39 protein-coding genes and 1 pseudogene (1 of these 40 only partly in view) are annotated in these 53,969 nt (G+C 64.0%); 25 read left to right on the top strand and 15 right to left on the bottom strand.

The window, feature by feature from the left end; genetic code table 11:
• Nucleotides 1-25: 25 nt before the first annotated feature.
• Together JSS27_03860 and mutY are read left to right on the top strand one after the other, a co-directional pair.
• Nucleotides 26-433: pseudogene (locus JSS27_03860) on the top strand (EamA family transporter).
• Nucleotides 423-1,592: an A/G-specific adenine glycosylase gene (mutY, locus tag JSS27_03855; protein ID MBS0208070.1), complete on the top strand. Its 1,170-nt coding sequence runs from the start codon at nt 423-425 to the stop codon at nt 1,590-1,592. Before JSS27_03860 ends, mutY begins: the two are co-directional and overlap by 11 nt.
• Here the strand turns inward: mutY and JSS27_03850 are convergent.
• From JSS27_03850 to JSS27_03835, 4 genes are all read right to left on the bottom strand, one after another.
• Entirely contained in the window at nt 1,586-2,341 is a 756-nt protein-coding gene (locus JSS27_03850; protein ID MBS0208069.1) for a class I SAM-dependent methyltransferase, read from the bottom strand. The two genes, mutY and JSS27_03850, sit on opposite strands and share 7 nt — an antisense overlap.
• A gap of 29 nt (nt 2,342-2,370) precedes the next feature.
• Entirely contained in the window at nt 2,371-3,462 is a 1,092-nt protein-coding gene (locus tag JSS27_03845) for a DegT/DnrJ/EryC1/StrS family aminotransferase (protein ID MBS0208068.1), read from the bottom strand.
• A gap of 85 nt (nt 3,463-3,547) precedes the next feature.
• Entirely contained in the window at nt 3,548-4,618 is a 1,071-nt protein-coding gene (locus tag JSS27_03840) for a glycosyltransferase (protein ID MBS0208067.1), read from the bottom strand.
• Between the two features lie 20 nt (nt 4,619-4,638).
• Complete coding sequence (locus tag JSS27_03835) at nt 4,639-6,678, bottom strand: glycosyltransferase family 39 protein (protein ID MBS0208066.1); 2,040 nt, start codon at nt 6,676-6,678, stop codon at nt 4,639-4,641.
• A 453-nt stretch (nt 6,679-7,131) separates the two neighbouring features.
• Between JSS27_03835 and JSS27_03830 the strand changes: the two genes are divergently transcribed.
• The 4 genes from JSS27_03830 to JSS27_03815 all read left to right on the top strand — a co-directional run bounded on the left by JSS27_03830 (nt 7,132) and on the right by JSS27_03815 (nt 13,160).
• On the top strand, nt 7,132-8,613 hold the full coding sequence (locus JSS27_03830) for a HAMP domain-containing histidine kinase (protein ID MBS0208065.1): 1,482 nt from the start codon (nt 7,132-7,134) through the stop codon (nt 8,611-8,613).
• Nucleotides 8,614-8,664: 51 nt separating this feature from the next.
• Nucleotides 8,665-10,014: a sigma-54-dependent Fis family transcriptional regulator gene (locus JSS27_03825; GenBank protein ID MBS0208064.1), complete on the top strand. Its 1,350-nt coding sequence runs from the start codon at nt 8,665-8,667 to the stop codon at nt 10,012-10,014.
• Between the two features lie 91 nt (nt 10,015-10,105).
• On the top strand, nt 10,106-10,834 hold the full coding sequence (rph, locus tag JSS27_03820) for a ribonuclease PH (GenBank protein ID MBS0208063.1): 729 nt from the start codon (nt 10,106-10,108) through the stop codon (nt 10,832-10,834).
• Nucleotides 10,835-11,252: 418 nt separating this feature from the next.
• Entirely contained in the window at nt 11,253-13,160 is a 1,908-nt protein-coding gene (locus tag JSS27_03815) for a hypothetical protein (GenBank protein MBS0208062.1), read from the top strand.
• A 148-nt stretch (nt 13,161-13,308) separates the two neighbouring features.
• Here JSS27_03815 and larE read toward each other — a convergent pair whose 3' ends face one another.
• Nucleotides 13,309-14,166, bottom strand: a complete 858-nt coding sequence (larE, locus tag JSS27_03810; protein ID MBS0208061.1) for an ATP-dependent sacrificial sulfur transferase LarE — start codon at nt 14,164-14,166, stop codon at nt 13,309-13,311.
• 499 nt (nt 14,167-14,665) lie between these two features.
• On the opposite strand from larE, the gene JSS27_03805 reads away from it, so the two are divergent.
• From JSS27_03805 to JSS27_03790, 4 genes are all read left to right on the top strand, one after another.
• Nucleotides 14,666-15,355 carry a methyltransferase domain-containing protein gene (locus JSS27_03805; GenBank protein MBS0208060.1) on the top strand — a complete coding sequence of 230 codons (690 nt, stop codon included), beginning with the start codon at nt 14,666-14,668 and terminating at the stop codon, nt 15,353-15,355.
• A 39-nt stretch (nt 15,356-15,394) separates the two neighbouring features.
• Nucleotides 15,395-16,381, top strand: a complete 987-nt coding sequence (locus tag JSS27_03800) for an ROK family protein (GenBank protein MBS0208059.1) — start codon at nt 15,395-15,397, stop codon at nt 16,379-16,381.
• A 48-nt stretch (nt 16,382-16,429) separates the two neighbouring features.
• Nucleotides 16,430-18,058 carry a DASS family sodium-coupled anion symporter gene (locus JSS27_03795; GenBank protein ID MBS0208058.1) on the top strand — a complete coding sequence of 543 codons (1,629 nt, stop codon included), beginning with the start codon at nt 16,430-16,432 and terminating at the stop codon, nt 18,056-18,058.
• A 224-nt stretch (nt 18,059-18,282) separates the two neighbouring features.
• Nucleotides 18,283-18,576, top strand: a complete 294-nt coding sequence (locus JSS27_03790) for a hypothetical protein (GenBank protein MBS0208057.1) — start codon at nt 18,283-18,285, stop codon at nt 18,574-18,576.
• A gap of 400 nt (nt 18,577-18,976) precedes the next feature.
• On the opposite strand, the gene JSS27_03785 is transcribed toward JSS27_03790, so the two are convergent.
• Nucleotides 18,977-20,029: a mechanosensitive ion channel family protein gene (locus JSS27_03785; GenBank protein ID MBS0208056.1), complete on the bottom strand. Its 1,053-nt coding sequence runs from the start codon at nt 20,027-20,029 to the stop codon at nt 18,977-18,979.
• A gap of 77 nt (nt 20,030-20,106) precedes the next feature.
• The gene (locus tag JSS27_03780; protein ID MBS0208055.1) at nt 20,107-21,489 is read right to left on the bottom strand and encodes an MFS transporter; all 1,383 of its coding nucleotides are present in this window, start codon (nt 21,487-21,489) and stop codon (nt 20,107-20,109) included.
• A 324-nt stretch (nt 21,490-21,813) separates the two neighbouring features.
• Between JSS27_03780 and JSS27_03775 the strand changes: the two genes are divergently transcribed.
• Entirely contained in the window at nt 21,814-23,226 is a 1,413-nt protein-coding gene (locus tag JSS27_03775) for a DUF2029 domain-containing protein (protein ID MBS0208054.1), read from the top strand.
• Between the two features lie 199 nt (nt 23,227-23,425).
• Here JSS27_03775 and cadA read toward each other — a convergent pair whose 3' ends face one another.
• Nucleotides 23,426-25,798, bottom strand: a complete 2,373-nt coding sequence (gene cadA, locus JSS27_03770) for a cadmium-translocating P-type ATPase (GenBank protein ID MBS0208053.1) — start codon at nt 25,796-25,798, stop codon at nt 23,426-23,428.
• 221 nt (nt 25,799-26,019) lie between these two features.
• On the opposite strand from cadA, the gene JSS27_03765 reads away from it, so the two are divergent.
• Both JSS27_03765 and JSS27_03760 read left to right on the top strand, forming a co-directional pair.
• A complete protein-coding gene (locus tag JSS27_03765) occupies nt 26,020-26,400 on the top strand; it encodes a hypothetical protein (protein MBS0208052.1) in 381 nt (126 codons plus the stop codon).
• Between the two features lie 89 nt (nt 26,401-26,489).
• On the top strand, nt 26,490-27,677 hold the full coding sequence (locus JSS27_03760; protein MBS0208051.1) for a transporter: 1,188 nt from the start codon (nt 26,490-26,492) through the stop codon (nt 27,675-27,677).
• A 235-nt stretch (nt 27,678-27,912) separates the two neighbouring features.
• Here JSS27_03760 and crcB read toward each other — a convergent pair whose 3' ends face one another.
• Nucleotides 27,913-28,293 (bottom strand): fluoride efflux transporter CrcB, encoded by a 381-nt coding sequence (gene crcB / locus JSS27_03755; protein ID MBS0208050.1) that lies wholly within the window; start codon nt 28,291-28,293, stop codon nt 27,913-27,915.
• A 179-nt stretch (nt 28,294-28,472) separates the two neighbouring features.
• Nucleotides 28,473-29,798 carry a DEAD/DEAH box helicase gene (locus JSS27_03750; GenBank protein ID MBS0208049.1) on the bottom strand — a complete coding sequence of 442 codons (1,326 nt, stop codon included), beginning with the start codon at nt 29,796-29,798 and terminating at the stop codon, nt 28,473-28,475.
• A gap of 263 nt (nt 29,799-30,061) precedes the next feature.
• Between JSS27_03750 and JSS27_03745 the strand changes: the two genes are divergently transcribed.
• A complete protein-coding gene (locus JSS27_03745; GenBank protein ID MBS0208048.1) occupies nt 30,062-31,621 on the top strand; it encodes a hypothetical protein in 1,560 nt (519 codons plus the stop codon).
• Nucleotides 31,622-31,961: 340 nt separating this feature from the next.
• Nucleotides 31,962-33,158, top strand: a complete 1,197-nt coding sequence (locus JSS27_03740) for a nucleoside monophosphate kinase (protein MBS0208047.1) — start codon at nt 31,962-31,964, stop codon at nt 33,156-33,158.
• A gap of 388 nt (nt 33,159-33,546) precedes the next feature.
• Here the strand turns inward: JSS27_03740 and JSS27_03735 are convergent, their stop codons facing one another.
• From JSS27_03735 to JSS27_03725, 3 genes are all read right to left on the bottom strand, one after another.
• Nucleotides 33,547-34,878, bottom strand: coding sequence for an ABC transporter permease (locus JSS27_03735; GenBank protein ID MBS0208046.1), 1,332 nt, complete (start codon nt 34,876-34,878; stop codon nt 33,547-33,549).
• 127 nt (nt 34,879-35,005) lie between these two features.
• Nucleotides 35,006-36,553 (bottom strand): efflux RND transporter periplasmic adaptor subunit, encoded by a 1,548-nt coding sequence (locus tag JSS27_03730; protein ID MBS0208045.1) that lies wholly within the window; start codon nt 36,551-36,553, stop codon nt 35,006-35,008.
• A gap of 301 nt (nt 36,554-36,854) precedes the next feature.
• Complete coding sequence (locus JSS27_03725; protein ID MBS0208044.1) at nt 36,855-39,515, bottom strand: hypothetical protein; 2,661 nt, start codon at nt 39,513-39,515, stop codon at nt 36,855-36,857.
• A 413-nt stretch (nt 39,516-39,928) separates the two neighbouring features.
• Here JSS27_03725 and JSS27_03720 point away from each other — a divergent pair, with 413 nt between their 5' ends.
• The 6 genes from JSS27_03720 (at nt 39,929) to JSS27_03695 (ending at nt 48,131) form a co-directional block, all read left to right on the top strand.
• Complete coding sequence (locus JSS27_03720; protein MBS0208043.1) at nt 39,929-40,819, top strand: NAD(P)-dependent oxidoreductase; 891 nt, start codon at nt 39,929-39,931, stop codon at nt 40,817-40,819.
• On the top strand, nt 40,809-42,068 hold the full coding sequence (locus JSS27_03715) for an MFS transporter (protein ID MBS0208042.1): 1,260 nt from the start codon (nt 40,809-40,811) through the stop codon (nt 42,066-42,068). The genes JSS27_03720 and JSS27_03715 overlap by 11 nt, the downstream gene beginning before the upstream one ends.
• Before the next feature lie 96 nt (nt 42,069-42,164).
• A complete protein-coding gene (locus JSS27_03710; protein ID MBS0208041.1) occupies nt 42,165-42,740 on the top strand; it encodes a polyisoprenoid-binding protein in 576 nt (191 codons plus the stop codon).
• Nucleotides 42,741-42,815: 75 nt separating this feature from the next.
• On the top strand, nt 42,816-44,612 hold the full coding sequence (locus JSS27_03705; GenBank protein MBS0208040.1) for an RluA family pseudouridine synthase: 1,797 nt from the start codon (nt 42,816-42,818) through the stop codon (nt 44,610-44,612).
• 206 nt (nt 44,613-44,818) lie between these two features.
• The gene (locus tag JSS27_03700) at nt 44,819-46,957 is read left to right on the top strand and encodes an AAA family ATPase (GenBank protein ID MBS0208039.1); all 2,139 of its coding nucleotides are present in this window, start codon (nt 44,819-44,821) and stop codon (nt 46,955-46,957) included.
• Between the two features lie 40 nt (nt 46,958-46,997).
• A complete protein-coding gene (locus JSS27_03695) occupies nt 46,998-48,131 on the top strand; it encodes a DTW domain-containing protein (GenBank protein MBS0208038.1) in 1,134 nt (377 codons plus the stop codon).
• A 28-nt stretch (nt 48,132-48,159) separates the two neighbouring features.
• Here JSS27_03695 and JSS27_03690 read toward each other — a convergent pair whose 3' ends face one another.
• Nucleotides 48,160-49,593 (bottom strand): sulfatase, encoded by a 1,434-nt coding sequence (locus JSS27_03690; protein ID MBS0208037.1) that lies wholly within the window; start codon nt 49,591-49,593, stop codon nt 48,160-48,162.
• 196 nt (nt 49,594-49,789) lie between these two features.
• Here JSS27_03690 and JSS27_03685 point away from each other — a divergent pair, with 196 nt between their 5' ends.
• The 4 genes from JSS27_03685 (at nt 49,790) to JSS27_03670 (ending at nt 53,070) form a co-directional block, all read left to right on the top strand.
• The gene (locus JSS27_03685; protein ID MBS0208036.1) at nt 49,790-50,401 is read left to right on the top strand and encodes a xanthan lyase; all 612 of its coding nucleotides are present in this window, start codon (nt 49,790-49,792) and stop codon (nt 50,399-50,401) included.
• A gap of 17 nt (nt 50,402-50,418) precedes the next feature.
• Entirely contained in the window at nt 50,419-50,700 is a 282-nt protein-coding gene (locus JSS27_03680) for a hypothetical protein (GenBank protein ID MBS0208035.1), read from the top strand.
• Between the two features lie 239 nt (nt 50,701-50,939).
• Nucleotides 50,940-51,917 (top strand): aldo/keto reductase, encoded by a 978-nt coding sequence (locus JSS27_03675; GenBank protein MBS0208034.1) that lies wholly within the window; start codon nt 50,940-50,942, stop codon nt 51,915-51,917.
• 271 nt (nt 51,918-52,188) lie between these two features.
• Nucleotides 52,189-53,070, top strand: a complete 882-nt coding sequence (locus JSS27_03670; protein MBS0208033.1) for a ThuA domain-containing protein — start codon at nt 52,189-52,191, stop codon at nt 53,068-53,070.
• Between the two features lie 20 nt (nt 53,071-53,090).
• Here JSS27_03670 and JSS27_03665 read toward each other — a convergent pair whose 3' ends face one another.
• Nucleotides 53,091-53,969: the 3' portion of a hypothetical protein gene (locus tag JSS27_03665; protein ID MBS0208032.1), read on the bottom strand. 243 nt of this gene lie beyond the right edge of the window; 879 of the gene's 1,122 nt are visible here — the last part of the coding sequence; its start codon lies off the right edge, out of view; the stop codon is at nt 53,091-53,093.

Here is a 53,969-nt window from a genome sequence, read left to right as displayed (position 1 = left end):
AATTTAAGTCAATAACAGGCTCTACGCGCTGCAAGGGGCTGTCCTGCGCAAGATGGCGACGAGCCCAATTCCCAATTCGCTGACGCTGCTGATGCTGAGCGGCACCGGTTGCATCACCCTGGGATTGGCCAGCCTCGGCCGACTGGGCTGGGACACGCTCTTGGCCACGCCGCCGGGGGATTTCAAGGTGATGGTCTGGGCGGGGCTGTTCAACGCGCTGGGCTTCTTTATGCTGACCAAGGCGCTGGAGTTGATCTCGATGGTCCATGCCAATGCGATCAATGCGTCGCAGGTGGCGATGGCGGCGCTGGCCGGAGTGCTGGTGTTCAGCGAGCCGGTGACCACGGCGCTGGTCGTCGGCGTCGGGCTGATGGTGGTGGGAATGTTGTTGATCGATCGTCGCGGCGCGACGTTGGCGGAAGATGGCCCCTAACGGTTCCAAGTCGAAGCGAGTCTCGGCCGCCACAAGCGGCGTGTCAGCGAGCCAACGCATCGACGCGCGCTGGCTGGCCTCCTTTCGCCGGCAGTTGATGGCCTGGTTCCGCAAGCACGCCCGCGACTTGCCCTGGCGGCGAACGCGCGACCCGTACGACGTGTGGGTCAGCGAGATCATGCTGCAACAGACCCAGGTGGCGACCGTCGTCGGCTACTACGAGCGGTTCCTGGCTCGCTGGCCCACGGTCGCGGCGCTGGCCGCGGCGGACGAAAGCGACGTGCTGCGAGCCTGGGAAGGGTTGGGCTATTACCGCCGTGCCCGACAACTGCACGCGGCGGCGCGACAAATCGTCTCGCAGCATGGCGGCGCGTTCCCGACCGACTTCGACGCCGTGCTGGCTTTGCCGGGCATCGGACGTTACACGGCCGGCGCGATTCTTTCCATTTCGGGGGACGCGCGGTTGCCGATCCTCGAAGCGAACACACTGCGATTGCTCGCCCGACTGTTGGCCCTCGCGGCCCCGGTGGCTCAGTCCGACAGCCAGCGCCGGCTGTGGGAGTTTGCCGAGCAACTGTTGCCGCGCCGCGAGGTGGGACTGTTCAACCAGGCGCTGATGGAGCTAGGGAGCCTGGTCTGCACGCCGCGCGAGCCGCGGTGCGATGAATGTCCCGTGGCGGCACTTTGTCCTACGCGGGCGCTCGGCGCGCAAGAGTGCATTCCTGTTCCGGCGGTCAAGGTCGTTGCCGAGCGATGCCGCGAAGTGGCCGTGGTGGTCAAACGCGGCGCGCGCTGGCTGGTGCAACAGGCCCCCGAGCGCGGACGTTGGGCAGGCTTGTGGGACTTTCCATGCGTGCCGATCGACGCCAGCGCCCACTGGCCGCATGGAGACGAGGTGACCGAGTTGGTGCGCGAGCGTTGGCAACTGGACGTGACCGATTGCCACGCGGTCGAAACGATGAACTACACGGTGACGCGATTCCGCATCGCGCGGCATGTCTATCGAGCTCATGCCAGTAGCGCCGCGACAAAACTGAAGGCCAATTCGCGTCTGAGGTGGGTCAGTCGAGCCGAGTTGGCCGCCCTGCCGCTAAACATTACGGCTCGGCGGATGGCCGATCGGCTGCTGGTCGCGAGGAAGAAGCGGCCGGCTCACTGACAACTGCCGGCCGACTTTTGCCCCAACGCGATGACCGAAGTGCCGAAGGGCCAACGAAAGCCGCTTTCGATCGCGCCGTTTTCAAAACGGACCAGGCGCTTCAGCGCCCGATTTAACCAGTTGGACCGACGACGCAGGTTGCTGGCGGGCTCGCGACCACTGGCGCGCGTGCAAAAGCCGCGCAACATCCGGTAGCTGGCAATGGCCGGAAACAACATGCTCACACGGTAACTCGCCACCAGCGATTCGAGCCCCAGCGACTGGAGCAGCTCGACATTGTCGGCCAGCTTGGATCGTTCGCTGTTGCCGACCCAGCGATCGTGATCGCTCATCAACCATTGATAGGCCGGCCCGTGCAACAGTAGCCAGCCACCTGGCCGCAGCGCGCTCACCAGCCGCGCGAGCCCGGCGCGTGCTCGTTCGACCCCTGGCACCGAGATCACATCACAGCAGACGATTAAGTCGAACTCGGGGCGATGGAGCACCGGCTGGCAGACGTCGCCGGCATAGACATCGGCCGCGGGACAACGCTGTTTCGACAATGACAGGGCCAGCGGGCTGGAATCGAAGCCGGCCAGATAGTCGGGCTGGAACTCTTCGGCCAGCCACTCGAGCGTGGCACCGGTCCCGCAACCGGCGTCGAGCACGCGTCGCACGTCGCTCCGCTCGGCGCCCGCGGCGCGCAGCACCGACGCCAACGCATCGCGCAGCCCGACGTACCACCAGTGATCGGCGTCGAGTTCGGCCATGCGGCCCAATTCAAGGTTGAGCGTTTGGCTCACGTCGACAGAGCGGCCTCGATGGCACTCGTCACCCGCTCCAAGTCGGTCAGCGGCATTCCAGTGTAAAGTGGCAATGATACGATCTCCTGAACCATGCGTTCCGTGACGGGGAGCGCGGGGGGCGACCCCTCGTCACGGAACGCAGGCATGTGGTGCAATGGCAGCGGATAATGAATGGTCGTGTCGATCCGCGACGCGCGCAGCCGTTTGACCAGCCGTGCCCGCTCGGATGTGCGGATTACGAATAGATGATAGGCGTGCGTCACATTGCCAACCGGGTGGGGCAGCGTGAGCGACGAGTGCCGCAAGCGTTCGAGGTAGCCGGCCGCCAGCGCTCGCCGCGCGGCGAAGGTCTGGCCAAAGTGAGCCAGCCGCACGCGCAGCACGGCGGCCTGTAGCTCGTCGAGCCGGCTGTTGCGCCCCTGGTTGATCGCGACGCCACTTGGGTCGCAACCATATACGCGCAGTTGTCGCAACCGCTGGGCCAGCATGGCATCACTGGTGACGCACACGCCCGCGTCGCCAAACGCGCCCAGGTTCTTGGTCGGGTAACACGAGAAGCAACCGACGTCGCCGAACGTGCCGACCCCGCGACCTTGCCAAGTGGCGCCGTGGGCGTGGGAGCAATCTTCGACGATCTTCAGTCCGCGGCGGCAGGCCAGGTTGACCAGCGCCGTCATGTCGACCGGCTGGCCGTACAAGTGAACTGGCAAGACGGCGGCGGTTCGCGAGCCGATGGCCGGCTCGACCTGTTCGGCGGTCATGACCAGCGAGCGGGGGTCAACGTCGACAAATCGCACGGCGGCGCCGACCGAGCGAATGGCGGCGGCCGTGGGAACAGCAGTGTTCGCAACCGTGATCACCTCGTCGCCAGGTCCGATTCCCAACGCCAACAACGCCAGCGCCAAGGCGGCAAAGCCCGAGCCAACGCCCACCGCGTGCGGGCTGCCGAATTGCGCGGCGAATTCGCGTTCAAAAGCGGCGACTTCCTCGCCCAAGATCAACCGGCCCGAGGCCAGCACACGCGCGATGGCGGCCTGAAACTCCGGCTGGTACTCGGCGATTGAGCGACCCAAGTCGAACATCATCACCCTGTCATGGCCCGTTAACGGGGTCGGCGTGGCGCGGGGCGCGGATTCGGGGTGTTCAAACATAAGCACGGCAACAGCTCGCTCAGGTGGGGAGTCCCAGGGAGTCGACCGCCGGATCAACTTCCAACGGCAACACGGTCGGGGGGGACAGCGCTTCACCAAGTTCAGCAACGGGCAAAAAGCGCGCCACGCGATACGCCACCCGCCCGCGCTCGAACCGCCATTGCCACAGCAGCCAACCCAACGCCAAGCCAGCGGCCATGATCAGACAAGACACGGCGCCAAACGCGAGGGCCTTGCGAGCGAGATTTGTTCCAGTGGCAATCGAGGAAAACTGCGTCAGGCTGGCGGCCAGCGCCCCCAGCACCGACAAAATGGCCGCGACACCCAGCGGCCAGCGAGTGAAGCCGAATACCAGCCGGCACCATAGCGCCAGCAACCGGCGCAGGTTGTAATTCGACTGGCCCGCCAGGCGCGGCAGATGTTGCACCTGGAGTTGGCCAACACGAGCGGCGGCCCGCAGGGCGAGCGCATCGATGAACGGCCGCGCGCCGTGATAGCGGACCATCTGGTCAATCACCGGCCGGGCCAGCACCTTGAAACTTGACAGATACAGCCCTCGCGGCGCCCCCAGCAGCCGGCGCGCCAGCCGGTTGTGCAGCGTGCTGGCCAGCCGACGCCAAAACGACTGTCGCGGGGTGCCGTAGCGACTGTAAACCAGCGGCAGATCGTGTTCGATGGCGTATCGCCACAGCCGCAACGCCTCGGTCGGCGAGTGCTGGCCGTCGTCGTCAACAATCACGGCATACCGGCCGCGGGCATGGCGCAAGCCAGCCAATACCGCCGAGTGCTCCCCAGAGTTTTCAGCCAACTCGACGTAGGCGACGTGTTTGGGGCAGCGGGCCTGCAACCAAGCCGCGACCTGTGCGCTTTGGTCGACCGAGCCGTCGTTGACCAGCACGATCTCAAAATCAATGCGCCGGGCGGCACGACCAATCTCGTCGACGACCGCGGCCAGAGTATGTTCGCTGTTGAAGACCGGAATAACGAACGAAAGTTCGACCGGTTTGGATTCGAGTGGACTTGGGCGGGCGTGTGGCGAATCGGAAGCGTGCGTGAGCGGAGCCGTGGCCCGCGGCCAGTTGTGATGCATCGAACGATGTAGCCGCGGGGTTACTCGGCTTCCTGTGCGGAGGTGGCGAGGCGGTCGGTGTCGCGCGGAGAGGGCGTTGCTTCGCGCGGCCAACTCTCGTCGCGCCAACGAACGGTATAAGCCGGCGCGCGATTGCTGGTGCGCCAGAAGAGATCGAACGTCTGGGGGAATTCGCGGCTTAGCGCCGCGCGCAGGCGGGGGCCCGCGGCGCCGGCAAAGTGAGCTGCGCCCTTGATCACCACCACCTGCACGTCCTTCTCGCGCAATGTTCGTATGATGCGATCGACACGTTCCTGGGTGCCGATGTCGTCGTCAAACGCTTCAAAGAACGTACGGGTCGGGTTCTTGCGATCGGCAAAGAAGCAGACCTCGGGGCAGTCGCCCACGGCATAGACGTACGAACCCGCGGGGGAATGTTCCTGGACGATCCTGACCAGATTGGTGTAGATCTGCAGACACTGGTCGTCAACCGCCAGATTTGAGCGTTCGAGCCCCAGGGGCATTAACGGGGGCATCGCGATGTACCTGATGCCAAAGGCGTGCGGGAAGCCGCCCACCACCCACAGCCCGGCGAACAACAGCGCCGCCGCCCCAGCAGCCATGTGCAAAGGTTGGATGCCGGCGGGCTGATAACGGACCACGTACAAGCCGGCCAGGACGACCATCGGCGCCGCATAGAGAAAATAAATGCCGTTGGAAATCGGCACTTGCACCAACGTGATCAGGGCGGCCACGGCGATCAGCAACATCAATCGCTGGCGACCGCGCAGATCGATCTGCGCGGCAAAGCGGCGCGTGCCGAGCATATAGACGCCCAACAACACCAGCACTGGCGCCGCGCCGCGAGCCATGTACCAGAATCCCTGATAAATAGTTCGCGACTCGCCGGCCACCGCCACGCCATAGGCCAGCAGCAGCCCCACGGCGAGCACCATCGCGGGATGGGTCAGCCCGCGTCGCGCCCAGAGTGTTCCGCCGACCACGCCAACCAGCGGAATCAACCACATCAGCCCTTGGGCGCTGGGCAAGGCAAAGATCATGCTATCATCGGACAGCCGTTTCATCGGTTGGATGAACACGCCCCGAATGAGGGAATCAACGCTGCCCGTCCACACATAAGGGACGAGCAAGACCGCGATCGGCAGGCAGATGCCCGCCGCGAACCACAACGATTCCAGAGTCAATCGCCGATGCCGCGCTCCAGAGTCGCGGCCGCCGAACTGCCACTCGCGAATCATCAGCCAGAACGCAATCATCACGCCCGGCAAGGCAAAGTGGGCGACTTCCATCAAATTGGGATGGTAGCGGACCAACTCGCCCAGCATGACGACGAACAGCGACAACAAAAGCGTTACGCCCGACGCACCCAGCCACCAATTTCGCGAGGCACGCTCTACGACCGGTGACGACGCCACGGGCTGCTCGACGTGGGCGAGGTGGGTCGAATGGATCGACAAGGCCTGGCTGCGGTACACCAGGAACAACCCCACGGCGGCCACGTAGTACAGGCCAATCAGCTTGACGCACAGGGACAGTCCCCCACACACCCCGGCCAGCACCAGCCAGCGCCGTTGGTCGCGATCGATGAACTGCAACAGCGCCAAGACGCCGAACGTGGCAAAGAACAGGTTGTACCACGAGGGCATCGGCGAAAAGTAGTTTGGAACGCTCCAGAGAACGGCCGTGGCGGTCACCAGCAGCGCCAGCGGGATCGACGTCGCGCGTCGCGCCACAAGGTACACCCCCCATGCCCAGCAGGTGCTGGTTAGCACAAACGCCCAGCGGATCGACGAGGTGTGGACGCCCAACAGCCAAAAGCTGGCCGCGTGAAAGAATGATAGCGCGCCAGTGTACAATTCGTCGTAGTCCCGGTGCGGCAGTTCGCCGTTGAGGACTCGCACGGCCGATTGGCACAGCGTGCCGGTGTCGTGGGGGACGACCCCTTGATCTTGCCGCAGCACCAGACACCCAATCATGACCAGCCCGACCAGCAGCAGGGCCAGTGGGTCGCCGTACCGCTGGTAAAGGCCGTAGAGCTTCGAGCCCCTCACGGCGCGCATGATGCTGCTCGAACTGGGGGTCAGCGCCCTCGGAACGCGAATCGTTCGCGTGTTAAGGACCGCCCGCGCCGTGGGCCCATTGCCCCGCCGTTGCCGCCGCATGAATCACCCTGACCAAAGGTCGTTGTAGAATAAGAACTATCCTGTCTCCTTTTTCCGAGCGGCAACTTTAAGGGCAAACGACATACCAATTGCCAAAACCAGGGGGCGAATGCATAAAATAGCTGAGAATCCTAGTGAATCGCTGATAAACTTGGACTGGCGGCTCGTGCGACGCTAGACAGCGCAATTGTCGGAAACGAGAGACGGTCGCGACAACTTGTCGGAGTTGGTGGGCAGGTGGCCCGTCACCATGACGCATGGCATATCGACGTAGGTGTTGATTCAATTAACATCAAGTTGCCCTCCTGACGCGTGCCCAGCGCCGCGGCCGCCGTGTTGACGAGACCGATCATGCTTCATTCTGCAAATCCCGTGACCCCCCAGCGCGACTGGCTTAGCTGGCTGGCGGCGCATCGCAGTTTGGTCGCGGTTTATCTGGCTTTCGCGCTCAGCATGCTGGGCATTGTCGTGATCGCGTACTGGAACGCGCGGCTCGACTTCAACGAGACGCGTCGCGACTTGCTGCAATCGGAAGTCAGCCGGTTGCGCTCGCACGCGGTGCGCACCGCGCTGCGCATTCAAGAGAGCCTGACGCGCGAGGGACGCCCCGACGATCTGACGGCGTTGGACGCCACGATTTGGCTGCGACCTTACTGGGGCCGGGTCATCGACGGAGACGAAGCCCATTTGTACGCTGCCGTCGTCGACCAGTCCGGACGTGTCATCAAGCACAGCGTTGCGGCGCTTGAAGGGAGCGTGCTGCCCAGCAACTGGTATCTGTATCAGATACCCGAGGCGGGCGACGACGTGGTCGAGACCGCGGCGGCGTCTCTGACGGGTGGCCCGCGAGCTCTCGACATTCGAGTACCGCTGTTGCACGACAACCGCGAGATCGGCGCCTATCACACGGGGCTCGACCAGGCCTGGTTCGAAGCGACGCTGGGCGAGCGGCGGAGCGCCATGCGTTGGCGTTGGGCGATCACGACGCTGCTGATTTTCGGAGTCGTCGTGCTGGCCGTGTTTTCGGCCGTTTCGATATCCAAGCGGTTCGCCACGCTGAACACGTCGTTGGCGATGGGGCGCGTGCGCCAGATGGCCGAACTGGGCCAGGTGGCTGGCGGCATCGCTCACGAGGTGCGCAACCCGCTGAACACGATTCGCTTGAACCTGCATTACCTCGAACGTCTGTGGCAGAACGGCCAGCCTAGTCCGGACCAGTCGGCGCAGATCATGCATGAAACGGTCGATGAAATCGAGCGCGTCGACGCCATGATGCGCTCGCTGGTCGAGTACGCGCGTCCCGAGAAGGCGCACGCCGAAGTGCTCGACCTGGTCGTCGAGACGCAAGTCGTCATCGACATCATGCGGCCGCTGCTCGATCGCGACGCCGTGAATGTCGAGCCGCGACTTGAGGCCGGGCCGTTGAAGGTGCTGATGGATCGTTCGCGACTGCGGCAGGCGTTCTTGAACTTGTTGACCAACAGCGCCGAGGCCACCGGGCCGCAAGGGCACATTCGCGTCTCGGTTCGGCGGGCTGAGGACGCGGCCGAACTGGCCGTCGCCGATAATGGTCCCGGCGTGCCAATCGCCTCGCGCGAGCGAATCTTTGAACCTTTTCACTCGACCAAGGAACTGGGCACCGGGCTCGGCTTGGCGCTGGTCAAGCGATTCGTGGAAGAGGCCGGCGGCAGCGTCGGTTGCCACGCCGCCCCGGAAGGTGGCGCCGAGTTTCGCATTCGCCTGCCGCTGGTGCCCCAGGCCGCCGGAGCCCGGTCGGCGGCCAACGGCAACGCCGCGGCGCGCAATCCGTCGATGGCTTCCCATCCCGGTTGATTGTCACGCCGTCGCGCGTATGCTGTCCTACTGAACCCAGAGAATAATGTTGTGAACGAACGTGCCGTGATCATGGTGGTCGAGGACAATTCGAGCGAGCGCGACGCGCTAGCCCGGGTGTTGCGCCTGGAGGGTTACGAAATCCTGACCGCGCGCAACCCGGAGGAAGCGCTCAAGTCAATTCACCGCGCGGTGGACCTGGTGATTAGCGACCTGCGGCTGGGAACCAAGAGTGGGATCGACCTGCTGAAGGAGTGGGTCATGCACCAGCCGGCCACGGCCTTTATCATGGTCACGGCCTATGGTGACGTGCAGACGGCCGTCGAGGCCATGAAGTGCGGCGCGCGCGACTACCTGACCAAGCCGGTCGATCCCAAGCGCTTGCTCGAACTGGTCCACAAGCACTGCGTCGTGGCGCGGGCCGCCGCCGAAGCATCGACACGCCGCAGTCCAGGACGCGGCGTCAAGCGGCTGATCGGCGAGTCGCAGATCATGCTGCGCGTCGCCGAGCAGATCGATCGCGCCGCCAAGACCGATAGCACGGTGTTGATCCTGGGCGAGTCGGGCTCGGGAAAAGAGTTGGTGGCCGACGCCATTCACAACGGCGGTCGCCGCAGCAATGCGCCGTTCGTCGTCGTCAACATGGCCGCCATTCCCGAAACGCTGGTCGAGAGCGAACTGTTCGGCCACGTCCGCGGCTCGTTCACGGGCGCCACGGCCGACCGGCTCGGTCGCTTTGAACAGGCCAAGGGGGGCACGCTGTTCATCGACGAAATCGGCGACTTCCCCATCGGCTCGCAAGCCAAGCTGTTGCGGGCGCTCGAAACCCGGCAGATCACTCCCATCGGCGGCAATGACCTCCGCCCCGTCGATGTCCGCGTGGTGGCGGCCACCAGCCGCGACTTGGCCACGCTGATGCAAGAAGGGAAGTTTCGCGAAGACCTGTACTACCGGCTGCACGTCGTGGCCATCGGGCTGCCGCCGCTGCGTCAGCGCCGCGAGGACATCGCCGAACTGACCGAGTACTTCCTGGAAGAGATTTCCCAGCGCCTGCAGCGTCCGCGCCCGAGGTTGCACAACGATCTGCGGTTTTATCTCGAGCAGTACGACTGGCCCGGCAACGTGCGGCAACTGCGGAACTGCATCGAGAGCATGCTGGTGCTGAACGACGTGTCGGTGCTGACGCTGGAGCACTTGCCGGCCAGCATGACCCAACTGGCCGAGGACCAGTCGGCCGAGACGGACGAAAAGACGCTGACCAGCGTCGAGAAGAACGTCATCCTGCAAACGCTCGACCGCTGCCACGGCAATCGCACCCACGCGGCCGCGACCTTGGGCATCTCGGTTCGCACGCTCCAGCGCCGGCTCAAAGAATGGGCCATCGAAGAACAGTCGCAATAATGGGCCACGGCCAATGGTCGTTTCGACGCTTTAGGCAACGCCGCCTTCCCCCCTGCTCCCCTTCGCCGTGCCCAGCGTGTATCCTGTCGGCATGAAACGACATGATGATCGTCGCGCCGATGAATTGCGCCCGCTGAAGTTCAAACGCCGCTACACCCGCGCCTCGCCGGGTAGCGTGCTGGTCCAGGCCGGCCGGACCACGGTCCTGTGTACCGCCAGCGTCGAGCTGCAGGTTCCCCCCTGGCTGAAAGGGAAAGGCCAAGGCTGGGTCACCGCCGAGTACAGCATGCTCCCCGGTAGCACCAGCCCGCGCAAGTCGCGCGACCGCGGCGGCAAGATCGACGGCCGCACGACCGAGATTCAACGCCTGATCGGGCGCAGCCTGCGCGCGGTGGTCGATATGCAAGCCCTGGGCGAGTGCTCGATCACGATCGACTGCGATGTACTCGAAGCCGACGGCGGCACGCGCACGGCCAGCATCACCGGCGCGTTCGTGGCCCTGGTCGACGCCGTGGCCGCCGTGCCGCGCCCCACGCGCGACGCGCCGCCGATCTTGCGAGACAGCGTGGCCGCCATCAGCGTGGGCATTGTCGACGGCCGGGCGGTGCTCGACCTGGACTATGCCGAGGACTCGACGGCGGCGGTCGACATGAACGTGGTGATGACCGGAGCCGGTCGGTTCGTCGAGGTTCAAGGGACCGGCGAGCACGATACGTTTGACGACGCCCAGTTGGCGGCCCTGCTCAAGGTGGCCCGGCACGGGATCAAACAGCTCACCGAGTTGCAACGCGCGGCCCTCGGCAAATCGTGGCCGTTTTAGGGCGTTTCGCGGCATTGGCGGCCTTGATCGCCGAACCCCTTTAGCCCCCGGTCAATGACCGGGGGCCTTCGAGTGCCGATTTCTCGCGGGTAGCCCAGACAACTTGCTTGTCTGGGCGGCGCAGCCGCAAGAGGGTTCAGGACCGGTATTCCATCGCCCTCTTGTCGCTGCGCGACACCGACAACAAGTTGTCGGTGCTACCCAAATCACGGGGTTTCTCGGCTAACATGGCAATGCTTTGCACTGACCGGGGGCTATCGATCGCCGACTTATGTTGACTATCGCCCCAGGAAACGGCCGAAAGAAAACATAGACAGCACGGCACGGCTCGCGTTATAATTCGTTTCCCGGACAGGCTTTCGGAACAGAGCCACCGGTGAATTGGGCCGCGGGATAAAACATCGAAGAGGAACAGGCCATGGCACGTTTGCGCTGGGCGTGTGTGTTGCTGGTCACTGCTGGTTATTTCTCGGGTGCCGGTCTGCGCGCCGAGATGTTGCCGGCCGACCGCGAAAAGATCAATGCGGTCGATACGGCGTTGCACAAGGTCAGTGCCGCCTATCGCCTCAAGAAGTACGCCGAAGTCGGCACGCTCGTCACTCAGATCGAGCAGCAGTTGGAAGAGCTGAAGGCGGGCGAAGGCCGCGCCGAGTCAGCGCCGATGGTCGCTTCGCTCGAAGTGCGGCTCGAAGCGGCGCAGCGCCTGGTCAAGCACGGCGCCGAAGTGACTATGGCCGCCGCCGAAAAGAAAGCCGCCGCCAAGCCCGCCCCGCGTCCGAACGCCGCGGCTGCCAAGAATGCCAAGGCCGCCACCGGCGTCAGCTTTACGAAACAAGTCGCCCCGGTGCTGGTCTCGCAATGTGCCCGCTGCCATATCGATCGCAACTCGGGCGGGTTCAGCCTGGCGACGTATGCCGATCTAATGAAGGGCTCGCCGGCGGGCCGTGTATTCACGCCCGGCAAGGGCGCGGGCAGCACGCTGATCGACATGCTCGAATCGGGTGACATGCCCCGCGGTGGCAACCGGATGTCCGACCTGGACATCACCATGATTCAAAAGTGGATCGACGAAGGGGCCAAGTTCGACGGCTCGGACCCGACGGCGTTGCTGACGGGCGGCAACCCCATGCAAATGGCCAGCGCCGCGGGGAGCAGCATGGCGACCGCGCCGACCGGCAAGGAAAAAGTTCATTTCTTAAAGGACGTCGCGCCGATTCTGGTCGGTCACTGTGTTGACTGCCACGGTGGCGACCAGGGCCCGGCGAACTACGAACTCGACACGTTTCGCAAGCTGCTCAGTCCCGGCCAAGGTGGCGAACCAATCGCTGCGGGACGTCCAGACGCCAGCTTGCTGTTGAACATGGTTCGCGGCACGGCCAAGGACCGCTTGGGCAAAGAGCGGCCCAAAATGCCGCGTAATCGCTCGCCGTTGACGGCCGACGAGATCAAGACGCTGGAAACCTGGATCGCCGAAGGAGCCAAGTTCGACGGCGAGGATGAGGACGAACTTCTTTCCTTCACCGTGGCGGCTCAGCGCGCCTATGGCTTGCCGCACGAGGAGTTGGCCAAGGAACGGGCCGCTCTGGCCAAACGCGACTGGAACAAGGGGAACCCCGGCGTTCCGTTTGAAACGGTCGAGCTGGACGACGTGGTCGTCTATGGCAACGTGCCGCCGGCCAAATTGCGCGAAATCGCCGAACAGGTCGCCGACGTCCGCAAGCGCGTCGCTCACGTGCTGAAGCTGACGGGCGACACGCCGGTGGTCAAAGGCAAGCTTTCGATCTTCATCTTCGAGAAGCGATTCGAGTACGTCGAGTTCACGCGGATGGTCGAACGTCGCGACGTGACGAGCGACAACCAGGGACACTTCTACTACAACATTCTAGACGCCTTTGGCGCGACCGTCGCACCCAAGGAAGGTGACCCGAACTTCGCCTTGTTGATTGCCGAGCAGTTGTGCGGCGCTCACGTGGCGTCGGCCGGTCGGCGTGTGCCCACCTGGTTCGCCGTCGGCGCGGGGCGGGTTCTGGCCACCAAGGTCGAGCCGCGCGCCGGCATGATCAAGCAGTGGAACGAAGCGGCCGCGGCCGCCACTCGCACGGCCAAGCCGGGTGCGCTGCTGACCAAAACGCCGGACTCGGAAACGATGGCCCTGGCCCACGCGGCCGCGGGCAATCTGGTGAACAACGCCGGCAAGTTCAGCTCCATGCTCGACGCGCTGCACAAGGGGACCGACTTTGACGTCGCCCTGCAGCAAATCTATGGCATGAACGCCCAGGCGATCACCGGCGCCGATCCCAACGCGCGCAACCGCCGCGGTCGGTAAACATCGTTAAGGACGCCGCCCCGCGCGGCGTCAAACGAGGAATCTCACCTTAGCCCCCGGTCAATGACCGGGGGCTTTGTGTTGATACCGAGTGAAAGGCGCACGCGCTGACAGCGCGCATGCTCGGCGTGCCGTAGCCCCCGACCTTTCACCCTTTCGGCAACGAGATCGTCACTACCGGCAGCACGTCGTTCAGGCTGCCGCTGCGAAAGCCGGCCAGATCGAGCGTCACGTACTTGAACCCCAGCTCGCGCAAACTCGCCACCAGTGCCGCGCGCAGTTCCGGCTCGGCCAAGCGCGCGATGAACGACTCGGGCACCTCGACACGGGCCAGGTCGCCACGATGGTAACGCACACGCAGTTCGCGCAGGCCCTGTTCGCGCAGCCAGCGCTCGGCCGCGTCGATCATGGCCGTCCGCTCGGGAGTCACTTCCTCGCCATAGGCGATGCGACTGGCCAGACAAGGGCTGGCCGGCTTGTCCCACACGGGCAGCCCCCAGTGGTGGGCCAACTGGCGAACCGTGGCTTTGTCGATGCCGCATTCCAAGAGCGGACTCGCCACGCGATGTTCCGTGGCGGCGAGCATGCCGGGGCGATAGTCCCCCACGTCGTCGGCGTTGGCGCCGTTGACGATCACCGCGGCGCCGAACTGGGCAGCCACCGGCGCAAGCTGATCGTAAAGCTCGGTCTTGCAGTGGTAGCACCGGTCAGGCGCGTTCTGCCGATAGGTCGGATCGGCGAACTCGTCGGTGGCGATCGCGCGATGGGCAATGCCGATCAACGCGGCCAACTGCTCCGCCGCCGCCAGTTCCCCTTCGGCCAAGCTGGCGCTGTGCCCCGTCACGGCCAAGGCCCGCTCGCCAAGCGCCACGTGGGCCGCCTTGGCGACCACGGCGCTGTCGACTCCGGCCGACAGGGCCACGACCACGCGCCCGTAGCCTCGCAGCACTTCGAGCAGTTGCTCGCGCTGGATTTCCCACGGGGCGCTAGTCGTCTCGGCGGTCATGGAGCGGGCAGACGATCAAATCGCCGGCGCTGCGTAGCGCGCGGCAGGTATAAGAAAAATAGCCTCCACCGCAATGCCGTGGTGACGTGGGTTTCGAGAGCCCGCATGATAAAAGCGGGCGACCCTGGACGCTGGGTTGTGTGATCCGACCGTTGGTTCCGAAAACCCCGAGGGGCCCGGACGGCGGCTATACACGCGGCCAACGTCGTGTTCAAGCGCCCTTGCGAGCTTTCGTATAGGCTCAGCGAAATTGGACGTCCCAGCACGAACATGGCAGAGGCTGTGCCGACGCCGTACGCCCGAAAGCGCACGGCGGCAGCGGCCGTATGTTACCACGGTCGCGGCCAAACCACAAACCAGAGTTCACGCCACGGGCGGCGTAAATCGCGCCAGGCCGGAAGATTGGGCAATGCTCATCCCCCTTTAGCAGCACACGGTTCGCCGTGTATCATCGACGCCGCAGATACACGGTTGCAAACGACTAACGGTCCCCTGCCCCATGACCTCGTCCCTCACCACCGCCGATCTCAGTTCGCTGGTCGAGTCGCTGCGCGCGCGGTTCGACGTGGCGTCGTTGTCGGTCGAGGCCGGCGGGCGTACGTGGCAACTCCTCAAGCCCCGCAACGCCGACGATCTGCTCGACGAGGAAGAGTTTGAACACGACGACCGGATTCCCTACTGGGCCGAGTTGTGGCCCAGCGCGCGGATGCTGGCCGAACGGCTGGCCAGGCTTGACGGTCGCGGCCGGCGGATGCTCGAACTGGGCTGCGGCGTCGGGTTGTGCGCGCTCGCGGCGGCCCAGGCGGGTTTTCAAGTCCTGGCGACCGATTACTATCCCGAGGCGCTCGAGTTCGTCCAAGTCAACGCCTGGCGGAACGGCTTGTCGGGGCTGGCCACGCGGATGGTCGACTGGCGCGAACTGCCCGACGATCTGGGGACGTTCGATGTGATCATCGGCGCCGATGTGCTGTACGAGCGGCCTTACGCCGAGTTGATCGCCGCCGCGATCGACAAGTATTTGGCCCCCGGCGGCACGGCCCTGGTCACCGATCCCGGCCGCCGATTCGCTAGCGCCTTTCCCGACGCTTGCCGAGCGCGGCCGCTGCAAGTGATCGAACAAGACATCATCCCGCTCGATCACGACGGGAAAGAGTTCACCATCGAGCTGTTCGAAATCGGCCGAGCGTAACGACACGCCGGCCCACGCACGCCAGAGATAATCGCCACGATGTACCTGGGCATTGAAATCGGTGGGACCAAGTTGCAACTGGGCGTCGGCCACGGCGACGGCCGGCTGCTGGCCATGGAGCGGCGCAACGTCGACATTGCGCAAGGGGGCGAGGGCATTCGCGCCCAGATTCGCGATGTCGGTCGCGAGCTGGCTGCGAAGTTTTCCCTGCGCGGCATTGGTGTCGGCTTTGGCGGGCCGATCGACGCGGCCGCGGGCACGGTCGTGACCAGTCACCAGGTCGAAGGCTGGACCGGCTTTCCGCTGGCCCGCTGGTTGGAAGAAAACATCGGGCTGCCGGCCGTGCTGGGGAACGACGCCGATATGGCCGCGCTGGCCGAAGCGTGCTACGGCGCTGGCCGCGACGGCGACCCGGTGTTCTATGTGACGGTCGGCACCGGCATTGGCGGCGGGCTGGTCATCAATCGGCGCGTCTACAACGGCAGCGGTTGGGGAGCGTCGGAGATCGGGCACCTGCGCCCGGGGATCGAGTTCACCGATTCGCACGCCACTATCGAATCACTGGCCGCCGGGCCGGGTATCGCGCGCACCGCGCGGGCCACGCTTGCTGGCGATGCCGAACAACTTCCCAAGACGCTTCACTCGGCGAGCGCGAAAGATCGAGACGACTTACGGGCTCGTGCCAATGGCGACGTGAAACAATTGACGGCCAAGCACGTGGCCGAAGCCGCCGCGGAAGGCAATGGCTTTGCTCAAGCGGTTCTGGCACGCGCGGCTCAAGTGTTGGGTTGGGCTATTGCGCAGGTGATCACCTTGAATGGCCCAAAAATCGTCGTCATCGGCGGCGGCGTGGCGCTGGCCCCCGAACCGTTATTCTTGCAGCCGGTGCGCGAGGCGGTGGCCCAGTACGTGTTTCCGCCGGCGCGGGGCAAATACGAGATACGCGCCGCGGAATTGGGCGAAGAAATGGTCGTCCACGGGGCGTTGGCGTTGGCAGCCGAACGCTTCGCCGCTTGTAATCAGTAACAGAACATCGCACGGTTGGCGTGCCAGAACAATCGAGGGCAGACATTCATGGCCAACGCGCCGATCGACATCATCGACGACGAAGACACACCGGCCAATTCTTGGGTCAGTCGTGTCGGACTGGTGCTGGGGCCGGTGGTGCTGATCGGCTGGTTGCTGCTGGCGCGCGATTGGACCGCTGGGGCTCATTATCCCCTCAGTGATGAAGCGCACCGGCTGGCTGGTATCATGATGCTGACGGTCACCTGGTGGTTGACCGAGCCGATTCCGATTCCGGCCACGGCGCTGTTGGCCGTCGTGCTGGCCGTGGTGTTGGGTGGAGTGCCGCGCGATCCGGCGCAGACCAACTTCCAGGCCGCCCGCATTGCGATGGCCCCCTTCGCCGATCCGACCGTGTTCTTTCTGCTGGGCGGGTTGTTCCTAGGCCGGGCCATGACGCGGCACGGGCTCGATCGCCGGTTCGCCTTGGGCATTCTTTGCACGCGCTGGGCTGGTCGCTCGCCGAGCACCGTGATGTTCGCCGTGGGATTGAGCGTGGCGGCTGTCTCGATGTGGATCAGCAACACCGCCGCCACGGCCATGATCTTTCCGATCACACTGGGCATCGTTGCCGTGCTGGCCGCTGGCAGCGGCCAGAGCGAAGCGCAAATGAAGCGGTCCCCCTACGCCTCGGCTTTACTGCTCGTCACGGCCTATGCCTCGAGCGTGGGCGGCGTGGCCACGCCGATTGGCACCACGACGAACGTCGTGTCGATGGGGCTCTTTCGCCAGGACTACTATCTGAACAAGTCGATTGACTTCTTCCGCTGGTGTCAGGTGGGCATTCCGTTGATGATCGTGATGTTCGTGGCGTTGTATCTGTGGATGCGCGCGCGCGGCGGCAAGGTGCAACTCGACATGCCTTCGCTGCGAGACTATTTGCAGACGCAACGGGCCCAGATCGGCCCCTGGCGGCGCGGCGAGTACAACACCCTGATCGTGTTCATCACGGTCGTTTCCTTGTGGGTTGCGCCGGGAGCGCTCGGGCTGGCCAAGCAGATCTTCGACTACTTTGGCTCGGCCGATACCGCGGCCACCTTGGGCTCGATCGAAAAGTGGTTCATCGGCCACTTTCCCGAGGAGATCGTCGCCCTCGGCATTCCGGTCCTGCTGTTCCTGTTGCCGATCAATCTGCAAAAGCGTGAGTTCTCGCTGGCCACCAGCGATTTCTCCAAGGTCGATTGGGGGACGATGCTGCTATTCGGGGCGGGCTTGTCGCTGGGGAACATGATGTTCCGTTCGGGCCTGGCCGAGGTGGTCGGGAACCTGACTTTCGATTGGCTGAACACCCGCGACGTGTGGCTGATTGCGGCGCTGGCGATTGCGGGCGGGATTGTCCTGAGCGAGTTCACCAGCAACGCGGCCACGGTGTCGACGTTGTTTCCGGTGATCTGGAGCCTGTGCAAGACGGCCGAAGTCGATCCATTGCCGCCGCTGTTGGGCTTGACGTTTGGCGCCAGCTTCGGCTCGGCGCTGCCGGTTTCGACGCCGCCCAACGCGATCGTGTACGGCTCGGGGCTGATTCCGCTGCGCCGAATGGTCGCGGCCGGCATCGGCATCGACATCATCAGCGGGCTGGTCATCTGGGGCGTGCTGCGCGTGGCGTTCGCACTGGGCTGGTCGCCGGTGCTGTCGTAAGCGATACGAGAGCATTTAGGGCGAGAGCTTGTAAACGGGCGGCTACACTCAAGCGGCATAATCTTCCTAATAACCGGATGGCGACGATTGAGGCTGGTTAAACGGCCATTTCTCCGAAAAGCAAGATTTGCCAGGACGTTGATTTCGACCGACGCTTCTACGAGCACGTGTACCTGCTCGCCGGTTGCCATCCACGGCAACCCTCTGAAGCGAAGGAGAATTCAATGCGTCGCATCGTGTTGGCTTGGTTCGTGCTGCTTGCCCTGTCGGTCGTCGCGACCGCGGCTCAAGCCGCCCCGCGCAACTACAGCGCGTCGAATCCTTATCGTCCTGGTTATTGGCAGAAGGGCTACGGCTGGGCCGGCTATGGCTGGTACAGCCCGTACGGCGATTTCACCGGCTATGGATATAGCTCGATCGGCGTCCGCTACCGGGGTAACTACGTGGGGAATCCCGCGTATCTCACGCCCCGGTATCCTGGCTCGGGCAACGATCTCGGCACGGGCGTTGGCCGATAGTGCGATCGCCCTGGACTCTCGGACACTGGCGGGGGCTGGATCATGTTCCCGAACGAAGGTTCGAGAGCTGAGCGAGACCAAGCCTGACGCGGCGGCAGGCTTTGATGTGGCGCGAGCGTCACGCCCGCAAAGCCCACGAACGAATGGGGCTTGACCCACCCCTGGACAGCGCCGAGTCGCGAAGCATTACACCTCTCCCTTTCAGGGAGAGGTCGCGAACGAAGTGAGCGGGTGAGGGTAAACGCGTGGCAGGCCGATCCGCCTTCGCATTACGAGCAAACTGGCGTGTGCGCGAAGTCTTTTAGTCGGGAACGCCTTTACCCTCCCACCTGCCCCTCCCTGGAAGAGAGGGGTGTTTGCGTGTCCCGCTCCTGGACGTGTGCGCATTTGAAATGATCGATCACGCCGGCGGCGCGTGGACGAACTTGATCCCTTCCTGGGCGAAGCGTTCGAGGATTTCCAGGTTGATCTGCTGCTGCGTGTCCATGAACTGCTTGTAGTCGGTCGTCAGCATGAAATAGACCGTCTCGAAGTTCAACGCGATCGTGCCGTACTCCTTGAAGTGCGAGCGATCGAAGCGGACTTGCGGCTTCTGCTCGACGATCCGCTGAATCCAGTTGGGAATCTGTCGCAGCTTGTCGAGCGGCGTCTCGTACGCCACGGCCAGTGTGAACGCGGCCCGGCGTTCCTGCATTCGCTTGTAGTTGCGAATTCGGCTTTGCAGCAGGTCGCTGTTCGGAAAGATCAATTGCTCGCCCGACACGCTGCGAACCTTGGTCGTCCGCAAGCCAATGTACTCGACCGTGCCAGTCAGGTCGCCAACCGCGATGTTGTCGCCCAGGACAAACGGCTTGTCGAGAATGATCGACAACGAAGCCAGCGGGTCGCGCAGCACTGTCTGGGCCGCCAGGGCCACCGCCACGCCGCCGACGCCCAGCCCCGCAACCAGCGTCGTGACATTGACTCCTAGGTTCTCCAGAGCCAGCAGCGCCAGGATGGTCCACAAGACCCATTGACACAGAAAGCCCAGGACCGACAACGTCGTCGCCGAGGCGGCGTCTCCTTCGAGACCGCGCCGCGTGCGGGCGTTGATCATGTGTGTCAGCAGCGCGTTGGCCCAGAAGCCACCTTGCAGCAAGACGGCCAGCGTCGCCACCACGTGCGCTCCGCCGCGCACCTCGTCGGGCAAGTACAGTACCTGCACGCCCAGGTACAAAGCCACCACCGTCAGCAACGGGCCGCGCGTGACGGCGATCACTGCCGAAACTAGAGCGACCGCTTCGCTCGACGAACGCTTCATCCACGAAGCGACGCGCCGCCGGAGCACGCGCTTGACGGTCAGCAGCAGGATCAAACTGGCCAAAAAAACCAACAGCGCCGCGCCCCAATGGGCGGGCGAGTTGCCCAGCACCTCGCGTGCGAAGAGAAGTTCGTGGAGATGATTCGGCGACATGATCCGTTCCTGTCTTGCGCAAGTCTCGTCAGCGGCCGACCCGAGCCCAGTGAGCCGATAACGCCGGCGCTTCCCTTTTACTCCGGTGGCTTGGCTTCCGATAGCGGCGCGGCCCCCTTGGGGGGCGGAGCGATCGGAAAGGTTTCGGACGCCATCTCGGGCAGGATCCCCAATCGTACGTAGATCGGCCGCACCAACGTGCGCAGCCGCGAGTATTGCGACGCGAAGTAAATCGCCCCCAGCAGGCAGATGACCGCGCCGGCCCGAATGGCATTGGCCGGCCCGAAGCGATTGGCCATGAACCCCGCCAGCAAGCTTCCCAAGGGTCCGACTCCCAGGAAGGCCATCGCGTACAGACTCATCACGCGGCCGCGTTTGTCTTCGTCAACGATCGTTTGTAGCACGATGTTGCTGGAACCCAGGTGGACCATCATGGCGAAGCCCACGGCGACCAGGGCGAGAAACGACACCGGCAGCCATTGCGACGAGGCCAGCACCAACAGCGCCGCGCTCAACAACACCGGCGTCAGTCGAATCCAGCCGAACAAGCCGCGCACCGAAAGTCGCGACGCCAGGAACACCGCCCCGGTCAGCGCTCCAATACCCGACGCGATCGTCAACAACCCGAACGTCCCCGATCCGCCGCCGAGCATTTGCGTCGCCACCAGCGGCAACAGCGTGTTGTAGGTGGTGGCGGCGACGCTGACGATGCCGATCATCAGCAAGATCGTGCGGATCGGCGGAAAACCAAAGGCGTAACCAAATCCCTCGCGCAGGCCGTGCATCAGTCCGGCCGGCTTGACCTGCAAATGACGCCGCGGCACGTGAATCTGCAATAGCGATCCCAGCACGGCCAGATAGCTGACCGCGTTCAGCGCAAAGCAAATCGTCGCGCCGACCAACTCGAGCAGCACCGCGGCCAATGCCGGCCCGACCAAGCGCGCGGCATTGAACATCGACGAGTTCAGGGAGATGGCGTTGGACAGGTCGGCTTTGTTGTCAACCATTTCCGACAGGAACGCCTGCCGCGCCGGCATATCAACCGCGTTGACCACGCCCAGCAGAAAGCTGAGAGCCATGATCCAGCCGATCGAGATCGTGTCGGTGCCGGTCAGCGCGGCCACGGCGAAGGCCTGGAGCATGGCCAGCGTCTGCGTGGCCAGGATCAGGCGATGCCGATTCCAACGATCGACCAGCACGCCCGCCACGGGGGCGAGGAAGAACGCCGGAATCTGGCTGAGGAATCCGATGATGCCCAGCCAGTAGGCGGCGACGTCCTGGTTCCCCGCGGTCTGGTCGCGCGTCAGCAGATAGACGACCCAGGCCAGCGCGACCTGCTGCATCCAGGTGCCGATCAGCGAGATGCTTTGGCCGGCGAAGAAGAGGCGAAAATTCCGGTGCGCCAAGGCTCGGGTCACCTGGCGAAGACGTTGGCTCGGCGATGCGGCGGGGCTCGACATAAATCGCTTGATCGGTGGGCGTTTGAGGCCCGTTATAACGGCGCGCGTGCCGCGCGACGAGACGCGAATCGAGCCCGACGCTAGCACGCGGCGTGCCGCGCTCGCCCGATTCGTCTTGGCCGGTAGCCAGCAATGGGTTAGACAGTGCGGGTGGTCCGTTGTTAGTTGTCAAAGGCAGATTAGATCAAATCATCGAGTTGGCAGCAGGGCACAACGGACAACTGACTACTGGCAACGGACCTCTTTCTAATCGCTAACAGCTAGCCGCTAATCGCTTCTCCCATGCACGCCCTTCTTCCCATCCGCGCTTGGACGCCGCGTCGCATGTTACAGGCCGCATTTGGCACCAAGCCGTTCACGCTGACCGCCGACGAGTCGGCCGAACCGACGTCGCTGTGGGAAGCGCTCGGGCGCGTGCTGCTTTGGGTGGCGTTGCTCGTCGGTTTCGTCGTGGCCTGGAATCGAGTGCATGCCGGTCGGGCAACCGACTTTATTCGCTTTTGTGAAAACGGCCAGTACATTCTCGAGCACGGCACGCGCCATCCCGAGTCGACCTTGGGCCGCTACTGGCCGTCGAGCGACGTGCCGTGGATCGTGTTCGCCTATGTGCCGCTGGGACTAGGGATCACTGTCTGGTACTGGTTCAACGCTTGGACCTGGTTGGGCCTGTTGCGAACGATTCGCCGCGGACTGCTCATTGATCAGGTGAGCGACGCCGACCGGCGTTGCGCCACGTTGGCGGCGGCGCTTCTCACCGCGCCGCTGGCTGTCGATGGCTTGTGCCTGGGAAGCTTTCACCTGTTGATGGTCTGGCTGATGTTGGCCGGCCTGTTGCGAGCTAGCCGCGGCCAGGAGTTGTCGGGTGGGTTGCTGTTGGGCATGGCCGTCTGGCTCAAGCTGTTGCCGGCGCTGGGAGTCGGCTACTTGTTGCTCAAGCGGCGGTGGCGACCGGCGCTGGTGGCCGGGGCGACGGCCCTGTGCATTGACGTTGTCCTCTCGCTGGCGGCGTTTGGTCCGGCCGGGGCGTGGCGCGAACATGTCACCTGGTGGCACGACAGCGCTCGGGGGACGACGCTGCGGCAATTGACCGACGACAAATGCCTGGACGAAGACCGACTGACGAACCAGTCGATTGCCGTCACGATCCGTCGCCTTTTCTCGTCGTTCGGCACTTCGCCCCAAGCGCTGGCCGAATGGACCGCGCAGGTGGGGGCGACCCAGGTGGAATCGACGCGAAGCAACTCGCCCGTGTCGTGGGTCAAGCCCCGCCGGCAAGTGCAGGTGGCCGAGTTGTCGAACGACGCCAAGGTGGCGATCTTTCTGGCGATCAATCTAGCGCTGGCCGGCGCGATCGGCTGGACGTGCCGGCGCTCGGGTGCAAAGACAGCGCCGGCCGACTGGTCGACCGAGATTGCCCTGGTTTGCCTGGCCACGGTTTGGTTCTCGCCCGTGGTCTGGAGTTATCATCCGACGGCCGCCACGCCGGCCTTGGCGTTGATTGCGTGTCGGCGGACGAAGCATTCGCCGCTGACGTTCGCGCTGAGCGGCCTTTGGCTCGTCGGCATGGTGCTGATGGCGTGGCCCGCCGCACGTGTGGCCGGCGAGTTGATGTGGACGACGCTGATTGTTGGCGGGCTGATGTGGCGCACGCCCGTGGCGCTGTTTCCGGTTGAGGAGCGTGCGGAACGCCTGACGCCGGTGATGAGCTCGAGTTCTTCAAACTTGGTGGCTGGTTGACGCCCGGCGCTAAACCCTTCTCCCCCGGGGAGAAGGTGGCGGCGCTAGCCGACGGATGAGGGTCGCGCGTCAGTCGAGCGCGGTGTTCCAATGGTGAGGGGACCCTCATCCGGCCTTCGGCCACCTTCTCCCGGAGGGAGAAGGGTTGCTTCGCGACGTGTGCCGGTGGTAGTCGGTGTGCGAGTGCGGACCATGTATCTCAGTCAAAGCGCTTCGCGCGCAATCGCAGCGCGTTGCTGATCACACTCAGCGAACTCAGGCTCATCGCCACGCTGGCCCAGATGGGCGAAATCTCCCAACCCAGCCAAGGGTACAACGCCCCAGCCGCCACGGGGATGCTCAGCCCGTTGTAGATGAATGCCAGGAACAGATTCTGGCGAATGTTGGCCAGCGTTGCCGCGCTGAGTTGCCGCGCGCGGACGATCCCGCGCAAGTCACCGCGGACCAGTGTCACGTCGGCGCTCTCGATGGCCACGTCGGCCCCGGTTCCCATGGCAATGCCCACCTCGGCCGAGGCCAAGGCTGGCGCGTCGTTCACGCCGTCGCCGGCCATTGCCACGTGGCGTCCTTCACGTTGCAGGCGTTGCACGACGTCGGCCTTTTGCGCCGGCTGGACCTCGGCGATCACCTGGTCAATCGCCAGTTCGCGAGCGATATGCTCGGCCGGCCGGCGCTGGTCGCCCGTGAGCATGATGATCCGCAAGCCGTCGCGGTGCAGGGCCGCGATCGCCAGGGCTGTCGTCGGCTTGATCTGGTCCGCTAGTTTCAGGGTCGCGGCCAGTCGATTGTCGATGGCCAGATAAACCAGCGTCGTTGCCCGGTCGCCCGTCGCCGTCGGGTTGTCGACGCTGATCCCGTGCGCGTGCATCAGCGCAGGATTGCCGAGCGCCAATGAGCGTCCTGCTGCGACGCCCACCACTCCTTCTCCCGGCACGGCGCGGAAGTTGTCAACCTTGTCGAGCTTCAATTGCCGCTCAGACGCGGCGGCAAGCACCGCTCGGGCCAGCGGGTGCTCGCTCCCCTGCTCCAGGCTCGCCGCCAGCCGCAACGCATCATCGGCCGCCACGTCGCCGTGTGGCGTCAACTCCACCAACCGTGGTTTCCCCTCGGTCAGCGTGCCGGTCTTGTCGATCACCAACGTGTCGGCGCGGTGTAAAGTTTCCAGCGCCGCGGCGTTCTTGATCAGCACGCCCAGGTCGGCACCGCGACCGACGCCGACCATGATCGACATCGGCGTCGCCAGCCCGAGCGCGCAGGGACAGGCGATGATCAACACCGAAACCGCGTGGAGCAACCCCTGGGCCAGCGGCGACTCGTGCCCCCAGATGGCCCAGCCGGCGAACGACGCCAGGCTGATCAGCACCACGGCCGGAACGAAATAGCGAGCCACCAGGTCGACCTGGCGTTCGATCGGCGCTCGGGTGCGCTGCGCCTCGGTGACCATCTGGGCGATGTGAGCGAGCATGGTATCGCCACCGACGCGCTCGGCCCGGACCAGCAAGGTTCCTTCGCCATTGATCGTGCCGGCGATCAGCACGTCGCGCACTCCTTTTACGACGGGCATCGGTTCGCCAGTAATCATCGACTCGTCGACCGAGCTTTGCCCTTCGAGCACCGGTCCATCGACGGGAATCTTCTCGCCGGGGCGGACTCGCAACGTGTCGCCAGTGTGGACCTCGGCCAGTGGTACATCGCGCTCTTGGCCATCGCGCTCGACACGTCGCGCGGTTTTGGGGGCGAGGCCGAGTAGGCGTTTCACGGCCTGGCTAGTGCGGCCGCGGGCGCGTAGTTCGAGTATCTGGCCCAACAGGATCAACACGGTCACCACCACGGCCGTGTCGAAATAGGGCATCACGTCGCCGTGGGCACCGCGAAAGCCGGCCGGAAACAGTGCCGGCGCGACCACCGCGGCCACGCTGTACAAGTAGGCTGAGCCGACGCCCAGCGCGATCAGCGTGAACATGTTGGGGCTGCGATTGACGACCGAGCGCCAGGCCCGCTCGAAGAATGGCCAGCCACACCAGAGGACAATCGGCGTGGCCAGAGCAAGCTGGACCCAATTCAAGACACCAGCAAACGAGTGCAACGGCTGGCCTGGCAGCATGTCGCTCATGGCCACGGCGAACACAGGCAAGCCAAGCGCGAACCCGACGTAAAACCGCCGCGACATGTACCGCAGTTCGGGATTCTCGGCCGCGTCGAGCGTGACGGTGCGCGGCTCGAGCGCCATGCCGCACTTGGGACACGCGCCCGGCCGATTGCTAACCACCTCGGGATCCATCGGGCAGATGTACTCGACCCGTTCATTCGCCCCGACGGCGGGCGCAGCGGTTGTCACGTCCGAATGTTCCGCGCCGTGACAACAGGCATGCGGCTCGGCGCCGCCGCTTAGATAGCGAGTTGGGGTGGCCTGGAACTTTTGGGCACAACTCTTCGAGCAGAAGTAATAGGTCTGCCCGGCGTGATCGACCGTGGCGGCTGCCCGAGCCGGCTCGACGCGCATACCACAGACCGGGTCGACAGCGGGCATCGACCCGGCAGGAGTCACGGTTTCGAGGGGTTGAAAGGTCATCACGAAATTGTAGTCAGGCGGGCAAATCGGCCCTAGGTGGTAGGGGCCCGCACCGGCGGGGCGCGCGTGGTTACGGTTAGGCAAGCTGTGGCGGAGAATGCCGAGGAAATGCAGCTAGTATGCCCGACAGGTCGATGCCAGGAACGAAGCGAAATAGTGGGCAACGACCGATTCCGTCCTCGGTCGGAACAAACAGGCCGGCAGCCTGGGGCCAGAGTTCGATGACACACGTCCCAACACAATTCATCAGCTTGGCGTTGGCCGCGCTGGTCATGTTGGCCGAAGTGTGCGGCCACGGGGCGATTGTGGGTCAGGCGTGGGCGTCGTGCGCGGTTCAAGCCGCCGTGGTCGCATCGCCCACGGCGGAAGATCATGAGTTGGGGCGCGAAATCGGCGCCTCGCGCGGTAGCCATTCCCTGGAGGCGTCGCGCCCCGACGATCTACGCCGCGCGGCTCAGCGTTGGAACTTCCACGCCGTGCGTCCGTCCGTCCGGCTCTGCAGGACGATCGACCGCACGCCGCGTTTCGGGGGCGAAACGCCATTTAGCCACTGCTTGCTCGGCTCGGGATTGCTTCAGCAACTGGTCAGTTTGCAAATCTGACCGATGCGTTGCGCAGTTGTCGCCACGCCGATCGTGCGCCCCGCGGGGCGCGTTGTTGCTGAAACTTTCTTGATTGCGAGCCCTCGGTCATGCCCGCCCAAAGTTACCTTCGTTTGCGAGTCGTCGTCACGGCGTGCGTCGCGCTGTTTGGGCTGGTTGCGACCGCGCCGGTGGTGCATGGCGAAGGACTGGTGCGCGTGGCCGCGGCCCCAGTGGCCAACGACGATGTTGACGCCCTGGGGTCCGAGCAACAGCAGATTCAGTTGGCGCAGGTCTTGGGGCCCTTTGACAGCTCGCCGCGCTTGGGTGACTTGAACTGGTCGACGGCCGGGCGCGAAACGGAACCGGGGCGCGAAGAGTATCCGCACATCTTCTCGACCGACGTCTGGAATCCGCGGCGGTTCTTCTATACGAACCGCCCCAACATGTTGAACATGCCGGTCGACGACAAATTTGACGCGATGAAGCTCATCAACACCGACCGCCCTGACTTCACCGACGTGGCCACCGTGGTCGGGCGCGGCGTGACCCAGGTCGAGACCGGCTGGAGCTATCGGTATCACACCGACCCCGGCCAGACCTACGCGCGAAACACCGTGCCCGAGGCGCTCGTTCGTGTCGGTACCAGTGACCGTTTTGAACTGCGCATGAAGACCAACTTGGGCTACACCAGCACCCGCTACAGTGACCCGGGCACTGGGCAGTCGCAAAACGTGGAAGGTTTCGGCGACTTGAACCTGGGATTCAAATACATTCTGCACGACCAGGACGACTGGATTCCGTTGCAAACATTCGTCGGTCGCATGGACGTGCCGACCGGCAACAGCCCCTACTCGGCCCAGACCGTCCAGCCCGGCTTCTCGTACATCTACAACTGGCAGGTCCGCAAGTGGTGGTTCTTCCGTGGTAATACCGGCGTCGACTGGTTGACCACGCCGAATCCTGTGTTCGGGCTGCCGGGGCAAGGGATTGTCGACTATCAGCGCGGCTACAACGTGCTGGGCTCGCAGTCGGTGTCGTCGTACTTTCAGATTGCGCCGCGGCTGGGAATGTACGTCGAATGGTTCATGTTCATGCACCGTGGGCTGGCCGACAACCGGCCCGACCACTTCCACAACTACGGCTGGTACTACTACATCACGCCGAACTTCCAGTTGGACGCCCGTATCGGGTGGCGCGTGGGGGGCACGATCGACGAGTGGTTCACCGGCGCCGGCGTGTCGTGGCGCATGGGCCCGAACGGCATCGGCGGGAAGCGGAAAACGACGGAGCAATGAGGAAACGATGACGTGTGAACGATGAACGATAAAGGCAGCCTACTCCCTTCGTTTATCGTTTCGCGTTTATCATTGATTGTTTTTCCTGCCCCACTCCGCGATGCCGCCTTTGAACTCCGGCTTGAAGAAGTAATTCAGGTGGCCGGTGGGGGAAACAGCCCAAGCCAGCGAATCAGGAAACCCTCGTGGGGATACATCCCCGCAGCGACCTAAAGCGATCACGGCGATTCAGCCCTCACCGGGCGTGCGGGATCACGGCCAGGGCGAGCCAGAGGGCGGCCACGCCGACGGCGACGCTCAGCACGGCATAGGCGAGCGCCACGGCCACCTCGCCGCGCTGCAATAGAGTGACCGTGTCGACGCCGAAGGCCGAGAAGGTGGTGAAGCCGCCGAGCAAGCCGGTGAACAGGAATAGTCGTGTCTGCTCGGTGAACCAGTCCTGCTTGATGACCAAGCCGCTGAGGAACCCCGCCATCAGACAGCCGATTGTATTGACCGCGAAGGTGCTGATCGGGAAGCGCCAGTTGGGCCAGTGGTGCAGCACCAGGCCGCCAAATTTCATCCGCGCGATGGCGCCCAGGCCACCCCCGACGCCGACCAGCAAGATTTCTTTCATGGCTGCTCGCGATGCTGTTTTGAACATAAAACCATTAGCCCCCGGTCAATGACCGGGGGCCTTGTGCTCGCCAACCCTATCGAGCTTTCGGCCCTTGACAGTGTAACCGAAACGAAAAAAGCCCAGGAGGTGGAACCCCTGGGCTTGTGGATGTTGCGCAAAAGAGTTTGCAACGGCGTTTAGCCCCGTGCGCTGATGACCGTGCGCTTCTTCTTCTGATGAAAACGCTTGCCGGAACCGCCCGAGTGGTTCACCTGGCCACGGCTGGCCGATTGCGGGCGCTTGCCGAAGGCCGGCTTACCGTGTGGCCGCTTGCCGTGCTGCTGATGTGGCGTTCCCTGCGAGGCCGCCGGCGCTTGGCGCTGGGCCGCTTCGTGGTACGGATGGTCTTCGTTCACGCGGACTTGCTGCCGCATCAACTTTTCGATCGCCCGCAGCATGCTCCGCTCTTCGCCGTCGCAATAAGCGATGGCCACCCCTTCGGCCCCGGCGCGACCGGTTCGGCCAATGCGGTGGACGTAGGTTTCGGGCTCGTGCGGGATGTCAAAGTTGATCACGTGCGACACGCCATCGACGTCAATGCCGCGGGCCGCCAGATCGGTCGCCACCAGCACGCGAATCCGGTTGGTCTTGAAAGCCAGCAAGGCGCGCTGTCGGGCGTTCTGGCTCTTGTTGCCGTGGATCGCCTCGGCGCGCAGGTTGGCCCCGATTAGCTTGCGGACTACCCGATCAGCGCCGTTCTTGGTGCGAGTGAAAACGATCGCCCGAGTGACGCCTGGCTCTTTCAATTGCCGAATCAGCAAGTTCGTCTTGTCCGCCTTGGGGACGAAGCAGACCGATTGGTCGATCAGGTCGGTCGTCTTTTGCACCGATGCCACACGGACGTGAACTGGATCGCGCAGGATGGCCACAGCCAATTGCTCGATCGGTCCCGGCATGGTGGCCGAGAAAAGCAATGTCTGACGCTTGGTCGGCAGCAAGGCAATCAGCCGGCGCAGGTCGGGCAAGAAACCCATGTCGAACATTCGGTCGGCTTCATCCAGCACTAACACCTCGACGCCGCTCAGGTCGGCGTAGCCTTGATTCACCAAGTCGAGCAAGCGACCCGGCGTGGCGACGAGCACATCGAGCCCGTCGCGGAGGGCGCGGACTTGCGGCCCCTGTCCCACGCCGCCAAAGATCACCGCGTGGCGCAGGCCGGTGTGGCGACCATAGGTTTGAAAGCTCAGGCCGATTTGCGACGCCAACTCGCGAGTCGGCGACAAGACCAGCACACGGACCTTTTGCCGGCGCTCGGCCGGACGGTTCGATTGCAGCAGTCGGTGCAGAATCGGCAGGGCAAACGCGGCGGTCTTGCCGGTGCCTGTCTGGGCGCAGCCCAGCACGTCGCGACCTTCGGCAACGTGGGGAATGGCCTGGAGTTGAATGGGAGTGGGGTTGGTGTACCCTTCGGCTGTCACCGCGCGCAAAATCGCCGGTGCGAGCCCTAGCTCGGAAAACGTCATTCGGAATCCTAGTGGTAAAACCCAGGACCGAATGCGATGAACGCGACTTGCGTTCTCAGAGGGCCATTGGACCTGGCAGCAATCCAACGGCCAATAGCCAGAGGAAAGAACTCGTGGAAGTATACCACAGGCATGGCACTGGGGCCAGTCGAGGAAAAAGGCCCGGTTTTCGCGACAAATTGACGCCGTGCGCTGCTTGCGGCCAAAGCTTCGATTACGATTGGGCTCTGGTGTCGCGTGGATTCTCGGGGGCAAGACGCGTCATGAGTGATCAACTGTTGCAATTGGCTATGAAGCGGTTCGGGGCGCTGACCGAGGCCGAGGTGCGGATGTTCCGCGCTGTGGCCGAGGGGAAGTTTCCCGACTTCAGTTCTCCCCACGCGCCGGAGAACGATCCGGCCTTGGCCGAGCGCTGGCCCAAGGAACGCGTCGTCGCGGCCGATCGGATTGTCTGGCTGGCAACTGATCCCGACGCGACCCGCTTTGTCACGCACCGCGGTATCGGTCTGAAGGGCGTGCGCATCGACGGGCGCATCGATCTGCAAGCCGCCAACATTGTCTTTGCTCTGTACTTCGATCGCTGCGCGCTGCCGGCGGGGGTCAATCTGTTGGGGGCCGAGATTCACGCGCTGAACCTTTCCGGGAGCCACGTCGGTCGTATTACCGCCGATGGCGCCAAGATCGAAGCCTCGGTCATTCTGCGGGCCGGTTGCAAAGTGAACGGTCGCGTGCGGCTGATCGGCGCGCGGATCGGCGGCAACGTCGATTGCGAAGGAGGAACCTTCGTCGGCGGCGAAGGCGAGGCCCTGGCGCTGGACAGCGCCAAGATCGAAGGGAGCGTGCTATTGAACCAGCGGTTCCTGGCTGAAGGAAACGTACGATTGCTCGGCGCGGAGATCGGCGGCAATCTAAGCTGCGAAGCCGGCCAGTTCGTCAACCCCGGCAAGAACGCGCTGACCGCCGACCGTATGAAGGTCGAAGGAAACGTCTTTCTTAGCGATGGCTTCGCGCCGCAGGGGCGTGTGTCGCTGCCGTCGACGACGATTGCCGGCTTCTTCGTCTGGCGCAATGTCGCGCGCCCGCAGGACACGTCGCTCGACCTGCGCTCGGCGCATGTGGGGACGTTATGGTTCGGGCGCGAAAGCTGGCCCGCCACGGGAAAACTCTTTCTGTCAGGTTTGATCTACGAAGTCATCGACGATCAACAGACGTTTGGCGCCGAGACTTGGGTCGCCTGGCTCCGTTTGCAACCGCCGCGTCCCTTCCGCCCGCAGCCTTATGAACAGTTGGCCGCCGTGCTGCGCAAAGACGGGCAAGAAGGGGACGCCAAGCGCGTGCAATACGCCAAGGAAGTCGATCGGTCTCGGAATACGGATCTAGCCTGGTCCCAGTGGCCTTGGTATCGCATGTTCGGCCCGTTGATCGGCTATGGCTATCGGCCTTGGCGGGCGTTCTGGTTGAGCCTGGCGGTCGTGATCGTGGGGGCGATCTTGTTCGGCATGGGGCACTCCTACGGACTGCTCGCGCCGTCCAAGGCCGAAGGGTACATCGCCGGCGCCAACGGGAAGCCGGAATTGAACCCGAACTATCCGCAATTGGCGCCGTTCATGTATTCGCTCGACACGTTCACGCCGTTGATCAACTTGGACCAGGCCGAGTTCTGGCTGCCGGCGGCCAATCGCGGCGCACAATGGTCGCTGGGACCAATCGTGGTGACGACCGGCGGGTTGTTGCGCGTGTATATGTGGTTTCACATCATGGCGGGCTGGGTGTTGTCGTCGCTGCTGTTCGTTGGCTTGACGGGCTCGGTGCCGGGTGCCTAGCGCGGCCAAGATGGAGTCACCGCGCGCGTGCCCATAGGCCCAAGGGGCTCGCTCCCTCGGTTCATCTCGCGCAGCTACGGCGTTGGAACCCAGGGGATGAAACCCCTGGGCGTGTGCTCAGGGGCGCGCTCGCGCTTCCCTCGGCCATGCTCGCCGTTTGTCAATCTTTCGCCCCCCGGGTAGACTCCACCGTTGTTGCCCCAGGTTACGAAACAGTAATCACTGACGGCCGCTCGACGAACACCTTCCTGGGCGGGACCGCCTCATTCGTGGCATGACGAGCCGGCGAGCAATCTGACCGACGAACTGTACCGCAGACCGACTTTCGAGAAAGCCGAACATGACGTATCCCAAAGAGCCCGATCGCACGGTGCAAGACTTGGAAATCAAGGACGCGCACCTGATTTTCAATTCGGTCTGGGAGACGCTCGAAGAAGAAGTCGGCCACGAGAGTCTGCGGTTCCCCAAGGAAATCATTCTGCTCGGCGGCGCCCCTGGCTCGGGCAAGGGGACGAACACCCGGTTCATCATGCAGGCCCGCGGACTGACCGATCAGGTGATCGTGATTAGCGATCTGCTCGACACGCCCGAGGCTCAACGTATTAAAGACGCTGGCGGCATGGTCGGTGATAAGGAAGTCGTCGGCATCTTGCTGCGCCGGCTGTTGCAGCCGCGTTATCGGGACGGGGTGCTGTTGGATGGTTTTCCGCGCACCCGAGTGCAGGTCGAATGCTTGAAACTGCTGGTCGACAAGATCGACCAGTTGCACAACGAATACGAGAGCACGCCGCTGGCCATTCACTTCCGCCGGCCGACGATCCACGCCATGGTGTTGTTCGTTTACGAGTCGACGAGCATCCAGCGCCAACTCAGCCGCGGCGCCCAGATTGCCGCGCACAACAAAGAGGTCCAAGAGACCGGCGTCGGCCATTTGATCGAGTTGCGGACCACCGACCTCAGCGAGGAAGCAGCGCGACGCCGTTACCGGGTGTTCAAGGAACAGACCTGGGACGCGCTGCAGTCGTTGAAGGACTTATACCATTACCACTTTGTCAACGCCGAAGGCTCAATCGACGATGTCGAAGCGAACATCCTCAAGGAATTGCAGTATCAAAGCTCGCTGGAACTCGAAGCCCGGACTTACGACCGGCTGACGCCGATCCCGCTGGCCGATGAGATCAGCCTGCACGCGCGGCAAGAATTGGTCCGCCGGCTCGACAGCTATGAACTCGAACATACCGAGCTGTTCATTCGCGTGGTCGATCTGATCAAGAGCAAGTTCATGCCGATCATCGCCCGGCACGCCATCTCGGGCCGGGCGATCATCAATTCCGAGGATCACATCTTCGGCGACCCGCTGGCCTTGTCGATGTTGATCGACATCTTCTCCGAGCGCGGCTTTCACGCCGTGGTCGACAAGCACATTCAAGAGATTCCCGAGCGCGTCGACCTGGAGACCGGGCAGATTCAAGTCCGCACCAAGGCGGTCTACCGCAGCCAGATTTCCTTCCGCGGGTCGGAAATCAGAAGAGGCTAGAGGTTCGTGGTGCGCGTCCGGCTGGCGCGAGTTGACGTGGCGAGCGGACCCTCATCCGGCCTTCGGCCCAATACTGTTCGGCACAAAACGTGCTTGAAGCGGGCACATACTCTCTTGATATGGTAATCCGAATGGGGAGTTGTGAACGCAAGTGATCGGGGAGGTTTGGCGAAGTGAATCAAAGGGCTAACAGCGATTGCCTTTTCTTACCCAGTCTTTTCACGCGCTGTTCGTACTGCCTGGACAAAAATCGTGCCGAACAGTATTGCCTTCGGCCACCTTCTCCCGGGGGGAGAAGGGTTTGTGCCGGCTCGGTGGCGATGGATCAATTGCACGCCAGCTCATACTAATCGCTAGCCGCTAATTGCTAATCGCTTCTACCCGCCACTCACGCCACATGCCGTAGCGCGACGATCGGATCCATCGAGGCGGCGCGGCGGGCTGGGTAGAGCCCGAACATCACGCCGATCAGCACCGCGATCCCAAACGCCACCGGGATCGACCACATCACGATCGTCGGCTCGATGGTCTGGACAATCTCCGGCGCATTGGCCAGCATGCGCGGAAACAGGTTCGCCACCAGATATCGCAGGCCGATCACCACGGGCGTGCAACTGAGCCCGGCCAGCACTCCGGTCAGTCCGCCGGCCGCCGACAGGAGCATGGTCTCGGCCAGAAACTGCCCGACGATGTCGCGCTTCTTGGCCCCCAACGCGCGGCGGATGCCGATCTCGCGGGTCCGCTCGGTGACCGTGGCCAGCATGATGTTCATGATGCCGATGCCGCCGACCACCAGCGAGATGGCCGCGATCAGCCCCATCAGCACCATGAACATCAACCGCGTCCGCTCGGCTTGTTCAAGCAATTCCAGCGGCACGACCACGGCAAAGTCGCTCGATCGATGGTGATGCGACAGCAACTCGCGCACCGCCTGGGCCGTCGGCAGCACGTCTTCGACCGTGCGGAGTCGGAGCGTCACCTGGCTGAGCTCGACGATCTCGGACACGCGCGAGCCGGATCGGTAAGTGGTGACCATGTCGCCGATCCGCTGCCAGAGCGTGCTGACCGGAATGTAAACGTCGGAGGAAAAGTCCTGTGAATCGAGCGAGCCGCCGATGCCGGCCGTGGCGTTGCGATGTTCGAGCACGCCGACGACCGAGTAATAGTCCTGGTCGACGTGGATCGAGCGCCCCAGCGGGTCTTCGTAGGGGAACAGCTTTTCGGCAGTCTCGGCCGCCAGCACACAGACCGTCGCGCGGCGCTGCACGTCGGCGTCGCTCAGGAATCGGCCGCGGCTGACTTCCAGGTGATTCAACTCGGCATATTCGGCCGAGCAACCGACCAGCCGACCGTCGAGTTCGTGATCGCTGTAGCTGAATCGCCGCCGCAGCTCGCGAATGGGAATCCCTTGGCGAACGCTGGGAATCGTTTCGGTCATCCGCTCGAAGTCGCGCCGCGTGATACCGTAAGGCACAACGGTTAAGTTGCCTGAGGACTTGTCACTGGTCGGCTGCAACGAGCGAACGATGATGTTCTCGGCCCCCAGCCCGGCGATTTGTTCTTGGGCTTTCAGGCTGATCCCTTCACCAATCGCCAACAGCCAGATGACGCTCGCCACGCCGATAAAGATTCCCAGCACGGTCAGCAGCGAGCGCATCGGATGGAGCGCCAGGTGCTTGAAGCCTAGATACCAGGTGCGGGGGCGAAACAGTAAATGCATGGCGGCGGCGCGTGGTTGGCAATACGTTGATCGAAAAGGCGCGTCGAGTTACACATTAGCCCCCGGTCAATGACCGGGGGCCTTGTGGCCACCAGGCGTGGCGAACTCGGCGCAACGGCGCAGGGGCCTATTCCCCCCGCGCCACTTCGACGACCGGCTTCTTGACGACGTGCTCGATCGGCTTTTGCGCCACGTGGGCGTCTTCGGCCGAACGCTGCGCGCGGCGATGGATCGCCATCTTCGGTTCTTGCGTGTCTTCGCCGTCGGGCAGTTGCACGCTTTCCAGGTATGGGTTCGGCGAGATCACCACCCGCTCGCCCAGCTTCAGGCCCGACTCGACGACCAATTGCGTGTCGTTGCTCGAGCTGATTTCCACTTCGCGAGCCGACAACCGGTGCGTGGTGTCGTCTTCGATCAAACAGAAGTGCCGGCCGCCACGTTCGACAATCGCCTGGATCGGCACCTGCATCGCCAGTTCGCGCTGCTCGACCAGAATGTTCACCTCGGCGGTCATGCCGGGGCGCAAATCCTCGGGCGGGTCGTGAATGTCGATGTCGGTCTGGTAGTTCTTGACGTTGCCGGTAAATACGCTGGTCGGCAGCGGATACTCGGCCACCTTGCGCACCGAGCCGGTCAGCACCACGCCCGGCAAGGCGTCGACGTGAATCGCCACGGTCTGCCCTGACTTGATCAGGTCGACGCGCGATTCATTCACCTTGGCGGTGACTTGCATCTTCTCATGATCGGGCAGCCGGACGATCGTCTGCCGCTCGCGGACCACGCGCCCTTCGGCGATCAACGGCTCGGTGGCGCGGCCCGTTTCATTGGCATAGACCACCTGGCCGGCGACCGGAGCGTTGATCGCGCACTTGGCGATTTGCGTTTCGATCTTGTTCAGCGAGCTCAGTTCGATCTGATGGCTATCCTTGGCGGCGCGCAGCCGGGCCTCGGCCGCCTGGATGTCGGCCTCGTAGCGCTTGACCGTCTTTTCCTTGGTGAAGTTGGTCACCACGTCGAGCTTGGTTTCGGCGACGTCGAGATCCTTCTGGGCCTTCTGCACCGCGAACCGATCGGCGTCAAGCTGAATGGTCGTGACATAGCCCTTGGTCGCCAGTCGTTCGCTGTACAGCAGATACTCCTCGGCGCGACGCAGATTCTCCTCGGCCACCAGCTTGGCGGCTTGCAGTTCTTCGACGCTCTGCTTGTAGGTGCCCGACTCGTATTCTTGCAATGTCAGGATGGCGGTCTCGACCGCGGTGGCGGCCTGGATCATCAGGGCTTCGCTGTTCTTGACGATGATCTGTTGCTGGATCAATTCGGTTTGCAGCGCCGAATCGTCCAGCCGGACCAGAAAGTCGCCCGGCTCGACGCGCGTCCCCTCGGGAACGATTTCGAGAATCGTGGTCCCCACCGACGTGCGCGAGCGAACCTCGCTGCGGACTTCGACGTTGCTCGAGCTGTCGATGTCGCCCCGCTCGACCACTTCGTTGAGGAACGGCCCTTCAACGACTTCGGCCGTCATGGGGGGCGTCTCGGGGAGCCCGTCGTCCGCCCGACCAGCGCGGAACCAGGCGCCGGTGGCGACACCCGCGATCAACAGCACCGATAGCACCAGCGCCGTCCACTTCTTCTTTCGCGGTTGGCGCACTGATTCCAGCTTGGGCTTCGTCGTCATGATTGGCCTTTCTCTGGCGGTCTGGAGGCAAGTTCGGCGGGCAGCTTCATTGCCACCCGAGGCGAGCGAGCCCCGATCCTCGGCTCAGCAATTGTCAGGACAGTCCGAGCCGATGGACGGCAAACCGTCGGATACAGCAAGAGGACCAAAGCACTTAATGGGGGTTAACAACAGGCAGGGAAACCGGCCCTTGAGGGTGGCGGTTTCTTAACGGCGGGTGCGGCCTTACGGGTTCGTTACCTTGGGGGCCGCGCCGGCAGTATAACCCAACACAAGGTATGGGATAAACAACAATTGATGGTTACATCCCCCGCTTGGGGTGGTTTGCGGTAGATACAAGGCGTTTTCGACCATCCTTATCTTTCTCAGTCTTGTCAGCCGGCGCAGGTTTCGGACCCGGCAGCTCGGGGCGCGGCCTCGGCTGGTCGCCTGGCAGGGGTGGCGGCGGGACTGGCTTCTTGGGTAATTCTTCGACGGCAGGTGCCTTAGGGGGGAGCTCCTCCGCGTCGGCTGGCTTGGTCTTGGGCAACTCCTCGGGGACCAGGTGCTTGTAGTCCGGCCAGCTCAAGTGCCCGCTCGGCGCGTCGGAGAAGTCGGCGTCCATGCCACGGGTGGCGTCGATCTTGCCCGGGTCGATCCATTCCCCTTGCGCGTCAAGTCGTAAGGTTCCCAGTTCAAAGTCCAAGCTCATTCGCAGTGATTCATAGTTGACCCACACGCTCAGGAAGTCGTTCTGCGCATTCAGCAAGTCGCTGAGCGCCGACACCAAGTCGCGCGCCGTGGTGGGCGAAATGGTCGATACGCCGGCCGCGGCCGCGGCGCGCGGCGGCTCGCGCAAGCGTTCGCGCGCCAGGTCGACCGTCTTGACGGCCGTGATCACGGCCGCGCGGCGCAGCTCGAAGTTCAACGCGTTGAGCCGCAGGATACGCAACGTGGCCCGCAACCCTTGGCTGACCCGATCCTCGAACAACATGTACGCGCGCCGCGCCCGTTGATAGTCGACGATCGCTTCGCGGAAGTCGTTCCGCTCGAGGTAACGGGTCAGCGGAGCGTCGAACGTCACCCCCACTTGCAACCGGCCGGTCGAGTCGCGGAAGTTGAACGGCACATCGTTGATGCTGCGCAGGTCGCCGGCGAAGCTCACGTTCAGGCCGCTGCGCAGCGCGTTGGCCGTAAACTCGATTTGTCGCCAGTTATCCACCAGCGCCGAGCGGGCGTTCATCCAGTCGCGGCGGTTTTGCCGCGCGATGTCCAACGCTTCGAGGTCGGTCAGCTCGACCGGAATCAGCGTCACCGTTTCGAGCCGAGACGCCGCCTGGGCCAGGGACAGTTCCAGCAGTTGGCTCGACAGATTGGTTATCAGTTCGACCATCGCCACGGCGGTCTCGGGCAGCGGCTGCTGCGCGAGCTGTTCGCGCATCAGCTTCAGCTTGGTCCACGAATCGGCCAGGCCGGTGTCGAGCTGCGCCACGTTCTTCTCGATTCGCTCGAGGCGTTCATCCAACTGGTCGGGCTGGTAAGGGCGAATGTCGACCATCCCTTGCAAGATTTCGGGACGCTTGCTCAGCCCGAGCAGTTGTGCCCGTCGGGGTTCGCGCGCCGCCAGCGCCTTGGCCAGATCGTCCTTCGCGGTGGACAGCTCTGACTCGGAGATGTCGTGAAACGCTAGCGTCCGATCCAAAATGTCGGCCATCCGTTCCAGGTTCGGTTCAGCGCGCTCCATGCGGGCCTCGTCGAGCAAGTCTTCCAGCCGATCTTGCAAGTCGTTGATCGAGTCGTCGATCAGCATGAACGGATCGAGGAAATTGTCCTTGATCCGCACCTCCAAGTGCGGCGGCAAGCCGAGCTGAATCTTGAAGGCGTCAAGTCGCGTCTGGTAAGACGCGATGTTGTTGATCAGGGTGGTTTGGCCGGTGTAGAGCGCTTGGCGCGACTGCTCGACTTGCAGCGGATTGGGAATGCGTCCCGCGTCGAACATCTCTTGCAACTGAGCCAGGCTGTCGCGCAGGCCGGTGATGTTGAACCGCTGGTTGCGGATTTGCTGCTGCACTTGGAGCAAGCCCAGGTAGCCGCCCACCGTGCCGGTGCCGGTCAGGTTCGTGACGCCCACCCCCGCCGACCCCACGCCGGTCAGACCGGGGTTTCGGTTGGGACTGTCTCCCGTCGCGCGGCCGGTGACGACCGAGTTGTAGAACCCTTGCCGGTACTGGTCCAACTGGCGCACGTTGCACAGCAGCGTGCGCTCGGCTTGAGTCAACGATTCGAGCACGCGCACACGGGTGCCAAATCGCAACAGCGGCTGGATGATATTGAAGTTCAGCAGCGTGAAGGCCGTCTCGCTTTCGGCGCCCGAGTATTGCCAGACGAACGAGTTGGCCAGCCCGACGACAATGCTGGTGCCGATGGCCGTCGTCTTTTTCACCTGGGCGAGCGTGTTGTTGCTCAGCGCGCTTTGCGAGGCGCCTGGTCCGCCCGGTCGGTCGGCGCCGTCGGCCGTGAACGACGAGGTGGTTGTGGCAAAGTATTGGGTCATGAACTGGAATCGCTGCCCAGTCACGTCGAGCGCGTTGAGATACAGTTCTTCCACCTCGAATTGGTAATCGCGCGAGTTGGTCAGCGCCACCTGCACCGCGGTGGCGCGGTCCATCACCACGCGACCTTCCTCGTCATAGGGCAAAAAGTTCCGCCACTGCCCGTTGTCGACGAACGGCACATCGCCGTTGCGATGCCAGTGCGGATAGCCGCGCATGCCAGCCACGCGATGCATGTACCGGTGCGAAGTCGGGTCGTCCGGCGGCATCGGCGGCCGGTCATAGCTGGTCGTGTCCGACAACCGGGACGAGGGATCGCGATAGACGTTCTGCGGCGGCAGGTTCCACTTGGGACCGGCGGCCCGCTCGCTGACGATGTTCCACGTGTCGCGGTCAGCACGCACTCGGTAGCCGGCTCGCGTACAACCCAAGGAAAGCGCCGCCATCAGGCCGAACGCCACCCAGCGCAGCCACGCACTTGCGCAGCAGCGAACCCGGGGGGATGCCAGCAACTGAGACGACGTTCGAACCAACAGCGTGTGCTCGCGGGGGGAACGATGCACCTGGCGGCGCTGCATTCATCAGCCACCGCCGATAGAACTGTGGCTCTTGATCGGCCCACGATCTGGCAGACTTTAACGATCAGGTAATCCTTGCGGGCATTTCGCGGCTCCGGCAATAATCGCCGCTAGCATCGTCCCGGCGAGGGCAAACTAGGTCGGCTAGAGGGTATTCTGGTGGCGGTTATGCGCCAGCCACTCGCCCCCCGTTTGAACCGTCGACAAGTCGCCAGCCACGGGCGTACCACCGTTAATTGATGCGCGATTCGAGCGAGAGTTGCCCAATGTCCAACCCACACGCCAAGCCAGTCGGCATAGTCGGCCTGGGGCTTATGGGCGCGGCCCTCGCCGAGCGATTGCTCGCCGCGGGGTACGACGTGCGCGGCTACGATCGCGATGCCGTGCGCGTCGCCGAGTTCGTCCAGCGCGGCGGTGTCGCTTCGCCGAGCGCCGCGCTCTTGGCCGCCGAGTGCGAGCCCATTCTGTTGAGCTTGCCTGACGAATCGATCGTCCGCGCGGTGCTCGGCGAACTCGGCAGTAGCCTCGCCCCTGGTGCGACGATCGTCGACACGTCGACCGGTGACCCGCGCGCTGCCGAGGCGCTTGGCGCGGAGCTAGCCGCGCGTGGCATTCAGTATCTCGACGCGACCATCTCGGGGAGCAGCGCTCAGTTGCGCAGCGGAGACGTCTTGATGATGGTCGGCGGAGCGGCCGACGCCTTTCGCGAAGTGCAACCGCTATTGGACGCCATCGTGCGCCAGGTCATGCACACTGGCCCTTGTGGCAGCGGCGCAAAGCTGAAGCTGGTCACCAATCTGGTCCTGGGGTTGAATCGCGCCGCGCTGGCCGAGGGGTTGGCCTTTGCCGGCGCGCTGGGGCTCGACTTGCATCGGGCTCTCGAAGTGTTGCAGGCCAGCATGGCTTACTCACGGATCATGGACACCAAGGGACAGAAGATGATCGATCGGGACTTCACGCCCCAGGCCCGGCTGTCGCAACATCTGAAAGATGTGCGACTGATGCTCGCCGCAGCCCAGGATTTGCCGGCACGGCTCCCCTTGTCGCAACTTCACGCTCAATTATTGGCCGAAGCCGAAGCGGCCGGGCTGGGCTCGCTGGACAACAGCGCGATCATCGAGGTCTTCTCGCGCAAGGCGGACTCGCATGACAACTGATTCGATGGTGAATACGCCAGCCGGGCTATCATCGGCCGCGCGCCGCGCGGTGCTGTGTCTGGTCTTCCTCGGGCTGGTCTTCGCGGGTTTTCAACTGGGCATCATGCCGCTGGCGGCGCTGTCGATGTCGCGCGATCTGCTAGGTGATTCATACACCGCTGCGGTGGGTGGCGAATGGTTCGCGCGGCATACCGCGGGCATGATGTTCGGCGCTGCCGTCGGCGGCATTTTCCTGGGGGCGCTGGGAGATCGCATTGGCCGCGCTCGCGCGATGGGGGCGAGCATCCTGATCTATTCCTTGTGCGGCGCGGCCGGTACGTGGGCCGCCAGCCAGGAGCAAATGCTCGCGCTCCGCATCCTGGCCGGGCTGGGAGTCGGCGGCGCGTGGCCCAACGGCGTGGCCTTGGCCGGCGAGTGTTGGGCCCGCGCCTCGCGGCCGACGGTCGCCGGCGTGGCCGGCACCGGGATCAACGTCGGCATCTTCCTGGTCTCGCAACTGGGGCGCACGTATCAAGTGACGCCCGAGTCGTGGCGCTGGCTAATGGCGATTGGCGGCGCGCCGGCGTTGCTTGGCTTGGTCTTCTTGTTGCTCGCGCCGGAATCGCCCGAGTGGTTGGCCGGCCGCGCGGCCAATGCCTCGACCGCGGCCAGTCGTCGGCGCGAATTGTTCACGCCGCCGCTGCTGCAGCGAACGCTGGTCGGCATTGCGCTCGGTGCCATTCCGTTGATCGGCGCGTGGGCCGCCAGCAAGTGGATGATTCCCTGGGCCGATGAAGTCGGCGCGGCGCAACCTGGCTATAAAGCGACTACGCAAGGTTATTGGGCCGTCGGGGCGATCCTGGGCAGCTTCTTCGGCAGCCACCTGGCTAACCTGCTCGGCCGGCGCGTGACGTACTTTCTAATCAGCCTGGGCTCGGTCAGCCTGACGTGCGGCATCTTTCTGTTTTCGGCTCCGCTCAGGCCCGAGTTCTTGCCGCTGGTCTTCTGCCAGGCGGCCGTCACGACGCTGTTCTTTGGTTGGCTGCCGCTGTATTTGCCCGAACTGTTCCCGACGCACGTGCGCGCCTCGGGCATTGGCATCGCGTATAACTTCGGACGCTTCGCATCGGCGGCCGGCGTATTGTTCGCGGGCATCCTGCTCGCCTGGTCCGGCGGCAACTACGTCACGGTCGGCGCGACCACGGGCATGATCTACGCCCTGGGGATGATCGTCGTGTTCTGGGCGCCGGACACGGGGAAGAATGCTTGATATCGCCGGACCCCCGCTGCCGCTAGAGTTCGTCGGGTGCGCCAGGTAAGATAGCGGCTCTGCTTTTGTCCCTCCCACCTGCCACGAGGACTCAACATGCTCGCCACGTTTCGCACCGCTTGTCTGGCTTTGACGTTTGCCGCCGTTACGACCTTGGCCCAAGCCGCCGAGTCGTACAGCGTCGACCCGGTTCACTCGTCGATCTCGTTCATGATTTCGCACGCCGGGATCAGCACCATCCACGGCCGGTTCAACGACTACTCGGGCACGTTCGTCATCGACTCGGCCGACCCGGCCAAGTCGTCGTTCAACCTGACGATCAAGGTCGACAGCATCGACACCGCCAACCAGAAGCGCGATGAGCACCTGCGGGCGTACGATTACTTTGACACCAAGCAGTTCCCGAACATCACCTTCCAAAGCACCAAGGTCAAAGGGATCGACGGCGGGTACGAAGTGACGGGGAACCTGACGATGCACGGTGTCACCAAACCGATCACCATGCAGTTGAAGGGTGGCCTGAAGCCGGTCGAGTTCCCCAAGGGGAAATCGCGCGTCGGTATCCTTTGCAGCACGTCGGTCAAGCGGAGCGAGTTCGGCGTGACCGCCGCCCCCACGATGTTGGGCGAGGAAGTCCAAATCGAGATCGGTCTGCAAGCGGTCAAGGAGTAAGACCGCAGGCCGCGGGAGCGCGGCCGTGTCGATAATGGTTATAGCGACGGATCGAACCGATCGAGTGAACTACCCTTGGCTGCCACGGTCAACATTGCCGCCTACAAGTTCGTGCCGCTGACGAACCTGAAGTCGTTGCGCGAGCGGCTGCTCGCGCTTTGCAAGCAGTGGGAGCTCAAGGGGACGATCCTGCTCAGCACCGAGGGGATCAATCTATTCGTGGCCGGCGAGCAGTCGAACGCCGATCGACTGCTCGCCGAGCTGCGTAGTATTCCCGGGCTGGCGGAGTTGCAACCCAAGGTCAGCGCCAGCGCTCGGCAACCGTTCACGCGGATGCTGGTGCGGATCAAGAAAGAGATCATCGCCTTCGGCGTTGACGGCATCGCCCCCGAGCGGCACACGTCGCCCAAGCTCGCCCCGCACGAACTGAAGCGCTGGCTCGATGAGGGACGCCCGGTCACGTTGCTTGACACGCGCAACGACTACGAGGTCAAGCTCGGCACCTTCCGCGGCGCGCTGTCGCTCGGGATCGATCACTTCCGCGACTTCCCCACGGCCAGTGCGCAATTGCCGGCCGAGCTCAAGCAGCAGCCGGTGGTGATGTTTTGCACCGGGGGCATTCGCTGCGAAAAGGCTGGCCCGTTCCTCGAGCGCGAAGGTTTCCAGCAAATCTTCCAACTCGATGGCGGCATTCTGAAATACTTCGAGGAGTGTGGCGGCGCGCACTATGACGGTGAGTGTTTCGTCTTTGACCAGCGCGTCGGACTGGACCCAGGCCTGAAAGAAACGTCGAGCGATCAGTGCTACGTCTGTCTGACGCCGCTATCGACCGCCGATCAAGGCGACGCGCGGTTCGTCAAAGGGGTGTCGTGCCCTTACTGCCACGAAACGAGCGACGAGCAGCGCGAGCGCACCCTGCGTGCTCGGCAGCAGGCGCTCCGGGTCGCGACCACTCCCCTGCCCGGCAGTCGGCCTTATGACAACTATCGGCCGATCAAGGTGCCCGCCTCGTGCGATGGCCGACCGCTGCTCGAGCTGCTATGCGAAGTGTTCAGCTTCGTGCCCCGCGAGCAATGGCAATCGATCTGCGCCGCCGGGCAACTGTGCGACAACGACAAGCGGCCGATCGCGGCCGACCACATCGTTCGCGCCGGCGAGCGTTACCTGCACGTCCAGCCGGCGACGATCGAGCCCGACGTCAGCATCGACATTCAGATTGTGTACGAGGACGAAGCGCTGATCGTCGTTCACAAGCCCGCCCCGCTGCCGTTGCATCCTTGCGGTCGGTTCAACCGGAACACGCTGCAATCGTTCTTGCAAACCGTCTACGAACCACAGAAGCCACGCCCAGCACATCGACTCGACGCCAACACCAGCGGCCTGGTCGTGTTCACGCGGACGCGGCACTTTGCCAGCCTGGTCCAGCCGCAGTTTGAATACGGCGAAGTTGAAAAGACGTACCTGGCCCGGGTGCAAGGACACCCGCCCGAGGATCAATTCGCCTGCGACGCGCCGATCAGCGCCGAGGCGCTCGAAACCGGCCTGCGCGCGGTTGACGAAGCGGCGGGCCTGCCGGCGCGAACCGAGTTCCGGGTGTTAAAGCGCCTGGCCGACGGCACGACGTTGCTCGAGGTGCGCCCGCTGACTGGCCGCACGAACCAGATTCGCGTTCACCTGTGGCAGTTGGGTTGGCCGATCGTCGGCGACCAGTCGTACCTGGCCAACCGGCAACATGGCGAAACCCAGACCGGCGGCGTGGACGATCCGCCGTTGTGTCTGTTCGCTAAGAGCATCACGTTCGTCCATCCGATCTCGGGCGAGCGTACGACGTTCTCGGCTGAAGCGCCAGCCTGGGCGGCGGACGCATTGTAGGGTGCATTCCATGCACCTTATTGGTGGCGTCTACTATTTGAGGTAATCGAAATCGGATGGCACGGCCGCTCGTCGGCCGTGTTGCGTAGCAACAAGAAGAATGTGCGACGTCGCCCGTTCTTCTTGTCGCTGCGCGACCCAGCCGGCTAGCGGCTGGGCCACCCTTGGATAAAGCTTGGTTGGCTGAAGGAATCAAACCCACTCGCATGGCGATCTTGCATTTCGATTCATTGCCGCCGCGGACCAGCAAGGGAGAGCTCCTGAAGCTGATCTGCGACCAGTCAGGGCTAAGCGGCGGCAAGGTCGGCCGTCTCGACGTGCAGGGCAATCGCGCCACAGCCGAGATTCCCGACGATTGGGCGGGGCGCTTGGTTCAATCGCTCGATGGCGCATCGCTGAACGATCGGCGCATTCGGGTTCGCGCCGAATCGAAGTCCGCGCCCGTTGACGCCGGCGACCACTTCCAGCGTTTGTCGCGCCTATTGCAAATGGAAAGCCGCGAGGAGCTGCGCCGCGCGGGCGAACAGCGTCGCCGGCTGTCCCCCTCGGCGGCCGAGCGATCGGGCACGGCCCTGGTCGATCTGGTCGTGACGGACGTCGATACCGGTCTCGGCGGCAGGTTCATTCTGAGCTTCGTTAAGCGCAACCGGACGCTGGGCTTGCCCTGGCATCGGTTGAACTCCGGCGCGCCCGTGATCGTTTCGCGCGCCGGCGAGGCAGGCGAGTTCGAATCGCGCGGGGTGGTCGTCGAGCGCGGCGATCGCGAGCTGCGAGTGGTGATCGACCGCGAACCCGAGGACACCGACGAAGGGGCGTGGCGGGTCGATTTGTCGAGCGATGAAATCGCCAGCGACCGCCAGCAGCAAGCATTATCCCGGGCTGCCGGCGCCAAGGGGGATCGGCTTACCGAACTGCGGCGTGTCCTCTTGGGCGAGCGCGAACCGCGCGAAAAGAAATCGGCTGACCAGCCGATCGAATGGGAGCTGGCCTTGAATCCGGCCCAGCAAGACGCCGTCCGCTTCGCGCTGGCGGCCGAGGACGTGGCGCTGATCCACGGGCCGCCGGGGACCGGCAAGACGACGACCGTGATCGAGTTGATTCGCCAGGCGGTTCGCCGCGGCGAGAAGGTGCTGGCCTGCGCACCAAGCAATCTGGCTGTCGATAACATGATGGAACGGCTCGTCGCGCTCGGCGAATCGGCGGTGCGTCTTGGTCATCCGGCCCGAGTGCTCGACACGCTTCGGCAGCACACGCTCGACTACCTGGTCGACGAACATCACGACGTGCGACTGGCTCGCAAGCTGGTCAAAGAAGCCCTCGCCCTGTTCCGCAAGGCCAGTCGCTACACGCGGGCCAAGCCCGAGCCCGGCGCGCGACAGGAGTTGCGCCAGGACGCTCGCAGCCGGCTGGCCGACGCGCGGCGGTTGGAGTCGCAAGCGGCCGAAGACATTCTCAGCCGTGCGCGCGTCGTCTGTGCCACCACCACTGGGCTCGATAGCCAGGTGCTCGGGCAATTGAACTTTGACCTGGTGGTGATCGACGAAGCGTGTCAGAGCACCGAGCCCGGTTGCTGGCCGCCGATCTTGCGCGCCGGGCGCGTGGTGCTGGCCGGCGACCATTGCCAGTTGCCGCCGACGGTCATCTCGCCCGAGGCCGTAAACGGCGGGCTGAGCGTCAGTCTGTTCGAGCGGCTGGTCGGGCGGTATGGCACCCAAGTGACGCGGCGACTGGTCGAGCAGTACCGCATGCATCAATCGATCATGGCATTCTCGTCGCGCGAGTTCTACGACGATGAACTGGTCGCCGACGCCTCGGTGCGCGAACACCTGCTCACCGATCTGTCGGGCGTGGCGAGCGAGTCGCTAACGTCGTTGCCCGTCGAGTTTATCGACACTGCCGGCGCCGACTACGACGAGCAATTGGAACCCGACGGCGAAAGTCGCTGCAACCCACGCGAGGCCGCGTTGGTGGCGCACAAGGTGACGGCGATCGTCAACGCGGGCGTGCCGGCCGCCGACATTGCGGTCATCTCTCCCTACGCGGCCCAGGTCCGGTTGCTGCGCGAGCGGCTCGATCTGCCCGGCCTTGAGATCGACACCGTCGACGGGTTTCAGGGGCGCGAGAAAGAAGCGGTCGTCATCTCGCTAGTCCGTTCAAACACGGCGGGGGAGATCGGGTTCCTGGCCGACGTGCGGCGGATGAACGTGGCCATGACACGCGCCCGGCGTAAGCTGCTGATCGTGGGCGACAGCGCGACCTTGTCGCATGACCCATTTTACGCCCGGCTGTTAGAATACGTGGAACAGGTCGGCGGTTACCGCACGGTCTGGGAAGAGACGCTCTAGGGGGCAGCAACGCGTGGCGACGATCGAACAACCATCTGAAATGGCAGAACCGGCGACGAGCAAGCGTTGCTACGCATGCTTCAGGCCGCGCCATGAATGCTATTGCGACGCCGTGCCGCAAATCGACAATCGCACCCAGGTGCTCATTGTTCAACACGCGCGCGAGCGGTTTCATCCCTTCAACACGGCGCGGATGGTCCACCGAGCGCTGCGCAATTCGCAACTCTTGATCGGTCATCCAGGCGAACTGGCCGGCAGGCTGTCCTTGGCACCCCGCGCCGGTTTGCTGTATCCGGAGCCCGATTCGTTGACGCTCGATGCCGTGCCGCGCGACGCGCTGCCCGAGCAATTGGTGATCCTGGACGGGACCTGGCACCATGCCAAGACCTTGCTCCGCGATATCCCTGCGCTGCGGACGTTGCCGCGCTTCCAGCTCACGCCACAACAGCCCAGCCGGTTCCGCATCCGCCGCCAGCCCAACCCGCTGGCGCTGTCGACCGTCGAGGCCGCGGTGGCGGCGCTCACCGCTTGTGAGCCGGCGACCGTCGGGTTGGCTGAGTTGTTAAACGCTTTCAACGTGATGGTCGAGCGGCAATTGTCCCATCCCAAAGTCGAATGCCGCGAGCGGCACACCAAGCGCCGCCGGCCCGCGCTCGGCAATGTGCCCGCGGCCTTGCTGGGGAGCTTGGATCACGTGGTTGTCGCGTATGGCGAGTCGGCCCAGGGAGGGCGAGGCTGTGACCCCAACTCGCTAGCGCCGCTCTATTGGGTGGCCGAGCGGATTGGCAGCGGCGAGCGGCTTTGTTGCGCGCTCGCGCCGATGAGTCCCTTGTCCAATGCGTTTCTCGGACACCTGGCGCTACCGGCCGAGACCTTTGCCGGCGGGGCGACGCTCGGCGAGTTTGAAGATCGCTGGCGAGCGTTTGTGCGGCCCGATGACTTGCTGGTGGCGTTTAACCAGAGCACGCCACGACTACTGAGTCACGTCGGCCACGATCCCGGCCGCTGGCTGTTGCTCAAGAGCATCGACATGCAATCTCCCTGGCCGTTCGACGCGCTCGATGACGACACGCTGGCCGCCGCGCTGCCGGCCGGGGCGACGTGCCTGCCAGGACGCGCTGGTCGACGACTGGCGTGGACGATTGCCTATGTGAAGTACCTGAACCACTTGTAACAGCTTGGGGCCGGCATCTTCTAATCGCTCACGCCGTCCGTTTTCGCTTCCTCGCGGCCGGCTGCGGTTGCTTCTTCTTGGCCGCGGGGCCCCACTTGGCCGGTACGTTGTCCTTGTTCCACGCGTCCCAGGCGGCCTGCAACTCGCGGGCCTTATCGGGATTGGCCGATGCCACGTCGTGCTCTTCGCCAATGTCGTTGGCCAGGTTCACCAACATGCCCGACGTCATCTCGCGGTTCAGTCCGCCTCGCGTGGCGCCGTCGTTCGGCGCGCGCAGCAGCTTCCAATCGCCCTTGCGAATCGCCATCTGCTCGCCAAACCGCCAGTATAGGGCCGCGTGCGGCGCACCGGACTTCTCGCCCGCCAGGTACGGCAACAAGTCAACCCCGTCCAGCTTGTCGGCCGGCGTGGTCGTACTGCCGGCGGCGGCCAGCGCCGTGGGCAGGAAGTCGAGCTGGATCACCGGTTGATCGTAGGTCTTGCCTTGCGGCAGCCGGGCTTTCCACTGGACCAGGTACGGCACCCGCACGCCCCCTTCCCAAGTCGTCGCTTTGTTGCCACGCAGCGGCAGATTGATCGAGCCGTTGGCACCGCTTGGGCCACCGTTGTCGCTGACAAAAAAGATCAGTGTGTTCTCTTCGATGCCCGCGGTGCGCAGCTTGCCAAGTACCTGCCCCACCGCGTCGTCCATCGCCGACAACATGGCGCAATAGGTGCGCCGGCGCTGATCTTCGATCTTGGCGAAGCGTGCCAGGTACTTGTCGGTCGCTTCCATCGGCGTGTGAACCGCGTTGAAGGTCAGGTACAAGAAGAACGGCTCCTTCGCGTGCCGGTCGATATAGGCGACCGCCTCGCGCGCGAAGGCGTCGGTCAGGTACTCGGTCTCCTTCACCGGCTCGGTGCCACGATAGATGTTGTCTTTCCCCTTGGGCCTGTCGGGCAGGTACGTCAGCGCGCCGCCGAGGAAGCCGAAGTATTCTTGAAAGCCGCGCTGCGTGGGATGGAACTGCGGCGTGGCCCCCAGGTGCCACTTGCCGACCATGCCGGTCGCGTAACCCGCCGCGCGCAACCGGTCGGCCAGCGTGACCTGATTCAGATCGAGCCCTTTGACTTCTTCGCCCGGTTCCCCCGGCGGACCGGGGTTGAACTCGTGGCCAAAGCGTTGCTGATAACGCCCGGTCAACAGCCCGGCGCGGGTCGGGCTGCAATAGGGTCCGCTGACGTAACCGTTGGTGCAGCGAATGCCGCCGGCGGCCAGCGAGTCAATGTGCGGCGTCGGGCAGTCGGTGCAACCTTGCACCCCGAGGTCACGATTCCCCAAGTCGTCGGCCACGATGACTACAATGTTCGGCTTGCCCGAGGCATTGGCGGCCCAGGCGGTCGACGCCGCTGAACTCAACAGGCTGACCGCGAAGGCAACACCGACGAGCGAACCGACCAGGAATCGAAATTCACGACGCATAAGATCCCCGCGCATGGGAAGTTCGGAACGATGCCCAACAGCTAGCGGCCCGGCGAAAACGCCCTCGCCACGGAAAGAAAGACGCGCCGAACAGGGTGTTTATTTGGTGCAATGTCTGGCTTCAGACCATCCCGAGGGAAGCTACAATAGCCCCGTCCCTCGCCGATCGGCCAAAGTCTTGTGGATTCTCGTATCAATGTCGTTGAAAGCGGTCGCACTACTGTCGGTTTTGATGTTGCTTGTGCTCGCCTTCTCATCAGTCGGCGCCGAGCCCGCCGAGCCGGCTACCCAGTTAAAGCCCCATCCGCAAGCCGTGGCCAATTCACACGCGCCGGGCGAAGTCGACAAGCCTGAACTTGTGCCCTTCATTGTCGCCGATCCGGCGGCGCTGCCGGGCATTGTCGTTGACGAGACGGCTGCCACGCTGGTCGGCACCTGGCAATACTCGACCCATACGCCGCCGCACGTCGGGCTGGGCTATCTGCACGATCAGAAGGACGGCAAAGGTCAGAAGTCGGTCACCTTCACGCCCGACTTGCCGCGCGATGGCCGGTACGAGGTGCGGCTGGCCCACTGTTACAATGTCCGCCGGGCCACCAACACGCCCGTCACCATTCACCATGCCGACGGCGAGACAGTCGTTCGCATCAACCAGCAGGAAGTGCCCGAGCATGGCCGGCTGTTCCGCACGCTGGGGGTGTTCAGGTTTCGCGCGGGGCGCAACGGCTGGGTTCGCATCGGCACCGACGGCACCGAGGGTAAGTACGTGATCGCTGACGCGGTGCAATGGCTGGAACAGAAACCCTAGTGGGCGGGTGACGGTGCATGAGCAACGAAGGCAACTTCCCGATGGCCAATGTGCCGGTGTTCGGCTGCACGGTGTACGTCGCCCAAATCGCCGAGGGGCGTGTGCGCGCTCGAGTCGCGAATCTGGATGGCATCGAATGCACGGCGGCCAACGAGCGGATGGCGCTTGGCACGGTGGTCACCGAATTCAAAAATCGGGTCCGCGAACACACCGCCCGGCAGGAGCCGATTCCCTGGCTCGACCCCCCTGCCCCGCGCCTGCCCGACGAACAGCAACGCTTCGTGCCGGTGCATTTGTAGAAGAGGCGAGGTCTTTGTAGGGTGCCCTGTGGGCACCAAATCATCGCGCTGCGAGCCGAACAACTTGGCGCGATCGGGCACGGCCAAGAATTGAAAAAACGGTGCTCACAGAGCACCCTACCAGGCAGCAAAACGCCCAGACGGTTGACCTGCCCGGGCTGCCAAGGTAAATCGAAGCGGTTTGCACTGCCCTCCTTCAACTTTCTCGCCACCCACACCGCCCGCAGGTTCTCACTCGCATGCTCACCAAACGGCTTGGCAACACGTCGCTGGAACTCACTCGCATCGGCCTGGGTACTTGGGCCATTGGGGGTGGCAATTGGAAGTTCGGCTGGGGGCCGCAGGACGACGAGGAATCGATCCGCACGATTCACCGCGCCCTCGACGTGGGCATCAACTGGATCGACACCGCTCCGGCCTACGGGCTGGGGCATTGCGAAGAAGTGGTCGGCCGTGCCCTACGCGGCTTGAAGCAACGCCCGATCGTCGCCACCAAGTGCGGCCGCTGTTGGGACGAGCAGCGGCAGTTGTTCCCACGCCTGAAGCGGGCCAGTGTGATGGCCGAGGTCGAGGCCAGCTTGCGCCGGTTGGGGGTCGATGTGATCGACCTGTATCAGATGCACTGGCCGCAGCCCGACGAGGACATCGAAGAAGCTTGGGGCGTGGTGGCCGACCTGGTCCGCGCCGGCAAGATTCGTTACGGCGGCGTCAGCAACTTCAGCGTGGCCCAACTCAAGCGAATCCAGCAGCTTCACCCGATCGCGTCGTTGCAGCCGCCGTACAGCATGCTGGCCCGCGGCGTCGAGGCCGAGCTGTTGCCGTTTTGCGGAGCGAACCAGATTGGCGTCGTGGCCTATAGCCCGATGCAAAAGGGGCTGCTCACCGGCAAGATCACGCACGAGTGGATCGAACAACTCGCGGCCGAAGATCACCGCCGGAACGACGTGCAGTTTCACGAGCCGAAGCTGTCGGCCAACTTGGCGCTGGTCGAGGGCTTGCGCCAGATTGCCGCTCGGCACGGCCACACGGTGGCGCACGTGGCCCTCGCCTGGGTGCTGCGGCGCGGCGAAGTGACCGCGGCCATCGTCGGAGCCCGCCGCCCGGCGCAGATTGAAGAGACCGCAGCCGCCGGCGATTGGCAATTGAGCGGCGATGATTTGAGTGAGATCGATGGCTTGCTTGGCGTGCATGGGACGGCATTGGCGGCGGCGGGTTAAACTGACGGCGACACGAAGTATGTGGGGTGGCCCGGACAACTTGCTTGTCCGGGCGGCGGAGCCGCAAGAGGGTTTGGTTCGATTCTCCATTGTCCTCTTGTCGCTGCGCGACACCGACAACTAGTTGTCGGTGCTACCCACTGATTTCGGCGAGAGATAGACGAGATTGATGCTCGTACGCCCCCGGTCATTGACCGGGGGCTAATGTCCGCTGGCAAACTGCTAACGACTGATGAGTATGCGAATCATGGCGACGAATGCTGCTCGAACGATGATTGCCGCGCTGGTCGCGACGCTGGGCATGGTGTCGCTCGTCTCGGCGAACGCCGCTGCTCAAAGCACGCCGGCGCACGTGTTGATCGTCGTGGGGCCGAGCAAGCATCCGCCGGGCTCGCACGAGGTGCTGGCCAGCGCCAAGCTGGTGAAGCATTGCCTGGAACATGCCGACAATGTTCGCGGCATCACGGCCGAAGTCGTCACCACCTGGCCCACTGATTCACAGTTACTCGACCGCGTGGCTTCGGTCGTCTTTTCGGGCGATCGTTTCCCGGGCGAGGAAATGCCCGAGCGTGACCGGATCATGGCCGACTTGCCCCGGATGATGGACCGGTGCTGTGGGCTGGTTTGCTACCACTATGCGACCGGCCTGACTGCCAAGCACGTGAAGCCCGACGGCGATCATCCGCTGTTGCGTTGGATGGGGGGCTACTTTGCCACCGGCTGCCCGCACCACAAGTCGGTCGCCAAGGTGTTCAACTGCGCCATCGACCCCGGCACTGGGGATCATCCCGTGCTGCGCGGCTGGAAGTCGTTCAGCCTGCGCGACGAGCCTTACTACAACAATTACTTCGGGCCAAACGGTCCCATGCCGAACGTCACGGCGCTGGCGACGTCGATGCTGCCCCCCGAAGAGCCGAAGCGCGAGACGGTGGCCTGGGCCGTGTCGCGCGCCGACGGCGGGCGGGGCGTGGGAGTGGTCATGCCGCACTTCTATCGCAATTGGCACGACGACAATCTACGCACGCTGATCCTGAACGGCGTCGTCTGGTCGGCAAAGGTGGACGTGCCGAGCGACGGTGTGCGCGTGACGCTGCCCGATCTGGCTACGTTCGAGCCCGGGGCCGTCGAGCCGCAAGTAAAGAAAACGCCATAACGGCGCGTGACGCGGCGCAGTTATTCGTAGCTCGAGTCGCCGTCGTACGTCGATGGCGCCCACAGTTCAGGATTGGCCAACTCGGCATCCAGCGCCGGATCGACCGCGCGATAGTAGAAGGGCCAGCACGCCAGGCCGCGGCGATACGGCGCATGGCGTTCAAACGTCGCCACCTGTGGCAGCCCGGCCCCCAAATGTTCGAGCACGTCGTAGCGCTCGCGCCGGCAGCGCGCCAGCGCCGCTCGCAACAAGCCGGCCAGATGATCGACCTCGGGCTCGACGGTCTGGAAGTCGATCAGCCGCATGCGCCGCATCGCCTCGCCCGGGTCTTGCCGCTTAATCACGCACCAGGCCCGCAGCAATCCATCGCGAACCGCGGCGACGACCCACAAGTCGTGACGTCGAATCGGGCCGGTAAAGTGCCAGTTCAGCGCAGCGCTATCGCGGGCCGACAGCAAAATGTTCGGGTTCCGCGCGACCAGCTCTTGCCAGAACGGGTCGAACCGCGCGTCGAAGTGATCGAGCATTTCGATCGTCACGCCGCGTGGCGCTGACGGAATGCGGCTCAGGCGCAGCCGATCGACCAGTCCGATGGCCGCCGCGGCCGGATAGCTGAGCAGGTTCGCGCACGGCAAACGCAGCTTGTTCAGTCCTTTGATCGCCAGCCGGCGATGCGACGTGGCGTAATAGGGAAGCGTCTGAAAGTCGCCGCACGGAATACGATCGCTCAGTTGACTGATTAGCGGCGCGGCATTCGGCCCCACGGTCGTGTTGATGAACAGATCGACGTCGGCCTGGCCGAAGTATTCCCCCATCAAGGCCAGCGCGAACGCGCGATGATCGACGTCGACGGCCCAGCCGCGCCCGTTAGCGCACAGCAGTTCGCGCCCGCGGAATTG

The organism is Planctomycetota bacterium, assembly GCA_018242585.1.
Taxonomy (GTDB): Bacteria; Planctomycetota; Planctomycetia; order Pirellulales; family PNKZ01; genus JAFEBQ01.
The sequence above is the reverse complement of the archived record's forward strand: the minus strand, read 5'-3'. Positions and strand labels throughout refer to the sequence as shown.

Bases quoted from the DNA above. Each gene is read 5' to 3' on its own strand.
- mutY (MBS0208070.1), top strand. From the start codon at position 423: ATGGCCCCTAACGGTTCCAAGTCGAAGCGAGTCTCGGCCGCCACAAGC.
- JSS27_03850 (MBS0208069.1), bottom strand. From the start codon at position 2,341: ATGGCCGAACTCGACGCCGATCACTGGTGGTACGTCGGGCTGCGCGAT.
- JSS27_03845 (MBS0208068.1), bottom strand. From the start codon at position 3,462: ATGATGTTCGACTTGGGTCGCTCAATCGCCGAGTACCAGCCGGAGTTT.
- JSS27_03840 (MBS0208067.1), bottom strand. From the start codon at position 4,618: ATGCATCACAACTGGCCGCGGGCCACGGCTCCGCTCACGCACGCTTCC.
- JSS27_03835 (MBS0208066.1), bottom strand. From the start codon at position 6,678: ATGCGCGCCGTGAGGGGCTCGAAGCTCTACGGCCTTTACCAGCGGTAC.
- JSS27_03830 (MBS0208065.1), top strand. From the start codon at position 7,132: ATGCTTCATTCTGCAAATCCCGTGACCCCCCAGCGCGACTGGCTTAGC.
- rph (MBS0208063.1), top strand. From the start codon at position 10,106: ATGAAACGACATGATGATCGTCGCGCCGATGAATTGCGCCCGCTGAAG.
- JSS27_03815 (MBS0208062.1), top strand. From the start codon at position 11,253: ATGGCACGTTTGCGCTGGGCGTGTGTGTTGCTGGTCACTGCTGGTTAT.
- larE (MBS0208061.1), bottom strand. From the start codon at position 14,166: ATGACCGCCGAGACGACTAGCGCCCCGTGGGAAATCCAGCGCGAGCAA.
- JSS27_03805 (MBS0208060.1), top strand. From the start codon at position 14,666: ATGACCTCGTCCCTCACCACCGCCGATCTCAGTTCGCTGGTCGAGTCG.
- JSS27_03800 (MBS0208059.1), top strand. From the start codon at position 15,395: ATGTACCTGGGCATTGAAATCGGTGGGACCAAGTTGCAACTGGGCGTC.
- JSS27_03795 (MBS0208058.1), top strand. From the start codon at position 16,430: ATGGCCAACGCGCCGATCGACATCATCGACGACGAAGACACACCGGCC.
- JSS27_03790 (MBS0208057.1), top strand. From the start codon at position 18,283: ATGCGTCGCATCGTGTTGGCTTGGTTCGTGCTGCTTGCCCTGTCGGTC.
- JSS27_03785 (MBS0208056.1), bottom strand. From the start codon at position 20,029: ATGTCGCCGAATCATCTCCACGAACTTCTCTTCGCACGCGAGGTGCTG.
- JSS27_03780 (MBS0208055.1), bottom strand. From the start codon at position 21,489: ATGTCGAGCCCCGCCGCATCGCCGAGCCAACGTCTTCGCCAGGTGACC.
- JSS27_03775 (MBS0208054.1), top strand. From the start codon at position 21,814: ATGTTACAGGCCGCATTTGGCACCAAGCCGTTCACGCTGACCGCCGAC.
- cadA (MBS0208053.1), bottom strand. From the start codon at position 25,798: ATGACCTTTCAACCCCTCGAAACCGTGACTCCTGCCGGGTCGATGCCC.
- JSS27_03765 (MBS0208052.1), top strand. From the start codon at position 26,020: ATGACACACGTCCCAACACAATTCATCAGCTTGGCGTTGGCCGCGCTG.
- JSS27_03760 (MBS0208051.1), top strand. From the start codon at position 26,490: ATGCCCGCCCAAAGTTACCTTCGTTTGCGAGTCGTCGTCACGGCGTGC.
- crcB (MBS0208050.1), bottom strand. From the start codon at position 28,293: ATGAAAGAAATCTTGCTGGTCGGCGTCGGGGGTGGCCTGGGCGCCATC.
- JSS27_03750 (MBS0208049.1), bottom strand. From the start codon at position 29,798: ATGACGTTTTCCGAGCTAGGGCTCGCACCGGCGATTTTGCGCGCGGTG.
- JSS27_03745 (MBS0208048.1), top strand. From the start codon at position 30,062: ATGAGTGATCAACTGTTGCAATTGGCTATGAAGCGGTTCGGGGCGCTG.
- JSS27_03740 (MBS0208047.1), top strand. From the start codon at position 31,962: ATGACGTATCCCAAAGAGCCCGATCGCACGGTGCAAGACTTGGAAATC.
- JSS27_03735 (MBS0208046.1), bottom strand. From the start codon at position 34,878: ATGCATTTACTGTTTCGCCCCCGCACCTGGTATCTAGGCTTCAAGCAC.
- JSS27_03730 (MBS0208045.1), bottom strand. From the start codon at position 36,553: ATGACGACGAAGCCCAAGCTGGAATCAGTGCGCCAACCGCGAAAGAAG.
- JSS27_03720 (MBS0208043.1), top strand. From the start codon at position 39,929: ATGTCCAACCCACACGCCAAGCCAGTCGGCATAGTCGGCCTGGGGCTT.
- JSS27_03715 (MBS0208042.1), top strand. From the start codon at position 40,809: ATGACAACTGATTCGATGGTGAATACGCCAGCCGGGCTATCATCGGCC.
- JSS27_03710 (MBS0208041.1), top strand. From the start codon at position 42,165: ATGCTCGCCACGTTTCGCACCGCTTGTCTGGCTTTGACGTTTGCCGCC.
- JSS27_03700 (MBS0208039.1), top strand. From the start codon at position 44,819: ATGGCGATCTTGCATTTCGATTCATTGCCGCCGCGGACCAGCAAGGGA.
- JSS27_03695 (MBS0208038.1), top strand. From the start codon at position 46,998: ATGGCAGAACCGGCGACGAGCAAGCGTTGCTACGCATGCTTCAGGCCG.
- JSS27_03690 (MBS0208037.1), bottom strand. From the start codon at position 49,593: ATGCGTCGTGAATTTCGATTCCTGGTCGGTTCGCTCGTCGGTGTTGCC.
- JSS27_03685 (MBS0208036.1), top strand. From the start codon at position 49,790: ATGTCGTTGAAAGCGGTCGCACTACTGTCGGTTTTGATGTTGCTTGTG.
- JSS27_03680 (MBS0208035.1), top strand. From the start codon at position 50,419: ATGAGCAACGAAGGCAACTTCCCGATGGCCAATGTGCCGGTGTTCGGC.
- JSS27_03675 (MBS0208034.1), top strand. From the start codon at position 50,940: ATGCTCACCAAACGGCTTGGCAACACGTCGCTGGAACTCACTCGCATC.
- JSS27_03670 (MBS0208033.1), top strand. From the start codon at position 52,189: ATGATTGCCGCGCTGGTCGCGACGCTGGGCATGGTGTCGCTCGTCTCG.